The sequence below is a fragment of the Proteiniclasticum sp. genome, assembly GCF_032054185.1.
Taxonomy (GTDB): Bacteria; Bacillota; Clostridia; order Clostridiales; family Clostridiaceae; genus Proteiniclasticum.
This window is the reverse complement of record NZ_DAMBTF010000017.1, coordinates 1-55,076: the sequence shown is the minus strand read 5'-3', so window position 1 is coordinate 55,076 and position 55,076 is coordinate 1. Positions and strand designations below refer to the sequence as shown.

Sequence of the window (55,076 nt, the reverse complement as noted above, 5' to 3'; positions counted from 1 at the left end):
ATCTGCAAGGTTTTTCAATGAAAAAAGGTTTGATTAACTGTCAAAGTCGGGAAATACACCTGTCCATACCAAAAGCATAATCCAAAGACTTTCTTCTATAGAATATCCGATTGATATATTGTCATTTATTCTTCGAAATATCGCACTGGTTTGGCTTTGTCCATGGTATTCCGAAAAATATATTCTCTACACAGTCTATTTGGTGATTTTTCCGCTTCTATATTTTAATTCTTAACCGGCAGAAGAATATCCCATTTCAGAACTTATCCTTTCCACATTCTGTTTTCACACATGCGTGTTATAATAGAAGAAAAGAAGTGAACTTCTAAGTTTGGAGGATATAATGAGAATTGGAATAGGATACGATGTTCATAGATTAGTCGAGGGAAGGGATCTCATCATCGGAGGAATCAATATTCCCCATGTGAAAGGTCTGCTTGGTCATTCGGATGCAGATGTTCTTACCCACGCCATCATGGATGCGCTTCTTGGCGCTGCCGCACTAGGCGATCTGGGCACACATTTCCCGGATACGTCTGAGCAGTACAAGGATTCAGACAGCCTGGTTCTTCTTGAAAGAGTGAAGGAAATGCTGTCAGATCTCAGCTTCAAAATCATCAATATCGATGCAGTGATTATCGCACAGGAGCCTAAAATGAAACCCCACATCCCTATGATGAGGGAGAAACTCTCACAGGTTCTCTCACTGCCGCTTGAAGACATCAATATCAAAGCGACCACAGAAGAAGGCCTGGGCTTTACAGGATCAAAGGAAGGTATTTCTTCTCAGGCGGTAGTCCTCATCGATAAAAGGTACTAGACGGAACATCACTTAGGAGGGAGTTTAAATGGAAACACTGTACGAAAACATCTTTAGAAGGAAATCCACAAGGAATTTCAATATGGACACTCTGGATGAAGCCTCCCTTCTGAGGGTTCAGGAAATACTGAATAAAGCACCGGACCTGTTTGAAGGACTGAAAGTCAATTATCACATCATAAAAGACGGGAAGGATTTTTCCGAGAAAGTTACCGGAATCATCGGTGCCTATACGAAAGTCAATGCACCTCACTACATTGTCATCAGCTGCATCGAGCACTCGGGTTTCCGGCAGGCGACAGGCTATTCTCTGGCTCATGTCATTCTGGCCATGAACGATCTCGGTATCGCCACATGCATCACTTATCCTGGTGTGGATAAATCGGTTATCGCAAAATATGCCGACCTTCACGAGAATCAGGTGCCCATTCTGTTCATTGCATTCGGCAATCCCGAGAATCCGCTGGAACTTTACCCGAAACCGGATTACTTCAAAAGAAGAAGTCTTAATGACATCATCATACAGGGTCCGGTCAAGCGTAAATACAAATATATTCTTGAGGCGGTGCGGCTTGCACCATCCTCATTCAATACTCAGCCCTGGCGTTTCTCGGTAGACGGCAACAGAATCCATATCCTCAGGGTAAAACTGGGATTCATCAAAAGCAAGTTTTTCAGTTCTCTGAATAAAATCGATATGGGTATTGCCCTTGCCTACATCATCATTGCGATCAAATCCAAAGGAATGAAATTCAAGCTCATAAAAGACAGCACACCACATGTGGACATGGAATATATGATCACGGTGGAAATCAGAGAATAGGTTAAACGAAGTGGAGGAACATTTATGAAACTGAAAAAGAAAAACCTGGCTTTCGCAGTGATCTTTACCCTCGTGATTCTTTCCATACAGGTGATGGTCCTGAGTAAACCTAAGACTGACACCGCTCAATAATGAAAAATATGTATCCGGATGATAAAGCCCGAGCAAATCTTTGAGATTCGCTCGGGCTTTAATTTTTATGACAGCTTTTGTGCACACAGCATATCAGCTGAAAGCGCTTAGTTCATGGTGAAGGGTTGATATTTCTTAATCGAGAATGTACTGCACATACATCATTCAGAGACTTAACTCATTTTCCTTCATCCTGATGATCAGCCTGCTGTTCACCTCATCTATTGTGTAGTCGATAAAATGATCTTTCGCATTTAATTCTATAAAAGCCATGGAAGAAAGAAGGTCCCGGTCCATGAGAAAATGAACAGAAAAAACATCTCCTTTTCCGATACGGATCAGAATGGTTGAAACCCGGAAAAACTCCATCTCCATCTTATATCTGAGAATCAGTGGTTTTCCATAGTTATCGATGAAATAGTCCTTGTCCCCTTCACGATCCTTTATTGAACGCAGCTCATACTCACCTTTAAAGATATCCTCAAGTTTAAGCATTTCACTCTCCCCTTTCAATTGAAATCACAACTGCGCAGACAGCTATTTTCTCTGTTACCCCCATTATAGGGTAATCCGAGTAAAAGAAAAGTTCCAAAGACTGAATTAACAAATTGGACAAAAAATCTGCAGAGGATATCAGATATTCCCCTGCAGATTCTACAATTTCTTATTTTAAGGATTAGACTTCTTAGTAGGCTTTACCCCAGTACACTAATGTATCGGTTTCTTTCCCACAGCAGATACAGGTATCACTTACTTTTTCCTGTTCGAATGGCATGCATCTTGAGGACAGTCCATAAACTTCCTTGACCTGTTCTTCACAGGCAAGTTCACCACACCACATAGCCTTGATGAAACCAGGCTTGTTGTCCGCAGCATCTCTCATTTCTTCTGGAGTAGTCGCAACTGAAGTCATGTTCTCCATTCTTGCCAGCGCTTTCTCGTATAACGCATCATGGATCTCATTGAGGAGCTCAGGCACCTTTGTCTCAAGATCGTCCATGGATACAAAGATCTTTTCTCTCGTATCTCTTCTGACCAGGACTACCTGATTGTTTTCGATATCCTTAGGTCCTACCTCAAGTCTTAGCGGAACACCCTTCATCTCATATTCGCTGAACTTCCAGCCTGGCTTCTTGTCTGAAGCATCAACCTTGACTCTGGCAACTTTTGAAAGTTTTTCTCTCAGTTCTTCAGCCTTCTCAAGAACGCCTTCCTTATGCTGGGCTACAGGAATGATGACCAGCTGATGAGGTGCAACTCTTGGTGGTAGAATGAGGCCTGAATCGTCTCCATGAACCATGATGATGGCACCGATGACTCTTGTGGAAAGTCCCCAGCTGGTCTGGTGCACATGACTGAGCTTTCCGTCTTTACCGGTATATCGGATGCCGAATGCTTCAGCAAATCCCTGCCCGAAATTATGGGAGGTACCGGACTGCAGTGCCTTACCGTCATGCATAAGCGCTTCTATGGTATAGGTGGCTTCAGCCCCTGCAAACTTCTCCTTGTCTGTTTTTCTTCCTTTGATGACCGGGATAGCAAGGAAATCCTTCATCATATCCGAGTAGACATTCAGCATCTTGATGGTTTCTTCCTGTGCTTCTTCAGCAGTTTCATGGATGGTATGACCTTCCTGCCATAGGAACTCTGAAGTTCTAAGGAAAGGCCTTGTGGTCTTCTCCCATCTTATCACGCTGCACCACTGGTTGTACTTCTTAGGCAGATCATTATAGGACTGCACGATGTTCGAGAAATGTTCACAGAAAAGAGTCTCTGATGTAGGTCTTATACAGAGTCTTTCCTGAAGTTCTTCTGTTCCGCCATGGGTGACCCAGGCAACTTCAGGTGCAAATCCCTCCACATGATCCTTCTCCTTCTGAAGAAGACTCTCAGGAATGAGCATAGGCATATACACATTCTCATGTCCGGTTTCCTTGAATTTTCTGTCAAGATACCCTTGAATGTTTTCCCACAGCGCATAGCCGTAAGGTCTGAGGATTACTGCTCCTTTGACTGTTGAATATTCGATCAGTTCAGCTTTCTTTACGATATCGGTATACCACTGCGCAAAGTCCACATCCATGGAAGTGATGGCTTCTACAAGCTTCTTGTTGTTGTTCATCTGTATTCCCTCCTAAAAAAATAAAAAAAGCATCAATCGAAGGGGCCAAACTTAAATTCGGCGGTACCACCCTAATTGATACTTATGTATCCACTCTAAAGATAACGGCATTCCCCGCTCAATAAAATTGAGAACTCAAAGACAGGTTCCGAAAGCTTTCCTTAAGGGTTCACACCGCTCCCCTCTCTCTTTGCAGGCAGGATTTTCGTACTGGTTCTTCTCATCGTTTATATCATTTAGATTCTATAGGAAAAACGGAATTTGGTCAACTCATTTTTTCAGAAAATGATCCCGGGAAAAGTCAGGCTCAGGTCACACAATCCACCAGGTCTTATATCGCGGATCAAGATACAGGTCATATCTCTCTTTCAGTCTCTTCCTTCTCCCCTCAAGGTGGAAAGTGATTTCTCTTAGGCCATTTCTGTTGGCCGTGGTGATATAGTGAATCTTCTCCACATCTACAGTGAAATATCTTGCTTTATCCACAGCATAATACCTGAACTTCAGGGGAAGAATCTGTCCGTCTTTGGCATAGGTAATGACTTCGCAGGGGTTCTTTCTTTTTACCGGATTATTCATGAGCAGCATCACCACCTTTACTTAATAATAGAACATATATTCTATTTTGTCAATAATACGTGTTCATTCCACCATTTATACCTATATTTAGGATTGACCACTGACTTACCCACAAGATATTGTGGATACTGTGCATAACATTTGAATAAAAAATGAATGTTTCAGGATGTGACTGAGGTTGAAATAATGAAGACAAAAAAGAGAGCCTTAGCTCTCCCTGTTTGTATTATTTAAAGTATTTCAGTGGATTGACTGCACTGCCGTTGATTCTCACTTCGAAGTGCAGATGACTTCCTGTGGATCTTCCTGTACTGCCCATGTTTCCGATCTGCTGTCCCTGTGTCACATTCTGTCCGACCTTTACGTTGATTGAACTAAGATGTGCATAAGCTGTTTCTACTCCACTGGCATGTCTGATGATGATAAATTTTCCGTATGTTCCTTTATTTCCTGCAAAAATGACTTGTCCGTTTCTTGATGCATTCACTCTGGTCCCTTTCGAGTTTGCCAGATCGATTCCTGCATGGAATGAATTTCTCTTTGTTACAGGATGTTTTCTGTTGCCGAAACCGCTTGTCAGTCTTCCTTCAGTAGGTCTGATAAAGGTTGAGGCTCTCTTCTTCTCAAGCTCGATCTGTCTCAGCCTTTCCTGCTCAGCTTTAATTCTCTCCTGTTCGATTCTGATTCTTTCCTGTTCCAGTCTGATTCTTTCTTCTTCAGCTCTGATTTCAGTTTCCAGCTGGGTCTTCTGTACACTTAGTGTTTCAACCTGTACAACGACCTCACCCATTCTGCTGTTCAGCTCTGTATTGACTGCATCTATGGATTCCTTTTCCTTCTGAAGAGAAATCATGTTTGTCTGACTTTTATAAAGATCTTCTTTCAGATTCAGGATCTTTTCATTGAGGCCATCTTCTATCGCTTTGCGGTCTTCGGCTTTCAGGAATTCTCCCTGATAGGCTTCAAACTCATCCAGAGTTGAATGTACAGCACCTAGAAGATCAGCAAGTTCCATTTTGACATACCCGCCTGATATGGAAAGCATCGCTGCCTGAATGATATTGGATGGTTTTGTGGTATCCAGCATCCCGAGTTTCTTCTCGGTAACTTCTAAATTCTCTCTTAAATACTCTGCTCTTATGCGATGAATTTCTTTATCTTGATTAATTTGTTCGATTTCATTAAGATTGACTTCTATTTTAGTTTCAGTCTCCTGCTTGATCAGGCTGACTGCTTCAATTTCACTATTCACTGTACCCAACATTGCTTTTTTATCTTCAACAGCATGTACTGTATCTACGGAAAACCCGCTTAAAGTACCTGCGATAAGAATTGCTGCAATCATACTTTTTAAATGCTTCATCTGTTTCCTCCATGTCACTTTTTACGACTTCCTTATAATAAGTCGTTTTTATGAAGAAAATATGAAGATGTTGAAGTATTTTTTACATTAAGTTAAAGATGCTCTTTACAACTTTCCGCAATGCGCATGAATACAGGGCTTTGTCACTACTTTGTCATCTCTTTATTTTCAATAAATTAATTTAAATATAAAAACGTAAAGAAGTAATGGAAAAGACTACCACCCAGAATAAACAGGTGAAACAGTTCATGGAAACCGAGTGATCTGGAAAAGTTAGGTTTCTTGATCATATAGATAAATCCCCCGATGCTGTAGAGAATCCCCCCGGTCAGGAGCAGCAGAAATCCTTCAAATTCTATGCTTCTATAAACATCTCCGATGAAGAAAACAACGATCCATCCCATGAAAAGATAGAAAAATGTATAAAGAACTCTCGGTATGTTACTTATGAACACTTTTGAAACAATACCGAACAGAGCGATTCCCCAGATTACAAGTAGAATGATGTTCCTTTTGCTTCCTTCAAGGACACTTAGACACATGGGCGTATAGCTGCCTGCAATCAGTACATAAATCATACTGTGATCAAGCTTCTTCAGCCTCTTTATTCCTTTTTCACTGCCATTATAGCCATGATAGATTCCGCTTGCAAGGTATAGAAGAATCAGACTGATTCCGAAAATGGTGACGCCCGCTATACTTTCAGCCGAAGCATTCATGACCACTCTCTGTATGATGAGTATAATGGTCCCGATGAAGAAAATCAGGGCACCACCCAGATGGGTGAGGGAGTTTATGGGTTCTCTCAGTTTTATGTTTTTCATAGTGTACTCCTTATGTAGTTATTAAAACTATGTGATGTCTTATTAGTATTATACTTCATTCAACCATAAAATCAATCAATAAATCCCAAAAAATACATATTCATATTGCTTGCATGTAGTTTAGTAAACCAGATATAATCAGAATGAATGATATACAGCTTAAAGGAGAACCTTATGAAAGAACGATTAAGACTGCCGAAAATCGAAGAGATCCCGGATTTTGGACTTTATATGGATCAGGTCATCACCTTCATGGATAAAGTCTATCCGCAGAAGTCCCTGACCAAGACCATGATCAACAACTACACCAAGGACAAGATTCTCTACACATCGAATAAAAAGAAATATTCAAGGGAACATCTGATGCTTCTGTCTCTAATACAGATACTCAAAAAGACTTTAAGTCTCCCAGAAATCAAAATCCTTCTTGGACCCATTTCAGCGGAATCTTCCACAGGAAATCATGAAGAGTTATACCGGTTATATGAAGATTTCTATACATCCTTTCAATCAGTCATTGAAATCGCCGGAGAGACTGCACGAAAAGTCACGGAAAATCTGACTGATGAAAAGGTGATAACCTTAACGTATTCTCTTATATCCGCATATTTCGCTATTCTTTCTGAAGAACGGATCCTAACTCAGAACTGATATGATAACGATTAACTTGAGTTACTTAAACATAGTATTGTTAACAGTTATTTCTTTTAGTTTTCACAATCCATTATTAAGCCTCCTGTATTATGGATATTAGGCAGTCGATTTTTGAGTGAAACGCTCGAATCTGCTCGAATATTTACAGAAATGAAGGCGATAAATATGAAAACATTAGAACTCGGTGCAGTGCACCTCAATGTAAACAATATACAAAAACTGAAGATATATTATGAGAAGCTCGGGTTTAATGCAAAAGAAACGGATGATGGAGTTGAGCTTTCAGCAGGCAACAGAACTTTACTTGTACTGCATCCCACAACTCTTACAAGAAGACACGAAGTCGGCCTCTATCACTTTGCGCTTCTACTTCCTGAAAGAAAAGATCTGGGAAACTTTCTCTATCATGCTGCAGCAAATAAAATTCTCATGTCCGGATTCTCTGACCACCATGTTTCTGAAGCCATATACCTGTCAGATCCTGAAGGAAACGGTATAGAAGTCTATCGAGACAAGCCTGAAGATGAGTGGAGAGTAGGAGGCAAAATCCATATGACCACTGAACCCATGGATATAGACGGGGTCCTCGAATCCCGCACCAGCAACAGTAGCGATAAATTTCCTGAAGGGACCATCATGGGTCATGTCCATCTGCATGTCCTTGACGTAGATGAGTCGGACAGGCACTACAATAATACCCTCGGACTCGAGAAGATGCTCGATTATCCCATGGCCGGTTTTTTTTCAAGAGACAGCTACCACCATCATCTGGGCATGAACACCTGGCTAAGAGGGAATCCAAAAGCCAAGGAAGACGGTTATCCCGGCATCATGAAGTTTGAGGTTCATCTCGAGCCCTCAGTATTTGACAAGCTGTTTGGTAAAGACTCAGAGGTTGTAGAGAAAAGAGATCCTAATCATATTCTCTATACGGTTTCCCGAGGATTACCAGAAGCTCAATAATAATAATGCTTCCTCCTAATTGAAATATACTTACTCTTTTTTGTATATTTCAACATAAATCGACCCCGAAGAACATATTCTTCGGGGTTTTACGATTCTATTTGTTTTCATATGCAGTATGGATGATTTCTTTGATGTACCCTTGTCTGTATGCATTGACGAGCTGAAGCAGATCATCCACCTGGGACTTCAGTTCAAACCCGGTATCGGTATCTGCTACTCTCCTTCTGCTTCGTACACTCTCAAGAACCATCACCGTAGACACGATATCTTTCTCTTCAATAATGGCTTTCTGCGTAGATTCAAAAGGCTCATGGCTGACAAGATTCAGACCATGGGAATTATAGATCAGCGTATAGCCGGCAATTCCTGTCTCCTTCTGATAAGCCTTGGCAAATCCGCCATCTATGACAAGAAGTTTACCCCCCGCCTTGATCGGACTTTCTCCCTTAACCACCTTCACCGGTACGTGTCCATTGACCAGATGCGAACTGTCTTTGTCGAGGCCAAAATCTTCCAGAATCTTGTCGATCCATTCAATTTTCTCTCTATCTCTGTAATATGGGTTCTTCTCTTCCTCGTGCGTTACCTTGTCCTCAATGAAGTAGCGTTCAAATGTCGCCATCTTTCTCTTACCGAAAAGAGGAGATGCAGGTCCGCACCAGAGATACCACATGGCATCAAGCCCCTGTTCCTTCAGAATCGGATCATTATTGAAGTAGCCCTGCCTTGCAAGTCGGTCCAGCTCATCCAGAGCTTTTCTTCCCTGATACAATGCACCGTCAATAACGATATCCATGAAGGATCCGTCATCTTTCATGGGAATGCATCCATGAAGAAGAAGATTTCCGTTGAATACCTTATACATGCTGCCCTTTGAGTAGAGAAGCTTCACATGGTCGTTCAGTCTCATGGAATTCATGAACGAACGCTTCAGTCTTAATATGATGCTTTTTTCCTCTTCAGAAAGAATGAAAGGATTTTCCGGGTCAATTGTGGGGAACTCCGTTGAGTTCAGAGGATATTCAACATCATCGATCATGATGGTCCCCTTCTTATAGTCGATCATATCCAGAAGCATACGGTCATTCATTTCATATTCAGGATGTCTGTAGATGATTTCTGCTTCAAGTTTCATCTGTATAATGAAGATCGCTTTATGAATCTTCGCAGACATTTCCAGTTCTTTGAAATTCTTGTCCGTCACTTCAACGCCCTTTGGCATGAACTTCGCCAGTTCATCGCTGCCGTAGGTATCCATGGCAAATGTGGCCAGTGGAAGAAGATTGATTCCGTACCGGTCTTCCAGAAGCTCAAGATGGTTGTATCTTGAGGTGATTCTGACTACATTGGCGATCAGCGCTTCATTTCCCGCGCAGGCGCCCATCCAGATCATGTCGTGATTCCCCCACTGGATATCCAGAGAATGATACTCCTTCAGCATGTCCATGATGATATCGGCACCAGGACCTCTATCGTAGATGTCTCCGATGATATGAAGACGATCTACAGCAAATCTCTGAATGAGATTGCAGATGGCGACGATGAATGATTTAGCCCGGTCCAGCTCTATAATGGTTTCGATGATCTTGTTGTAGTAATCATATTTATTGATTCTGTCCTCATTTTCATTCAGAAGCTCATCGAGAATATAGGCAAATTCCTTAGGAAACGCCTTTCTGACCTTGGACCTTGTATATTTGGATGAGACTCTTTTGCAGACCTCGATCAGTCTGAAAAGGTGGATTCTGTACCAGTCATCCACTTCTCTTTCATTGATATCCAGCATATCCAGTTTTTCTGTAGGATAGTAGATGAGCGTAGCCAGCGCTTTCTTCTCTGATTCTCTCAGAGAGTTCCCATAGATTTCATTGATTTTATTCCGTATGACCCCTGATGCATTCTTCAGCACATGTCGAAAGGATTCAAATTCCCCATGAATATCAGAAATATAATGTTCGGTTCCTTTCGGTAGATCCAGTATAGCCTGCAGATTGATGATCTCCGTCGTTGCTGAATCGATTGTCGGATACTGTTTGGCAAGCAGCTTGAGATAATCAAGATCTCTAACTGTCTCCACTTCCTTTCCGGTTAATTCATTTGTCATGATAACGCCCCCAATAAATAAACAAAAACTCTTTTCTATCCATATTATACAATAGATTATTCCCGTGCCCACAGGGATTTCAGAAATAACAGGCATATCCATCCAAAAACCAGCAGAAACTCATCCCTCATCCATCCAGCATCTACAAACGTCCACAAAACCTGAAGCCTTGGACAGTCTGTATAGTTCATTGATGCTCAGCTCAACTGCACTCTTGTCGCTGCCGCAGGCTGGAAGAACCGTTTCAAATCTCTTCAAAGATACATCAAGATAGATTTCAGTCCCTTTCGGAACCAGAAACGGACAGACCCCACCTACAGGATGCCCGGTATATTTCTCCACATCTTCATGATTCAGCATTTTGGCTTTAATCCCGAACGCATCTTTAAACTTCCTGCTGTCAACCCTTGCATCCCCTGCAGCCACCACAAGAACTGCACCCTCTTTTCCATAAAAGGACAGTGTCTTTGCGATTCTTGCTGGAATAACCCCAGCGGCTTCAGCCGCGAGATCAACGGTTGCGCTGGATACCGAAAATTCCTTCACCCTGTCGATGAGTCCTTCACGCTGAAAATATGATTTTACTTCTTCAATCCCCATTTTAACCCCACAATTTATATCTGATCGTAAAAGGAAAGACCTGCAATAAATACAAGTCTTCCATCGTTCAGCTTATTTCTCTTCTTCCAGTTTTGTGTTCACTTCTTCAAGCTCTGTGTGATCATAGTCTCCGAACCAGTCATGCAGCTTCTTTCTTGCCTTCTCCTTGATGTCCGCATCGATATAGAAAGCGATGGCGACCAGCGCAGCTGTCAGCGCCGCATAATCATCAGTATACCCTGCGATGGGAATGAAATCGGGAATCAGGTCAATGGGTAAGATGAAATACCCTAATGCTCCGATGATCACAGATTTTGCCCACTTCGGCGTTGTCGGTTTCTGTAGAGTGTAGAAAAGAAGCAATGCCAGATAGATGATCTTTATGCCCGCTTTCTTCGCAAACTTGAAGATTTTCTTGAATAACCCGTCTTCAGTATATGCTTTGCTGTACTTCTCATCTTTGATTTCTTCCTGATAATCCATATGTTCCTCCTACTGATTTTGATCTGATTATATCATAGAAGAATCCGGTGATTTCAGATATGAATACATTATTGTCAAAATATTAATCTATAGCAGACGCCGCTTTCCTCTTTTCATAAAACTGCTCCGCATTACACTTGTCCCTGAGCTTTTTTTATCAGGTGAAACTAAGATAAAGATTTAAATTTTGTACCGCTTCAGGAAACATTTGTATTGGATTTCATTGAAAAGCAGCGCTATACCCTTTACTATTAAATTATACCCCTAGATTTAATACCGATACTCCTAAACTCTCTATATATTAAAAATATCCCTCTTTAAGGACGTGATGCCGATATTCATCAGGTCCCTAAGGAGGGTATTTTTATGCTGTTTTTCCTCAAATTCGATATGATTGCCTGTTGATTACACAAATAAAGAGCTGTCCTGGGTTTACTTCTCAATTAACATATGTTATTCTTAACATATGTTATAAACAAAAGGAGGCGTTTCCTTTGTCCCTGAATCATGTTATCCTTGGTCTGCTCACAAGAGAGCCTCTTACAGGATATGAAATCAAAAAAATCATTCAGAGCTCTCCCTATATGTACTGGTCGGGAAACAACAATCAGATCTATAAATCCTTCGCAGATCTTCTGGATGAAGCCTATGTCACAAAAGAGATACAACATCAGAATGGCGCACCGTCAAAAAACATCTACTCCATCACGGAGGATGGTCTTTCAGAATTCAGAAACTGGATGCTTTCTCTTACTGAAGAACCCACTTTCAGAAATCAGTTTCTCATAAAGCTCTCCCTGGCAGATGCGATGAAAGATCATGAACTGGAAAGTATACTGAGCGATTACGAAAACGTCGTCAGAATGCACCTCATTCTAGCTGAAAAGAACAGGTCAGATATGAAACTGCCCCAGAAGACATCGGACCGTAACAGCATTCACCTTGATTTTATTCATGATAATCTCTGCAGCTTCTATGAAACAGAGCTTTCCTGGATCAGCAGAGTGAAAACCTATCTCGACTCACTTCCCCAGGAAGTCAATCCATCGATCGGCAGCGAAACACCGGATACAGAAAAGGAGCAGAATATGCTGAATACAAGAATTACAGAAACGAAAAATCATAAGAGAGTACTGCACATCACAGAAAGTGGCACTCTTCTCAATCAGGAACAGGAATCTCTGGATATCATCTCACTCTGCGCTGAACACGATGTCAGTACGGTACTTCTTGAAGGACCCAGTCTTTCCGAGAATTTTCTTCAGCTTAGAACCGGTGTTGCCGGAGGTATTCTTCAGAAATTTACGAACTATAATATAAAAGTGGCAGCTGTTGTTCATGAAAAGCAGGATTATCCGCTTCGTTTCCAGGAAATGATTAAAGAATTGGAACGTGGGAACACCTTCAGGATTTTCGATAACCTTGAAGATGCGAAAAACTGGCTTTAGAACATATATAACGGTAAGTCTCGCTTTACCTGTGGAAAATCAATCAGAAGATAGTACTCAAACAAGCAAGAAAAGCATATCTTAAAGATATGCTTTTCTTGCTTGCTGCCGTTTATCGAAAATCTTCTGCCGATTTTCTTATGGCTCAACAAAAACAGTAGTAAATGCTTCAACATTACCATCCACTGTTACCTGAATTTTGTCATAATCAGGATTCAGTTTATACTGATAAACAGCTGTTCCGGGCTGCTTCTGGTCCTCTGTCTCAAGATGGATTGTGAGCGTCTTATCCTTAACAGCATAAGACATCGTTTTAATCCCTTTTTCGATTCCATGAAAGAGAATGAACTTCTCCTTAGGATAATTAATCGCATATATCCCTTCATCAGTTATTCTGTTCATGGTTACACGAATTTCGTTCGTCATTTTATGGGGCACGACAATTTCCTTATCTTCAGTACATCCGGATAAGCCTATTGAAAACAGGACAATCGTGACTAGACATAACTTTCTCCACATTTCCTTCTCCTTGCTGTCTGATTCTTTCTTAAATATAAAACAGTTTCACTTATCTAAGCAGTCTTTAACGGTACTTCAATGCTGTGTATTATGATATTATTCTGTCCACTCAATTATGCTGTGATTTATCGAAATAATCCCGTCTTCCCTGGTAAAATATGTTTCCAGATTCTCCTTCGTCTCATCAAAGATTTCACGTGATACAAGAGTTCCTTCAGGACTCTTTTTATGGGTCTCCACAATGATATATTCCGCATCCGATAGAGGTTTATACGTTTCAGGGAGTTTACCCGGCTCATACTCTTTCTCGGAAAGGGGCTTATTCTTTTCATCCATTTCAATAACTCTGATCATCTCAGGTCTGAACATCATTACCAGATTGACTTTAACATTTGTTCTGACTGTTTTAGTGACTCCATTTTCAGTGACGGTTGTGAATTCATCCATGGCATGAGATGCCTGGGATCCCTCTTCAGCACCATCGAGACCCATACCAGGCCCAGAACGCATGGCATAGACGTCACCATCTTCTTCCTGGTACACAGGATTGAAATACCAGACTGCCTCCCCCGATTCAGGAGTATATCGGATGGTTCCTTCAATCTCAGATTTTTCTTCTTCATCTGTAAACGTGAAATGACTGGAAGCATCGCTGATGACTTCTCCTATGAGCGCTGAGTAGCTGACTTCTTCATTCTCCCTGATTTCCACTGAGATGAATGTGTATCCTTCCTGGTTAAAGTCATAAGTTTTCTCTTCTTCTTTGAACTCTGCATAAAATTTTCCATCCACACCGTTCTCATTCCTCGGCAGATTGGAGAGTTCTTCTTCAGTCATTTCTTCAATCTCCGTGTCTATATATACCTTCGACCCGATGCTTGAACCTCTTGTCACAAATACACCCACAAAGCGATCTCCAGAGAAAGACTCACCTGCTTTTCCTTCCAGTGCAAGCTGGCATCCGGTGAACAGCATAAGTGAGAGGACCAGAACGGACAGATATTTTCGTTTATTCTTCATCATCATTATCCTCCAGATTTCCATCGAATTTCAGAATATCACCCACATCGCATCCCAGAAAATAGCAGATCCTGTTCACCGTTGCGAATCTTATGCCCTTTGCTTTCCCGCTGCGCAGGATGGATAGATTTGCTTCCGTTATACCAACCTTAAGACACAGCTCTTTTGAGGTCATCCCTCTCTCCTTCAGCACATCTTCAAGGTGCACCTTAATGGCCATCTTACCACCCTCCTTCTATATGAACATATCATTATCCTGTTTAAGTGCTTTATTCTCTCTGACAAATTGAGTAAGCATAAGAACAGAAAGGATAAATATCAGGGACATAAACGGAATTTCCAGTGTGGTATCTGCTACAGATAAGTTTTTCAGAAACATAAACTGCAGCAGATGGAAACTCATACTGGCCGAAACGATAATTGTTAAGGTCTTTCTGCATAGCTTTGTGAGACTTTCAGCACTTTTCGCTGTCTCTTCCGAGTATCTGTCTTTCCCGATTTCATCCAGAAGTTCAATAACGGCCAGAACCACAATGATATTCATAAGATAAGGGAGTGCCATGACTGCATGCCGTATAAAGAGAAATGTCTCACTGGCTGTGATTCCATAGCCAAGACCCGTATTCCCGGCATACAGCGCATCTCTTGCTTTCATGAAATTTCCGAAAATGACACCGAAAACATACAGAACATAATACCCGCTGAGAAAACTCAGTAGAACTCTCAGGTACCGGGTTATTTTCAGAAGGCCCGTATCGTAGAACTGTCTGAGGATTTTCAGCACACCGTATCCCATAAGTACAATATAGAAAGTCAGACTGATTGTTGCTTTCCCGATATCAGCAGGCATACCTTGAGGAAAGACTGCACTCATTGTCCCCGGATTGATCATAAAGTAGATCATAGCAAACAGAATTATACTGAGCACAAAAAGAAGAAGATCTTCAGCAAACACTTTTCCCTTTCTGTATCGCATCATGTATAGCAAAACCGGAGAAATACAGATGGCCGCATAAAGAGTCAGTGCAAGGATATTTCCAGAAGTTCCTGATAGAGACAGATATCTCAGCGCAAAACCTGCCTGCTCAAATGGGAATGCAAAGACTGAAGTAACTACACTTGGCAGGCTGTCTCTGATGAAAAAGAACATCAGACATAAAGCAGCCTCCACACTTAGGATCGGGACCAGCAGTTTTCGTTTCATAATCTCCTCCAGTTTCATGTCCAAATTATTGTTTCGCGATAATTTAATCACAGTATATCTCATAAATTATTGTTACGCAATAATTTTCTGAAAATAAATTGTTTCTTCTCGATAACAGATTCATTAATATTTCCAGATCATTTTTTTACCGCGATAATACATCTACTGATTAGTTCATACGGACTGATTGCGCATATAAAAACAGCCGCATCAATTCTCTGATGCGGCTGCCTGAATATATGCTACATAGTAATATCGTCCGTCTTCCCTACCTTATTCAGAATGAGAAGCGAGATAATGGTGAGAAGAGTCAGAATGGTTGATAAAGCACCCGCTACGCCGTAATTTCCTCGTATGACCTGCGTATAGATTGCAATAGTCATCGTCTGCGTTCTTACAGTATAAAGCAGTATTGCTGTGGCAAGCTCCGAAATCATTGTAATCCAGCTCAGAATCGCCCCTGCAATGATACCTGGCAGCATCATCGGTACGGTAATTCTGATAAAGGTGTTGATCTTGGAACTTCCAAGACTTGAGGCAGCCTCTTCGGTGGACATCGGAATCTGCTGAATGGCATTGACCGATGATCTGATGGAATATGGAAGTCTTCTTATAACCAGCGCCAGTACCATAATGGTTGTCGTTCCACCTATGGCAAGTATACCAGTATTCGCGATGCCGTTATTGAAAGCTAGCAGGAATGCAATACCCATAACCGTACCTGGAATGATGTAAGGAATCATTGAGACAATATCGATACTTCCTGTGGCAAGGTTACTTCTTCTTACCGTAAGATATGCAATGATGACCCCGATCACAACAGTCAGAATCAGTGCAATAAATGGTATTCTCAGTGTATTCCAGATGATATCTGACATACCCGTGAAAGCTCTTCTGTAACTGTCCAGTGAATACCCCTCCACAAAGACCATACCACTTGTTTTCTTGAACGAGGTATACATGATGTATACCTGAGGAAGGATAGAAATCAGTACAACAGCATAGATAAAGATATGCATCACTGCCTTGAGCCACCCCTTAGCTGTACTGATCTCAATAGGCCTTAAGGTATGCATCGTGATCACATTCCTATTGGCTATATATTTCTGAATCAGAAATATGATTGTAGTGATGATGACAGCGATAATCGAAATTGCACTGGCAAAGCCTGCACTTCCTCCCACTTCTCCGACGAACTCATTGAATATAAGAACCGGAAAAGTTCTGTATCCTTCTCCAATCAGCATAGGCGTTCCAAAGTCCGCCAGAGCCCTCATGAATACAAGAAGAGACGAGGACAGAAGTGTCGGGATGATCAGCGGAAGAATAACCTTGTAAAAACGCTGGAATCCCGTTACCCCCATATTTTCAGCAGCTTCAAGGAGCGACATGTCAATCTTTCTCATAGATCCGCCGACCATAAGGAATACAAGTGGGTATAGCTGAAGGGTAAAAACCAGAACAATACCCAGAATTCCATATATTTCAGGCGTCTGGATACCAAGTCTTCCGAAGAAATTGGTGATGACACCATTTCTGCCCAATAGCAGAATCCAGGAATATGCACCGATGAACGGAGCGGACATAGATGCAAGAATGATGAAGATTCTTAAGACCTTTTTTCCTGCAATCCTGTACATGGTGAAGAAGTAGGCAATGATGGTACCGATGACCAGCGCAAAAACTGTACCCAGTGTTGAGACAACAAAGGAATTTTTCAGCGTTGTCGAGTAATACGACTGAGAAAAAAACTTTGTGAAATTAGCAAGTGTAAACCCGGTTTCGTTGAAAAGTGCCAGTTTCAGAAGATTTGCTATGGGATAAACCAGAAATACGATATACAGCAGTGTAACGAGAATAGTTTGTGCGTCCCATACATCAAATATTCTCCTTGATTTCTTCATCTTATGCTCAGATTTGACAGGCCATCCGAAGTGAATATATTGATTTTATCTATTTTCACTCCTACCAGAATTTCCTGGCCGTCATTAAAAGTATCATCGAGGTTTGATTCCTCGACCATCTGGATCTGTGTTCCGTCATCCAGGACACAGTAGTATTCTGTATTTAATCCAAGATACACACTGTGAACTATTTTTGCACGGATCCCGTCAGCTTCTGCCGGGATAAAGTCTTCGGGACGAATGCTCACTCGTACTTTCTGATCTTTTTCATCGTTCAGTCTGGGATAAAGAAAACTATAACCGTTATTCAGATTGATTCTTGCAGTTCCGTTTTCATGGACCAGATCACCCTCAAGAAGATTGGTTCTTCCGATAAAGGAAGCGACGAATACGTTCTGAGGTCGATGATAGATTTCTCTTGGCTTTCCCAGGTGCTGGATGATTCCATCCTTCATGACTGCGATTTCGTCGCTTATGGCCATGGCTTCTTCCTGATCATGTGTGACATAGACGGTTGTTATCCCTACTTTGTTCTGGATTTCTCTTATAGCCTCTCTCATTTCAACTCTAAGTTTTGCATCCAGATTGGATAAGGGTTCATCCATAAGCAGTACATCAGGTTCAATGACCAGCGCTCGAGCAAGTGCTACACGCTGCTGCTGTCCTCCTGAGAGCTTATCCGGTTTTCTGTCCGCATAATCATAGATCTGCATAAGCTTCAGAAAATGATCCACTTTACTGTTCATGGTTTCTTTGTCCATCTTTCTCTGTTTAAGACCAAATTCAACATTTTCACGGACGGTTAGATGTGGAAAAATGGCATAGTTCTGAAAGACCATGCCGATGTTTCTTTTGCTGGGATCCATATTGTTTATACGAGTATCATTGAAATAGAAATCTCCACCCTCAATACTGTTGAATCCTGCAATCATTCTGAGCAATGTCGTTTTACCACACCCGGATGGCCCTAGAAGGGTGAAGAGCTGACCGTCCTTCACCCTGAGGCTCAAATCCTTTATCACCGTGATGCTGCCGAATCTTTTTACCGCATCATTAATGATAATCTCACTCATTTAGCTGCTCCTTATTTGTTTGATTCGATTTCAGCAAAGATCGTCTTGAATTTCTCTACCATCTCATCTTTATGTTCTCTAACATAGTCAATATCTTCCTGTAATGTATTTATATCTTCTAAAGGTGTCATTGTATCACTTGTCTTAACTTCTTTCAGTACAGGCCTGTTGGTCGTTTCTGTACCGTAAGTATCCTGAGTTTCTTGTGAAATGATAAAATCGATAAACAGTTTTGCATTTTCCATATTCTTTGCACCCTTGATGATTGCAGAACCTGCAGGAAGGAACACAGCACCTTCTTTAGGATAAACGATGCTGACATCCGCTCCACTGTTGACGAGTGCAACTGAAGGATCTTCATAGGTCAGTCCAACGACCATTTCACCGTCTGCTACAGATTTATAGACGTTTGAAGAACCTGAAGCGATCTTGCCATCGATATTTGTGAAAAGCTCCTTTACATAATCCCATGCACCTTGATCTTCATAACCACCCATAGCAAGAAGCATATTGGTGAGCTGTGCAAAAGCACTGGATGAGGATGCAGGATCAGCTGTTGCAATCTTACCTTTAAGTTGTTCATTAAGAAGATCTTCATAACCTTCTATCTTAAGATCGCCGAGCAGACTGTTGTTCACAATAAGCATACTTCCGTCCAGAACATAAGGTGTGATGTATCCGGTTTTGTTCTGATAGTCTTCGATAACTTTATCATTGTTCGCAGAGGTGTATGGTTCGAACAGATCTTCGTTCTGTGTGAAAGTTGAGTACGCACCACCGAACATGACATCGGCAACAGGATTGTTCTTCTCAGAATCCATCTTTGTAAACAGTTCTCCTGTACCTGCCTGAATAAGATCCACTTTTATATCATACTTTTCTTCAAAAGCGGGTATCGTAGAAGCAATCAATCCTTCAGAGTTGGGTGAATAAACAACAAGCGACTTGGAATCCGCGCCTTCTTTAGCTCCGCATCCAGCGAGTACCATAGCTGCAACGACAAGTACTGATAATACTTTTTTCATTATTATTCCTCCTAGGACATATTATTGAATCCCGCGTGTTAAACGTATTCATACCCTAATTGTAAACCAAATCAGAATATTCGTAAATAGATAGATTTCTGATAGCACTTATTTGAATATCAGATTTTATGAATCAAATCTTACGAAATGATATACTTTAATCTATATAGATACTAAAATGTAATTTAGAAGCCTATACGGAAATACATAAGAATAGACGATCCACACCATATAACAGTGAAAAAACAGGTTCCCGGTCGCATCGGTCATTCTATTTTCACAAGGCATCAGAATCCTCATCCAATAAGTATAGATTGAAGGAGAAATATATGGATAACATTACAGGTCTTTTCTTATCACTATTGTATATTTTTATCATTATCGGCCTTGCCACCCTTGTGGCCAGATTCAGTAGGGGTGCTTCGGAAACCTCGAGAAAACTTGTCCACATCCTTGTGGGAAACTGGGTCTTTCTTACCCCTCTTTTCCATGATCTCTGGGCAGTTGTCCTTATCCCCTTCACCTTTATCATCATAAACAGCCTGAGTCTCAGATATAATCTGATAAAGGCCATGGAAAGAGACGATGACAGTCTTGGTACAGTTTATTATGCGATCAGCCTCTTTGTTCTTTCAGGTGCAGGATTCCTTCTCGGATGGAGATCTCTTCCTTATATCGGAATACTCACCATGGCTTATGGTGATGGTCTGGCGGCAAGTACCGGTAATAGGTGGGGAAAGAGAAAACTCTTCACCTTCGCTCCTGAAAAAACTCTAGCTGGAAGTCTGACCGTTTTTCTGGCTGCGTTTATCGTTACATCCGGAGCCCTTTACGTTTTTCAGTCAGATATTCACCCATCCGGACTCAGTATCCCCCTCATCCTTTTTGTAGCCTTTCTGACCGGTATAGTTTCAGCTTTCATTGAGCTTGTCGGACACAAGGGATGCGATAACCTTACCCTACCCATAGGATCTGCGCTGTTTGCGACACTGAGCATCCGATCTGCAGGTCCCGGTTATTTTATTTATCTTTTCATTTCTGCATCAATACTTATTGCTGCCTTCAGACTGAAATCCATCACAACGGATGGAATGGTTGCTGCACTTCTCACAGCCGTCACCCTCTACTCACTTGGCGGTTTCTGGATCGCATCAGCTCTCCTTGTCTTCTTTATTCTTGGAAGCATTGTGAGTAAAATCAGGAACGATGTGAAAAGAAAGGCGGAAAGTCTGCAGGATGATACAGGAGCAAGAAACTGGAAGCAGGTTCTTGCCAACTCTCTTCCGGCATCTATTCTGCTATGGCTGTTCTATATGTATCCGAATGAAAAGATCTTCCTGCTTCTATCCTTTGCGGTATTTTCCGCAGCAGCTTCAGATACCTTCTCCTCAGAGATAGGGATGATGAGTAAAGGGAAGGTATTCAGTATATTAACGGGTAAGCAGATTCCTAATGGTGTCTCAGGTGGAGTATCCATCATCGGACTGCTTGCTGGCCTTCTCGGCAGCATCCTGCTTTCAGTTCTTACGATTCCTGAATTCGGCATGAGCGGATTCACTGCAGCATCACTTCTCGGTTTTACCGGTACACTCATTGACAGCATACTCGGCGCATCCATGCAGAGAAAGTATAAAGGAGTTAAGGGCAATCTGCAGGATAAGTCAGAGCCTCACCATAATATACCCATAAGCGGATTCCGTTATATCACAAACAATGCAGTTAACCTCATCACGCTGATTCTGGTGCCCGTGATCGGATATATCATTCTGACTTAGCCGAAACCTTGAATCAGACTTCATTAAATTCTGATGAAGCCTGATCATTCCCAGAATTTAATGCATTTTAAAAGTATATTCTATAAATATTACTTAGTTTCGTTACCCTTAGATATCTATGTTATAATAGACTCAAAAACGGAGGTCGCTATGGATACTTATACTTTATCAAACGGAGTCAGAATCCCCGTGATCGGATATGGAACATGGCAGAACGACGACCCTGCTGAATGTGTTCAGGGTGTCGTCGACGCGCTTAATACAGGTTTTACACATATAGACTGTGCCAGAGCCTATGCCAATGAAAGCCTTGTAGGCCAAGGCATTCGCGAGAGCAAAGTGCCAAGAGAAAAACTCTTCATTACAGGTAAACTGAGAAACAGTGCCCATGGTTACGAGAATGTGAAAAAAGAGGTTCAGGCAACACTTAAAGATCTTGGAACCGACTATCTGGATCTCTTCCTTATCCACTGGCCTGTAGTAGAGGGTCATAAGGATGACTGGAATAAGGACAATCTTGATACCTGGAGGGCCTTTGAGGAACTATATGATGAAGGAAAACTTAAAGCCATCGGCGTCAGCAACTTCTCCATTCCTCATCTGAGAAACCTCATCGACAATGCAAGAATAAAGCCCATGGTCAACCAGATTCTCATTCATCCTGGTGTACTTCTTCATGAGGATACGATATTCTGCAGAGAACATGGTATTCTACTTGAAGGTTACTCACCTCTGGCTCCTCTTAAGGTACTCAGCAAGGATGAAGCTTTCAGGAAAATCTGTGAAAATCACCGTAAGTCAGCTGCACAGATTCTTCTGCGTTTTGTGATCGATAATGGAGCCTTACCTCTGACAAAAACGGTACACAGATCCCGTATGGAAGAGAATATCGATGTTCTGGATTTCTCGCTTTCTCCTGAAGAGATGGCCTATCTCAATTCATGGTCGCATCCCGATTTCACTCCACGTGACAATATGAATGAGCGTGCTCCTCAGAAGCTTGATGAAGTGATCGACAGCCATTAATACCGCTTAAGATTATCCTAAAACAGGTCTGCCGAATTGATATCGGCAGACCTGTTTCTTTCACTTTTTTGCACTTAAAGAAAAATCATTCTTATTCAGAATTCTGAGATAACTAAGCCTGATCGGAACTGACTTGGTTTAATGCTTCCAGTTCTGACCATTCGGATTTAAGCACTGCATATTCATAGGTATCCTGCCAGGTGGGTTCGTCATGTTCATCTTTTCTGAAATAAATATTCGCTACGAGATGTCCTTCCCGCCTGAAGGAAAGACGTTCAAGAAGTTTCCATGAAGCAGTATTTTCAGGATTGCACATGGCAGTTACCCGCCATGCATTCAGTTCATTAAATGCATAATCTAGAACAGCCTTCGCTCCTTCAAAGGCAAATCCTCTTTTCTGATAATTCCGGTTAAATACATACCCCAGTTCATAGGTATCAAAGTCATCTTTATCCAGATAGATATTCCCGATCATTTTTTCTGTTTCCTTCAGGCATACCGCGTAGAAGGATTCATGATCCACCCTTTTTTCCGTTTCTCTCTTTACCTGTTCCTTAGTCATCGTTTCATAGGGCTCATACCTGATCACTTCCTCGTCAGACAGGTACTCGTATATATCTTGCCAGTCGCTGGCTTTGAATCTTCTTATTATAAGTCTTTCAGTAACTATACTTTTCATGTCGGTTCTTCCCCTCTTATACAGCAATAACGACATCCCCTTCATTATGACTGGATGCTTTTCATGTTTCTGACACATTCCAGAAATTCAGGGGATCTCGTCCAGTACTTTTTCCCCCAGTTTTCAAAATTCCATTCCTCCATGTATTCATTGCACTCAAAATCTATATAATACAGCTCTTCCTTCAGCACGACAAAATTCGTGGGAAAGTAATCAATATTCAGATTAAACTCGAAGAGTAGCTCGGACATTTTATGAATCTGCCTGAAATAATCAGGTTTCATGCGGTCTTCCAGCACCAGAGCGAAAATCGTATCGCCTTCAATATATTCTTTAAGGATCCGTTCTCGCTTTATATCGATATCCAGCATGACGGGGAGTCTTATCCCCGTCTCAGTCAGTCTTCTGTAGTCATTCACTTCCGCTTCAATCTTGTTGCCAAACTGGTAATCACTGAAGGGTTCGTGATGAATCTGCTTCAGTACAAACCTGTTCAGTCCATCCGTAACCAGATAGGAATATCCGCCTTTTCCTCTGCCCAGAAGCTCCAGTATCGTGTATTTTCTGTCATTTACACTAAGCTCTTTTTCCATAAAAGTTTCCTCCTGATGTCTGTTTACTCTGCAAAAGGCCGATCGAACTTCTTGTCTGAAGCATGATTGCTTCTTAAAAGCATACGCCAGAACATGGAGTCTCCAAGACCGACTTTAAAATAGAACTGCATCCACCTGCTTTTCTTCTTCGTCAGCGAATAGGGTGTCCCAAGCTCTTCAACGATATCCTTCCTGAACGATCTGTGCTCCTCAAAATAGGAACCAAGACTGTTAAGCTTTACGAAGAGTTTTGCATTCATCTTTTCCGGCATCATATAGACGCCTGCTGATCCGCCTTTAATGACTGTACCGAGATAGTCATAGCCCAGCCGCTTTGTAAGGGAGCAAAGATATCTCTCCAGATATTTTGACTGTGCAGCCTCAATGAATCCTGACTGTACAATATATCCCATTGATTTCCCTTCTCCTTCTGCAGGTTTCATTTCCTCAATGAGTTTCATCACAATCCCTGGCATGGCATGAACATAAAGTGGCATAGCCATAATCACCGTATCATAATGTTTCAGATCCTCTGCAATTTTTCTTCCGCTCTCCTTAGCCACATATCTGACTTCACAAGGTGTTTCCATCCCTTTAAGAAACTCCCTGATGAAGATTTCAGTGTTTCCTTTATCTCCTTTCGGGGATCCGTTGATCATGATCATCTTCATACGATCAGCTCCTTTAGGAATTTATCTGCAGGCTTCAGGATTTTCAGTTCACATCGGAACTGATAGAAGGTTCTTCTCATATAATCCTCGAATACCGCCTGGTCTTCAGTATCCGGAAAGGTACCCTCAGTACACTTCAATGTCAGGATACTTTTCATATCTTGGGAGATGCATGGATTCACCGGTTTCATAGCTGATGAACGGCAGATAAAGCGGAATCATCCTGTCAAATAGCGACTTCAGATTACCGCTCACAAATCCCTTGGACAGTTTTAAAAAAAAGATCACCTTATCTGCACGAAGATAAGCTTTGTAGAATGCGTCAAGATCTTTATGGACACACCTGCCTGGAGTTTTCACCCAGCAGGACCAGCATCCCAGACAGTCTTTTACTGTCGTCTGGCTCAAGTCCAGCTGAAAGTCAGAGGAAAGTCCAAATTCACCGGTTTCACTGATGATCACTATTTTCATACTTATTCTCCTCGCATAATATATTTGATCACCAAGTGATCGATTGTTATTTCAATAGGAATATCCATAACTGTGCATTCAAATGTTCCAGTTCTAAAGAAGTACAGCTCCGGCTCTATAATATTGCAGCTTAGGATTCACTTTTCCTGAGGCCCTGCAGCCAGAGAGAAAGTTCCTGCTCCTTATCTGAACCCTTTTCAAACTGCTTACATGCAGCAATTCTGCCGTCAATGATATAGAGAACCTTCTTAGCCTTTGAAGCAACTCTCTGATCATGAGAAACCGTAAGTATGGTCATCCCACCATCGTTAAGCTTCTCGAGAATATCAAGAACCTGCTCAGTCGCTTCTGAGTTCAGCGCACCAGTAGGCTCATCCAGAAAAAGAATTTCAGGATGGTTGATCATGGCACGACAGATGGACGCTCTTTGGAGCTGTCCACCTGAGACCTCTCTGTTGTCTCGGTCTCTGATTCCTTCTATCTCCATATGGACCATGAGTTTATGCCCACGATCCCGTATCACGTCGGGTGTTTCTTTTTTTGCCACCAGTCCCGGAAGAATGATGTTATCAAAGACTGTGAGATTCCTAAGCATCTGAGGACTCTGAAAAACAAAGCCCATTTTTGCCAGCCGAAGTTCGGATAACTCTTCTTCCTTCATATCACTGATGCTGATGTCATCAAAAAGCACTCGTCCGCTGCTGATCTTGTCCATTCCGCTGATGCTGTATAGAAGAGTTGATTTTCCTGATCCGGATGGCCCCATAATCGCGACAAATTCACCTTTTTCAATTTCAAAGGATACATTCTTAAGGACCTCTGTACTCTCGAAGGATTTACTGATATTCTCGACTTTAATCATCTTTACGCTCCTTATTCCATGATTTGATCTCTGATATGATAGTTTCTAACAACCTTGCTGCCTGCTATTACCGTGATGAATACAGCCGTCAGCTGCATCGCCGGACTGAGCAGATAGGACTTGAGCGGTTCTATAAGCATGACGATTTTTGAAGCGCCCATAGACGACAGCATCATTCCGAAAATGACTTCTCCCAGTGTATTGGCAAGATAAGTGCCCAATAGAATCGCTGCACCCTGAATGATCAGGATTCTCAGTCCCAGCTGTATCCGGATGTCTTTACTCGAAAATCCTATGGATTTTTTTATCGCGATGGTACTGTGTTCCCGGACGGTAATGAGCTGAAGAATCATCGCGGTGATGAGTATGATCATCACAAGTGAAATCCATACAGCGGCATCTGAAACAAGACTCAGATTATCTGTGATTCCGCCGAGAGTCTGTGAGACAAATTCACTGACGGGTGTTACTTTGCTGTAAGGAAGAGCCTGCCTCAGCTCACTGGTCTTTGCTGCAATATCGGCTCCATCTCTGACATCCAGATAGATGACATAGACCTCAATATTCCTTCTCGTCAAAATCGATGTCCGCTTTTGCGGTCCTTCCGCCATAGGTAACATCCTGATAGATCCCGCTTATTCTGAATTCCCTTACCTCTTCTCTATAACCTACTTTCATGCTGTCTCCGATATCCATACCGGATTCCGAGGCATAAAGAGAGGATACAGCGATTTCTTCAGATTGATCAGGAGCATGTCCGTCCATATATTCGAGCGGGAAAACTGAACCGTCACCATTCTCTACGCGTAGATACTCCCAGTCCCCCTCCTGATTCTCATACTCGACATACCCGTTCTGATAGACAGAGTATTTTGTGATGTCAGGATCTTTCTCGAGATGCAGAAGAGCTTTATCCCTCTCTTCAGTCAGCTGATCTGTAAACTGTATATCGATTCGGATATCGCTCTCTCCAACGCCCATATAGGTCATGAATGAAGCATTTTCAACAGTATTTTTCATGTTCATCGGCAGGAGAATCAGAAATGACGAGAAGAGGAAAACAAAGAAGAGTACGATATATTCTTTCCATTTGCACTTAAGCTCACCAAGGGCAATGCTGAGGTTCTTAAATCTTAACCCTTGTCGTGGCAGCTTAAAATGACCTTCTTTCCGCATGCTCTCCTTACCACGTAAAAGTTCAACAACCGACAGCCTGAGATTCTTTCTGATGATTTTCCTGCATCTCAGAATAACCGTTATCCCGAGAACTGCTACTCCGACTAAAGGAAAAATCCAGGACATCCATCGGTTTGAACCTATGCCGCAGTATTGAATCACAGAAGATGAGAAATAGTTCCCGAATGGGATTGCCGCCAGATATCCGATTATACCTGCTGCAATTACAAGGAATATGTATTTCATCAGGTAGAGCTTTAGAATAGAGCGGTCAGAAAATCCGATGGCTTTCATCTCTCCGATGCTCCGGTTCTCCTCCGCCATGGTTGCCCTGATGATATAGGATAAGCAGAGCATTGCAATGAGAATCAGAAGAATGCTTATGGAAATGATGATGAAGGCCACCAGACCGAAAGAAAGATTATTGATGATTCTCAGCTGACTTCCGGTCAAAGCCACACCATTTGAAGGAAGTCCGGCATTCAGGTAATCTTTCTCCAGCGATGAGGTGGATGAGCCGTCTCTGATCCGGAACTCAAACAGATATTCCCAGTCTCCCATATGCCCCGAGAGATCGTTAAGGTCCGGCTGACTGATCAGGAAACGTTTGGAAGAAGAGAGGGCGGCATTCATGGATGAATCTCTTATGATATGAGAAACAGTGAAGTCTTTCCTGTATTCTCCTTCCTTCAAAGTAAGTATATCGCCTGTTTCTATGCCGAAATCTTCAGCATAGTAAACCGGCACACCGATTTGTCCCTCTTTTACAGAAGCAATTTCCTGACTGGTGCTGAGCAGAAAATCAAATCCTTCGTTCTGGACAACGAAACTGTTGTCCATAAGTGAGCTTTCAAGTGTTCCATCCTTAAATATGATATTTGCATTTCTTACAGTAAGCATCTTTACAATGATCGCATCTTCTACACTTTCCTGATTCTCAGCAAAACGCATAAATTCAGCTTCATCGTACTCTCCCTTATGCATCTGCAGATAATCCGGTGGTCTCGCAATCTCTTCCAGGCCTTTCATGGATGAGATCATTGTTCCCGTCACCCTTAATCCTCCAGCCATGAATAGAACAGACATCATAATAAACAAAGCCAGAGCCGTAGTGATTACTCTGTTTCGCTTGAGGTCATTATGGACAAGTTTCATCAGCAGCTTCATCTCTATTAGTCTCCTTATTTCAGATTCTTCAACAATTCATCAGTGGAATTTTCTTCTTGAGCTACATTCTGATAAGTTTTCATTTCTGTCCTTTCAGGATCCTGATTATTCAGAGTCCTGCTAAAGAAATAAGTGTCTTTCTCCATTACGGCCAGTATCATGCACGCCAGACCAAATACCGCACTTTCAGCGATAAAGAGCTTTGTACCGAACCTTTCCCACAGTAAGAGATGAGAAGTCAGATTAATTGTGAGATGCCAGAGTGTCATGAGATATAGATTTCCTGAAGTATGAATATGCAGCCAGCTCATAAGAACAGACATTTCGATGATTGTAATCACATATAACAGAAATCCGATTAAACCTCCCGTAAAATTCAGATGCCAGACTCCCCACAATACTCCGACGATTATACTGCTCACAAAAGGGGTATGCTTTTTCATGAGACCAGGCAGCAGAAAACCTCTCCAACCTATCTCTTCCGCGGTACATCCAATGAGCATAGCTGTAGTACTGACCGCATAGAATGAAAAACTCCCTTTCCAAGGAACATACGGTACTTCAAACAGGTTCAGAATCATGCTGCTCGCTGCAATGAGCAGTAAGGGAATGGTGATTGCAGGAATCATCCAGATGAGTATCGTTTTACTCAAGAAGAACTTTTTCCTGATGTTCTTCATCATCTTTTGATCCTTCAGAATTATCGCCATTGCCATCACAGCGAATGCTGGCGAGAGCTGAGTAAAGGAAATGGAGTAGATTCCCGCTTCCGGAATTACGATACGCAGCAATAATAAAAGGAGACTGAATAATACTGTCATCATAAAAAAGCAGCTCAGACTATTTTTTCTTGCGCGATTTCCCATAATCCCTCCTTCACTTTATTTTCAGTATTATTTAAACTCGTTCAATAATATTTTGTAAATTACAAATTGTTAGACAATTAACACTATCTATATTATATGATAAATAGTGTTAATACCATTAATATTCAATAATATATCAAACTTTCTATTACTGTCGCATTTTTTGCGTTTTTCCTATTTAAAATCATATATATACCAGAAATCATTTCATTCCATAAAAAAAGCAGTCCTTAAAAGACTGCTTCCTGATATTGAGATTTATGGATAAACGGATTCGAAATCTATGGAGTTGGAATCAGATTATTAAGATCGATGATCTTATAGCCTTCCGGCAATTTGAAAAGATCTTCTGACAGAGGATCTGTATTAAAATCAGTTACTTCCATAATATGTGTTTTACCGCTTCCTGTTGTACTCTCAACTCTCATCGGCATACCATATTCCTCATGGAGCCATATTTTCACCTGATTTTCTGAATTTCGTTCTTTACTTTCCACCACATGACATGAAATTCCATTGACCGTCTCTTTGCCGACATAAGTCATATGCTCATCATCAAAATTCTTGATGATATCATCCATTGTGATGACTTCTCTTTCTTCACTCGCTTCATCACCTAGGGAGATTTTAATGGCAGTTCTGGATTCCGGATCCAAGGTATAGAATGCATCTTCACTGTAGATCATCATGAAGCTCTTGCCCAGAATCTCACTTTCAATCCTCATAAGCCCTTCTTTCATGTACATCTTTGTCACGCCATCCTCATCGCCAAGACCGCTGACCTTCATCTCATAATAGAACTCATCCAGTTCCTTTCCCTTCTCAAAAAGATCTGCCAGCTCTTCGTCGCTTAGTTCTTCCTGTGCCGGCTGTTCCTTTTCTGTTTCAGTGGAACCCGGCGATTCCACTGCCGTAGCAGGTTCTTCGCCCTGAGGGTCTACCGTTTTCTCGTCTCCATTACAGCCCCATAATAGAAGCATGGATATCAGAATCAGTATGCACAGTACGGGTCGTTTCGTTCTTCCATTTACCATTTTTTTCATCATCTATCACCTCAATTGATAAAGAAGCAATTACATCAGACAAAAGAAGAAGCCAATCTCGCTGGTTAACCTGATAACCATGTCTTAGAGCTAAGTATATTGTATCATTGTCAGGTATAGCTTTTATGTACAAAATGTAACATATAATAAATGCATAACAAGAAACAATATTCATATGACACTGGCAATTCAGTGAAATATCCTATCCTGTACACTTCCTTTAAGCACTACCCAGTTAAAATAATGAAATCATCCTTTTTCTGTTATATCCATATTATTAAATAGCTATTACAATTAGTTAAATGAATAGTGTAACTTTAGATCATTTTGTGCATCTAACAGATAGAGACCGGAAGAGGAGGTGAAGATTGAGTGGCGGAATTCTCAGATTTATATGAGAAGCATGTACAGAAAGTCTATCGATTCCTTCTTATGCTGACAGAAAATGAACTTCAGGCTGAAGAGCTGACACAGGAAACCTTTTATAAGGCATTTCTTCATATAGACCGTTTTGAAGGACGAAGCAGCATCTATACCTGGTTGTGTCAGATTGGAAAAAACGAATGGCTCCAGGAATGCAGAAGGAAGAAACCCGTCTCTTTCGAAACTGTCGGAGAAATTGCAACGGAAAACAGACTGGAAGATGATTATCTGCAAAAAAATCAGATTGAGCACGCAAGGTCTGCACTGCTGAAGCTTCATGATCCTTACAAGGAAGTTCTTATTTTAAGGATATATGGAGAACTGCCATTTTCTGAGATTGCGGCTCTTTTCAATTATTCTGAGAGCTGGGCAAAAGTCACTTTCTTTCGAGGCAAGCAGAAATTAAAGAAGGAAATGGAGGAATTGAAATGATCTCTTGTAAAATCATACAGGATCTACTCATATTGTATGCTTCAGATGAATGCTCTGATGATAGTAAGCATATGGTCGAAAATCATCTTGAAACATGCATGGAATGTCAGAATGCATTCGAAACACTGAAGGAACCTGCACTCACCGTCAAAGAAAAATTTTTAGATGTGCGGACAGAAGATTTTAACTTTCGAAAGGGTTTCAAAAAAATAAGAACCCGATGGTTTCTCTCTCTAATCAGTGTACTGCTCATTTTCCCACTTCTCGGAGCGGGAATTCTGGTGAGAAATCAAGCTAAAGGTGAAGGAATAGCATTTACAAATCTTGAGGAGCTCTATGCAACCCGTTCATTCCTTAAAGCTGTTCAAAAAGGTGAGTATGAACGTGCATTCTCGTATATTGATGTTGATAGACTTTATGAATCTGTAACCGGAGATCCGATAGAACACATCGATGACTGGGACAGTAAATACATAGAAGTAGAAATTGATGGCGAACTCTGGTACGTTAATTCTGAAGTGTATCAGAGCGATTATGAGGCATATCTCAAAAGTGGTGATGCAGATGAGTTCTGGGCGGCTATGATGATCTATAACAGTGAACAGAGAAGCACAACGGCAATACCCGAAACCCGATTTGAGAATTCCGCTAAGATCTTTGCGATCCATTCAGGCAGATCCATCCGGGTTGTCGACAAAGATACTGTAGTGCCTGATTATGGTTTTGATTATACCTTGCTCAAGGCAGCAGACGGAAAGATGTTTTATTATCCTACCTACGGCGGATCCTATGATGAGAATGATCCTCAAGTCCTGATAAACGGTTCATTTATTATACCGGCTTCGGTTTATGAGACTTTTATGATCCTAATTGATCAGGAGACCGAGAAAGTTAAGGAAACCGCTGAATATTACAGGAAGATGGGTATATCATCTTATACCGAAATCCTGAAAAAAGATTTTCTCTCGAATATGCAGAATCTCAGAAATCAGGGAATTACAATTTCATCTTTCTCTTTCTCAAATCTCTATAGACACACAGATTCAGGAGAATGGCAGTTTGATATCAGTCTGATCTGCGAACAGGGTAGTTCACGATCCAGTTCCGGTGGAATCATTGTTTTCGCTAAAGACAGGTCTCTCGAAATTTCTGGTGGTTTTTACAAAACCGAATCAGACGCTCTCATCTTGAAAGTGATTGAGCATCTGTCAGTCAATGACTCTCCTATGTTAGAAAACTGAAATTATCTCTGATAATTTTGCTTCTCCACAGACAAAAAGAGGTTTCCCGCATCACACAGGAAACCTCTTTTTTTATGACGTAAACTCCATAAAATGAACGGCGGCGCCGATGAGATTTGCATCTCCTCTGAACACGCAGGGTACAATATCAAGGTCTATCTCCTCTGCTCCTTTACTCTTCAGATACATCTCTGTCTTTTCCTGTAGCCTTATGATGAGATCCGTTCTTTTTGAAAGACCACCGCCTATGATGATCTTATCCGGATTCAGCGCACAGTTCAGATTGAATATGCCACGAGATAGAGCATCAATTAACCTTTCCACATGTGCTTCTGCTAAAGGCTCACCTTCATCAGCTCGGCGGAAGACTTCACTCCCCTCAATATCAGTCTCTCCCATCTCTAAAGCGTAGCGCTTAGCCATTTCCACTGGGCTGCCAAGATTACTCAGGCTGTGTTTCTCGTCAAGAAGCATATAACCGAACTCACCACCAAAAAGATTTCTTCCTCTTTGCAGTGCACGGTTTACGATCACCGCTCCCCCGATTCCAGATCCGATAATCATGAAAATCGCATTCTCCACATCTTTCGCAGCTCCTCTATCAAGTTCTGCAAGAGCGGCACAGTTCGCATCATTCTCAATGGAAACAGGAAGCAGAAACAGCTCCTGAAGTTCCTTTCTTATGGGAAAACCATGTATGTAAGGCACCGCACTATCGCCTCGGATGATGTCATTTTTACTGTCCACTGCACCAGGAGCACTGAAAGCAACCCCTGAAAGCACATATTTCTCATTCATTTCAGAAAATACCGAGTAAAGGTCATTTCTCATTTTTTCCCAGGTCTGTGGCGTTTTAAAGGATCCGACCTCTACGAGACCATCTCCTGTTAAACACCCATATTTAACGCTGGAACCACCGATATCGAACACACAAAGATTCATTGGATTCTCCTTCCTCTAATGCATATTATGGGTTTAGTCAGCAAGTCAACAGATAACATAACTGCCAGGTTAAAAATTCCCGCCTTCCGATCTTCTTCTAAAAAATAAGTTGAATGTTCTTCATAAGCATCCACTATAGTACCAATAAGATTTTCATCTATACTAAATATAGCAAGAAGAATATCTTCCTACAACTATCTGTACATTAATAAATTCTTCAGGAAAGATATTCCATCATCCCGATATTCCGGCATCACCTCCATGGAAAGCGCTCAATAAAGAATTTATACGAGTATATACGAATATATGAATATTCTCAGATCAGGCAAAGAATCCAAACCAGATGTTCATAAGAAAAAAATTCACTTATCCATATCATGAACAGATAAACATACAGTAAACATAAGCTCACTTCCATAAACGGTTTATGAATTCATGAACATCACCATCACAAAGAGGATATTTTATTCTATAATGATGCTACCAGTTCATGCCATCTCCATCAGAATGGACAGCACACAGTGAAAGAGGTCGTATTCTCAGTTATGGCTATGGTGGAGTAAACCGGTACTGGAATATAATAGAATAGCCACGGGAAGAATGTCAGAATTTCGGGTACTGGGCATAGAAACTGAAACCCGTGTGCCTTCTAAGTTATCGTTCATCAGGAAGGTCTACATAAATATCGGTACGTGATTTTAAATATGAATCTGTTCCCTAAAGAATAAACACACCAGGAGGTTTTACAATGGAAAAAATGATACGGTTAAAAGATGGTACGATGATGCCAAAGCTTGGACAAGGCACCTGGTACATGGGTGAGCGCAAGAACCTGCGCCAAGAGGAGATAAATGCTCTTCGCCAAGGCATCGATATGGGCATGACCCTCATCGACACTGCTGAAATGTATGGCGAAGGACTTTCGGAGGAGCTGGTGGGTGAAGCCATAAGAGGATACCACCGGGAAGACCTTTTTCTTGTATCAAAAGTCTATCCTCACAATGCCGGTCGAAAGAACATCTTTGCATCCTGTAGGAGTAGCCTTGAAAGATTGGGCTCCACTTATCTTGATCTGTATCTGCTTCATTGGCGTGGGGGTGTTCATCTGAAAGAAACTGTCCAATGTATGGAGGAGCTTAAGGCGGAAGGTCTGATCAGAAACTGGGGCGTCTCGAACTTCGATACCGACGATATGCATGAGCTTCTATCTGTCCCTCATGGAGATCAGTGTGTGGTGAATCAGGTCCTCTACCATCTGGACTCCAGGGGTATAGAGTATGATCTTCTACCGTTTATGAAAACTAAAGAAATCGCAGTCATGGCCTACTGCCCAATGGCCCATGATCTGAAATCAAGAAGAAGAATCAGTGAAAATTCAGCTGTAAGAGAAATTTCTTTAAAGCACAAAATCACCCCAGAGCAGCTCATGCTGGCTTTTCTTATGGCTCAGGACAGTGTCTGTCCTATCCCTAAAGCTTCCAAACGAGAACATGTGGAAGAGAACGCAGAAACATTGAAGATCAGTCTAACTTCCGACGATCTGGCAGTTTTAGAATCTCATTTCCCTAGACCAAACAGAAAGACTCCATTGGATATGCTTTAATCTTCAGATATATATTGTTCAATCACTTTAAAAGGTTTCACAGTCCAAAACCCATAATGGAAAAGAGCCGTTACAAAACCAGATCACCTGATTTTGTAACGGCTCTTTTTTGGCGGAGAGAGAGGGATTCGAACCCTCGGTACGCGATAAAGCGTACAAAAGTTTTCGAGTCGTTTATCTTGTGCACACTATAGTGGAAATTAAAGGAAGATGGCAGCATAGAGAAGTACCTACAAACCCACTAATTTCAGCGTTTTCTGAACCCGAATACTGAAAGGCCTTGAAAAATCAATAGTTCGAATCAACCCCGATTTTGGCTGCTTTTTTGGAAAAAGGAGAGAATTTGGAGAGAACAAGAGAGATTTAGGAGAGAACAAAGGGCTTTTCTAACTGTTATATATAGAGCTTCAGGATCACCTGCCGTTGACAATCCAATTAAGGAAAAGGTGATTCAATGAAGAAAATAAACAGTAAATACGATTATCTACTCAAGGAATATCCGGCTGTTATTACCAAGGACCAATTCTACCGGATCTGCAACATCAGTAAAAAGACTGCAAAGCATCTTCTGGATAATGGCTTGGTCCCCTGTGTCAACAACGGAAAGAAAACCAGAAAGTACAAACTCAAGATGACCGACGTAATCGAGTATCTTGAAGGCCGGGATATATCTCCTGAGAGCTATATGGCTCCAATTGGATGGTATAAACGAGGACCTACGTACAAGGGACACAATCGGGAACCAAAAGTGTTAACGGAAGAAGAAAGAGCTAAGTTGGCAACGGTCTATTCTCATAGGATGGCCTATTACCCCGACGTTCTTTCCGTCATCGAAGCATCCGAGATTACTGGCTATCATCGAAATTCGGTTGCTAAATGGTGTACCAAGGATCTGATGCAATGTTTCAATATGGGAAACAGGTATCTGATCCCAAAGCCATCTCTCCTGGAATTTATGTTGAGTCCCTACTTTCAGGGCTTGAAATCTAAAATCGACTAGGAAATAAGGAATTGAATAATCAACCGTTTAAAACCGCCACCCTCAAAGGTGACGGTTTTTGTATTGGAGTCTGTAGTATTCTTAAAGTGTATCAGCCGTATCACATTTAGCTGCCAATTCATCATCGATTTTCCAAGACTGATCAATCTCAAAAATAATCAAAATAAATCGCAGTATTCATTTGTTAATCAATAAATTTTTTATCTAAATAGAAAGCACCCTGCTCACATGACAAATTGTCATAGATAGGATGCTTCGTAATGATTATACCGAAAATTCATTGCATTTCTGCTCAAGTAAGTTGAAATCAAAACAAACGGGTCTGATTTTTTGAATCAGAGGTTTAGGATTGTCGGCCTTCAATATTTCATTATAAAGATTATTTGCTGTCCTAATTATCTTTTCTTTTTTATGCCTAATAGCAATGATTTCTTTATTGAGTAGATTCTTATAATTCTGATCTATGCAGTTATCTACATCGATAAGAACTATTTGTGAATCAGGTACCGGAATCATATTATTTAAACATAATATTGCGAGAAGATCACCGCCATCCTCAATTCTTATTGAGGTCAATGAGTCTTTCCAATTCTGATACTTTGGTTTCACTGAAGTAAGGGGAGCATAAAATTTATGGTTGTTTCTATCCATCACAATCCCAACGTACGGTCTTTGCTTGCCTTTATCACTGTTACTCCAGACATGTGATTCAAAATTTCTCAAGTAGTCTGTATATTGATCTGTAACATAATATAGTTTTAACTCTTCAGATGGTTGACTTTGTAGCATTTGAATCCTCCATGAAAAAAGGCAACTAATGAATAGTTGCCTCTTTGTTATTGCTCCCACTCATGGTAGGGATTCACCAATTGTTATCGCTCTCACTTATGGTAGAGACTCACCAAATGTTATCGCTCTCACTTATGGTAGAGACTCACCAAATGTTATAGCTCCCACTTCTGGCAGGGACTCTCCTATCTGTACTCTTATTATATCTCCGTAAGGTGAAAAAGTAAAGTGAAAAATCTTAGCTCACTAATTGCTCACGGCTATGAAAATCAGTATCACCATAATCAATATATGCACATATGGTTCATATAAGCACAATTATACAAAATTATCTCAAAAAAACAAGCAAAAATTATTTTAGGAGGTCAAGAATGAACAAACAACCGATCCCGCCCTACAGGCAAGTCATCCAATTGGCGGAGCAGCAAGGCGAAGCCTTTGCCGAAGTCGTATCTGAATCCTTTGATGATCTGGAAAACCTGGGTGAATTCGCCGATACCCTGTTCTACATGTATTCCATCACAGATGATGAGCAATTCGCTGTTTTGCTTGGAATGATGTACGAGATCATGGGTAGCCAGATGCCTGAAGAAATCGACTGCCATATTGTCATGGTGCAGAGGCCCAGTATTATCTACAGCTGCTTCTTGAGCTCATTCCTCACAGGAATTCTGAATCGGGTCGGAGGTGATCTTCCTTGTCCTGCAATGTGATCGCCATTGTCAATCAGAAAGGTGGAGTCGGCAAGACCACCACCTGCACCAATCTGGGCATAGGATTGGCCACCGAAGGCAAGAAGGTCTTGCTTGTGGATTGCGATCCTCAGGGCAGCTTGACGATCAGTTTGGGTCATTCTCAGCCGGATCAGCTGCCAGTGACACTCTCCTCTGTCTTAGGAAAGACTATGAATGACACAGCACTTTCTACCCAGGAAGGCATCCTACATCATTCTGAAGGTGTGGATCTGATGCCAGCCAATATTGAATTGTCCGGGCTTGAGGTCTCGTTGGTCAATGTGATGAGCCGGGAAAAAATCCTTAAACAGTATCTGGATGGAATCAAATCAGGCTACGACTACATCCTGATGGACTGTATGCCCTCTCTTGGCATGCTGACGGTCAACACCCTGGCCGCCGCAGACAGCGTCCTAATTCCTGTCCAAGCCCAGTATTTGTCCGCTAAAGGCCTGGAGCAGCTGCTTCAAACCATCAACAAAGTCCGCAAGCAAATCAATCCCAAGCTGAAGATCGATGGCATCCTTCTGACTATGGTGGACAACCGGACCAATGACTCCAAGGAAATCAGTGCTCTTCTGCGAGAAACCTACGGAACAAAGCTGAAGGTGTTTGACTCGGCCATCCCCCACTCCGTCCGGGCGGCAGAAACTGCTTCCTATGGGAAAAGTATCTTTGCCCATGATCCCAAGAGTAAAGTGGCAGAAGCCTACAAAAATCTGACGAAGGAGGTGATGAAGCTTGAAACCCAGCGGCAGAAATCTAAATCTGACCTCCTACGATGAGATATTTCAGACTGAAGAAACCAGGATCGAAGCTTTTCAGGAAAAAGTCATCGATATTCCTCTGACGGAGCTGCATCCATTTAAGAATCATCCCTTTAAAGTTACAGATGATGAATCCATGCTGGAGACCGCCGATAGCATCACCAAGCACGGCGTCCTGGTGCCGGTCATCGCACGTCCCCGTGAGGAAGGCGGGTATGAGTTGATCTCCGGGCATCGCCGCAAAAGAGCCAGTGAGCTGGCTGGTAAGGAGACTCTCCCGTGTATTGTACGCAATCTCGACGATGACGCTGCCACCATTATCATGGTTGACAGCAATATTCAGCGTGAGAACATCCTGCCCAGTGAGCGCGCCTTCGCCTATAAATTGAAACTGGATGCAATTAGAAGACAGGCAGGACGGCCCTCGAATAAATCCCGACAAGTTGTCGGGAATTTAGAAAGTGCGGATATTGTAGGGAAAGATGCTGGAGAAAGTGGCCGCCAAGTCCAACGCTATATCCGCTTGACAGAACTTGTCCCCGAGCTGCTCGATATGGTCGATGTCAAGAAGATCGCATTCAATCCTGCAGTTGAGCTATCTTACCTCATGCCTCATGAACAGGTCCAGCTGATGGAAGCCATGGACATGGAGCAGGCCACACCTTCCTTGTCTCAGGCTCAGCGCTTGAAGAAATACAGTCAGGACGGCAAGCTGACCTTTGATGTTATGACCGCCATCATGTCTGAAGAGAAAAAAGGCGAGCCGGACAAGGTCACCCTCACCGGAGAGAAGCTCAAAAAGTATTTTCCTAAATCCTACACGCCCCAGCAGATGGAGGAAACCATTATCAAGCTGCTGGAAGGCTGGTCGCGGAAGCGCCAGCAATCACAGGAACGGTAATTCCCCTCCGAGGTGCTTCGATGAGAAGCGCTTTTTTTATTCAACCGGTCGAAGGGAGGGATGCAGATGGCTGTATTTCGAGTTGAGAAAACGAGGGACTACACCGTTATGGCGAATCATCATCTGAAAAACAAGGATCTGTCGCTGAAGTCCAAAGGGCTTCTATCTCAGATGCTCTCACTCCCGGAAGACTGGGACTACACCCTCAAGGGACTTTCCATGATCAACCGGGAGAGTATCGATGCCATCCGGGAAGCAGTCCGTGAACTGGAACGGGCAGGATACATCGTCCGAACCAGAGAGAGAAATGAGTTTGGTCACCTTAAGGGTACAGACTACACGATTTATGAAAAGCCTCACCTGGCGACAAATTCTACAGAAAACATGGAGCCAATATCGGAGAAGCCAGTATTGGAAAGACCAATGTTGGAAAATCCAATCTTGGATAATCCAGTGTTGGATAATCCAGTGTTGGAAAAACCTACGTTGGGAAATCCAACGCAATTAAATACTAAGAAAACAAATAAAGATCCATTAATGACTAAGCGATTAAGTAAACATCCATCAATCCCTGATCCATCAAGAGAAGCCACGATCGTGAAGGATGAGATGAGATTGGATGCTCAATCCATTAAAGAAACCATCCAGGAGAAAATCGAATACAGGTTTATTGTTCAGCGTTATGACAAAGATCGTCTGGATGAAATCGTGGACCTGATGGTGGAGACCCTTTGTTCCAAGCGAGACTACATCACCGTTGCCGGGGATGAATACCCGGCATCACTGGTCAAGGAACGGCTGCAGCGAATCGACAGCACTCACATCGAATATGTCTTTGAATGCCTGGATAAAAACACCACCTTCATCCGGAATATCAAGAAATATCTGCTGACAACGTTATTCAATGCCCCATCCACCATCGATAGCTATTATACAGCTCTGGTGAAGCATGATCTTTACGGAGCAGGTTCCCACTTTTACGAGGATCTAGGGAGTCTTATTAAGCCCGGCAAATAAGATGGGGTTTATTTTCATGCAATTTTCGCAAATCAAATTAGCACGATAATCAAATTTCAAAGTTTCATCTGGCCAAAAGAAACTGATTCAAAAGTTCATCTTTTCCGAAAGGAGTTACTCAAAATGAAAAGACCTCTCGCCTATATTACGGCTTCCTGGGGCGTTGATCCAACTGAGAATACGGAGATCGCCGCCAAATACAGCAGGAAAGTATTTGATGCTGGCTACAGTCCGATATGTCCAATTCTGATGCTTTCAACTTTCATTGATGACGGCATCCCCCAGGAGCATAAGGACAGACAGGACATTGAGCTCGATTACCTCAGACGCTCCAACGTCCTCGTAGTCTGCGGTTCCCGGATCGACGAAGCCGTGAAAAACGACATTGCCATCGCTGAACGCTATCGAATCCCAGCAACAACCTTAAGCGGAATCCTGACCGTTAAAAGCCACGGTCAGAAGACTCCCAAATAGCATAATTCCTGATTATGCACAAAACATTGGAAAAAAGGAATGTTTCGTGCAATTTCAAAAACAGAAAAGGAGAAGAAATCTATGGACGTATTGATTGTTGAACCTGAAAAAGCGCCGCGTATGGCCAGTATCACCGGTGACCTGAACTCCCTGCAGCAGGTTGTCGGCGGCTACATCGAAGCCGTCTATCCCTATGATGATCCGGTTGCCATTGTCTGTCATGAAGAAGGCAAGCTCATAGGCCTCCCTCTTAACCGAAAACTTGAGGACTACGACATTATCGCAGGAACCTTTATCATCTGTGGGCTTGGCGAAGAGGATTTTGATTCCCTCACACCAGAACTGGCCGAGAAGTACCGCGAGAAATTTGCAGATCCGGAGATTTTCATGAAGATGGGCAACCGCATCGTCGCCATCCCCATCAAGCCCAAGGATGAGCTTTATGTGGCCAAACCAAAGCAGAAGTCCACGGAACCGGAGCTCTAAATCATTCAGAGCTTTACGAGTTTACTTATTTCAAATGCGAGATACGTATTTTGTAATTGAATTCACCTAACCATGAAAGGAGGAGTTTTCATGCAGGAAGAAGTGGAAAACAGGACCGTTGCCCTGGCAGTCAGTACCACCCGAATGACCGGTCGTGTTCTGAAGGCCGCACTCATCAAGCTCTTGGCTGAAATGAAGAAGAGCCGGGACAGTCCGCCGCAGATCCCCCACGGCAAGCAGTCTGTAAAAGAGCTCATCGGTCAGAATGCCGGAGTCTCAAATATTGAGATCACGGATAAAAACATCAAATCCTTTGAACAGGTTGCCAGAAAGTATGGCGTAGACTATGCCCTCAAAAAGGACACTACCGGTGAGAAGCCTAAGTATCTGGTCTTTTTCAAAGCCAGAGATGCCGATGCCCTCACCGCTGCGTTTACAGAATACACGGCGAAGGTCCTCAAGAAGGACAAGCAGCCTTCCATCCTGGAGCAGCTTGTCAAATTCAAAGCGCTTGTTCAAACCAAGGTTATGGACAAGGTAAAAAACAAAGACAAGGAGCTGACGCGATGACAGGAAAAATCAAGCGGATGTTCCTTCTAAACCTCCCCTATGTTCTCATAGCGCTAGGTGCGACCAAGATTGGTGAAGCCTGGCGCTTTTCTGTTGGAGTAGATATTTCTCAGAAGGTACTTCACCTGATGGAGGGTTTTATACTGGCCTTTCATTCCCCCTGGCCAAGCCTGCTCCCACAGGACCTGATCTTGGGCATTGGGATGGCTTGTGGCATCAAGCTCGCAGTCTATGTGAAAGGCAGGAACGCCAAGAAGTACCGTAAAAATATCAAATACGGCTCAGCCCGCTGGGGCAGACCTGAAGACATCAAGCCCTTTATCGATCCAACCTTTCGCAACAACGTCATCCTCACGGAGACGGAGCACCTGACCATGAACAACCGGCCCAAGGACCCAAGGCTCGCACGGAACAAGAATGTCATGGTGGTGGGCGGTTCAGGCTCTGGTAAGACGAGGTTCTGGCTTAAGCCCAATCTCATGCAGTGCCATTCCAGCTACGTGGTCACTGATCCGAAGGGCAGCGTCGTCGTGGAATGCGGTAATCTTCTCTTGCGGGAAGGCTACAAGATCAAGATCCTCAACACCATCAACTTCAGCAAATCCATGCGCTATAACCCCTTTGCCTACATCCGCAGTGAGAAGGATATCCTGAAGCTGGTGACAGCACTTATTGCCAACACCAAGGGTGAAGGCAAGGCCGGTGATGACTTCTGGGTCAAGGCAGAAACCCTGCTCTATACCGCACTCATGGGATATATCCACTATGAAGCACCAGAGAGTGAGCGTAATTTTTCTACTCTCATCGAGCTCATCAATGCTTCCGAGGTCCGTGAGGACAATGAAGACTTTCAGAACCCGGTGGATTTGATGTTTGCCGCTCTGGAGGAACGAGACTCGGAGCATTTTGCCGTTCGGCAGTACAAGAAGTACAAGCTGGCTGCCGGTAAGACTGCCAAATCAATCCTTATCAGCTGCGGGGCCCGTCTAGCGCCTTTTGACATTAAAGAACTCAGAGACCTGACGGCCTATGACGAAATGGAACTGGATGCACTGGGTGATCGGAAAACAGCGCTGTTCATTATCATCAGCGACACGGACGACACCTTCAACTTCCTGGTTTCCATGGCTTATACGCAGCTCTTCAATCTGCTATGCGACAAGGCAGATGACGTCTATGGCGGACGTCTGCCTGTACATGTGCGCTGTCTCATTGATGAGGCGGCGAATATCGGTCAAATTCCCAAGCTGGAAAAGCTGGTAGCCACCATCCGAAGTCGGGAGATCTCGGCTTGCCTGGTGCTGCAGGCTCAATCCCAGCTGAAGGCTCTCTACAAGGATCACTGCGACACCATTATCGGCAATATGGACAGCACGATCTTTCTGGGCGGTAAGGAGCGCACCACATTAAAGGAGCTTTCAGAAACCCTTGGGAAGGAGACCATCGACACCTTTAACACCGGGGAAAGCCGAGGCCGTGAGGTTTCCCACAGTCTGAACTATCAGAAACTCGGAAAGGAGTTGATGAGCATCGACGAACTGGCTGTACTGGATGGTGGAAAATGCATTTTGCAGCTGCGCGGGGTACGGCCATTTCTCTCCAACAAGTACGACATCACGAAGCACCCGAACTACAAGTATCTCTCGGATGCGGACCCGCGAAACGCCTTCAACATCGAAAAGTATCTGTCCACCCGTCTAAAACCCAAACCGGATGAAATCTATGAGGTCTATCACATGGATCTGTCCGCCGAACCCGAAGCCGCCGAATGAGCGGCTTTTTCATCTCAAAATTTAAAATAATGGAGGTCAATCAATGGAATTCTTTAACAGTGCAGTAGATGTACTTCAAACTCTCGTCGTCGCTCTCGGTGCAGGTCTCGCCATCTGGGGCGTCATCAACCTTCTCGAAGGCTATGGTAACGACAACCCCGGTGCCAAATCCCAGGGCATGAAGCAGCTCATGGCGGGTGGCGGTGTCGCCCTGATCGGCATCGTCCTGGTGCCGCTGCTTTCCGGTCTGTTCGGTTAATCGGGTAGAAAGCGATGGAAAGCATACTCGACAAAATCACCGAATGGCTGAAGACGATGCTTGTCGAAGGCATCATCACAAATTTGTCGGGGATGTTTGATAACGTCAACCAGCAGGTTGGCGAAATCGCAGGTCAAGTGGGATTGACGCCGGCGGCATGGAATGCCGGCGTCTTTTCCATGATCCGCAGCCTCTCCGAAAGCGTCATCATCCCCATCGCGGGCGTGATCCTTGCCTTTGTGATGACCTACGAGCTCATCCAAATGGTCATCGACCGGAATAATCTTCATGACATCGATACCTGGATCTTTTTCAAATGGATCTTTAAAACCTTTGTGGCCGTTCTTCTGGTCACCCATACCTTTGATATCGTCATGGGCATCTTCGATATGGCGCAGTCCGTGGTCAACAGCGCTTCCGGCGTCATATCAGCGGACGCCTCGGTGGATCTGGCCACCACAGTGGCAGACCTTCAGACGCGACTGACCGCCATGGAACTGGGACCGCTCTTCGGACTCTGGTTTCAGAGCCTGTTTATCGGCTTTACCATGCAAGCCCTGAGTATCTGTATCTTCCTGGTTATCTATGGCCGCATGATCGAGATTTATCTTGTCACGTCTGTCGGGCCCATCCCCATGGCCACCATGGTCAACCGGGAATGGGGCGGTATGGGACAGAACTATCTTCGCTCCCTCCTGGCCCTGGCATTCCAGGCTTTTCTCATCATGGTCTGTGTCGGTATCTATGCCGTCCTGGTCCAGAACATTGCCACGGAAACCGACATCATCAAGGCCGTATGGACCACACTCGGTTATACCGTTCTGCTCTGTTTCACCCTGTTCAAGACCGGAAGTCTTGCCAAATCCATCTTTAATGCCCATTAAGCGAAAGGAGAAAAGCCTGTGGCATATGTCCCTGTACCCAAGGATCTGACCAAGATCAAGACCAAGGTGATGCTCAATCTCACCAAGCGTCAACTGATTTCATTTGGCAGCGGTGCTCTTCTGGGAGTCCCGCTGTTTTTTCTTGCCAAGCCCCACATGAGTGTCAGCACAGCAGCTCTGCTCATGGTGTTGTCCATGCTGCCCTTTTTCCTGCTGGCCATGTATGAAAGAAACGGTCAGCCCCTGGAAAAGATCCTATATCAGCTCATTCAGAGCCGATTCATCCGACCGAAGAAGCGGCCCTACCAGACCGACAACTTCTATGCCGCCGTAGAGCGGCAAACCAATCTGGACAAGGAGGTAAAAGCGATTGTCCACCAAGAAAACCATCCAAAGAAAACTCAGCCGCGAAGAAAGAAATCGCATTGAAAGCGCCATCGCCAGAGCCAAGCGTGACAGCAATGTTCCGGCAACTGCCCAGCAGACGATCCCATACCTGCGTATGCATCCCGACGGCATCTGCCAGGCAACGGATGCTCTATATACCAAGACCATTCAGTTTCAGGACATCAACTACCAGCTGGCTCAGAACGAGGACAAGACTGCGATTTTTGATGGCTGGTGTGATTTTCTCAACTACTTTGACAGCTCCATTCGCTTTCAGTTCTCTTTCTTGAATCTGAGCGCCAGCATCGAGGAATTCGAGCAGTCCATCCTGATCCCGGATCAGAACGATGACTTTGATGACATCCGCGAAGAATATGCCAATATGCTCCGAGGTCAGCTGGCCAAAGGCAACAACGGCCTGTCCAAGACCAAGTTCATCACCTTTGGCATCGAAGCGGAGAATCTTCGTACGGCCAAGCCCAGGCTGGAACGCATCGAGAATGATCTGCTTAACAGCTTTAAGCGCCTTGGTGTCGCAGCAGATCCTTTGAGCGGCAAAGACCGCCTGAAGCTTTTGCACAGTATCTACCATCTGGACGGTCAGGAGCGATTTCTCTTTGACTGGGACTGGCTGCCATTATCGGGCCTTTCCACCAAGGACTACATTGCACCCTCATCCTTTGATTTTTCCGAGAGCAGGAACTTTCGGATGGGCAGAAAGCATTGCTCCGTTTCATTCCTGCAGATCCTGGCGCCCGAGCTCAACGACCGCATGCTGGCTGATTTTTTGTCCATGGATAACAGCCTGGTGGTGACGCTCCATATCCAGTCCATCGACCAGACCTCCGCTATCAAGACCATCAAGCGAAAGATCACCGATCTGGACCGGATGAAGATCGAAGAACAGAAGAAGGCCGTCCGTTCCGGCTACGACATGGACATCATCCCGTCAGACCTGGCTACCTACGGCGGCGAAGCCAAGAAGCTGCTTCAGGACCTGCAGAGCCACAATGAGCGCATGTTCCTCATGACCTTTCTTATCATGAATACCGCCGACGGCAAACAGACGCTGGACAACAACATCTTTCAGGCTCAGGGCATTGCCCAGAAATATAACTGTCAGTTGGTACGGCTGGACTTCCAGCAGGAATCCGGCCTCAATTCATCCCTCCCCCTTGGCAACAATCAAATCGAGATCCAACGGGGCCTGACCACCTCCAGCACCGCCATTTTTGTGCCTTTCACCACCCAGGAACTGTTCCAGCGTGAAGGTGAGCCACTGTATTACGGTCTCAATGCGCTGTCCAACAACCTGATCATGGTGGACCGGAAAGCTCTGAAGAATCCCAACGGTCTGATCCTGGGCACCCCTGGCAGCGGTAAGTCCTTTTCTGCCAAGAGAGAAATTGCCAATGCCTTTCTCATCACCCAGGACGACATCACCATCTGCGATCCTGAGGGTGAGTATTACCCCCTGGTGGAGCGCCTGCAGGGCCAGGTCATCAAGATCTCACCTACCAGCGGACATTACATCAATCCCATGGACATCAACCTGAACTACTCCGAGGACGAGAGCCCACTGTCCCTGAAATCCGACTTCATTCTCTCCCTGTGTGAGCTCATCGTCGGCGGCAGAGAGGGCCTCCAGCCCATCGAAAAAACCGTCATCGATCGCTGCGTGCGCATGGTGTATCAGGCCTATCTCAATGAGCCCAATCCGGAGAATGTCCCTATTTTAGGAGACCTGCACCGAATCCTTCTGGAACAGCCGGAGAAGGAAGCTCGGCTCATTGCGACTGCGCTGGAAATCTACGTCAGCGGCTCGCTCAATGTCTTCAACCACCGGACCAACGTGAATATCCAGAACCGCCTGGTCTGCTTTGACATCAAGGAACTGGGCAAGCAGCTGAAAAAGCTGGGCATGCTCATCGTTCAGGATCAGGTTTGGGGCCGCGTGACTGCCAACCGTGCCGAAGGCCGAAGTACTCGCTACTACATCGATGAATTCCATCTGCTGCTCAAGGAGGAATAGACCGCCGCTTACTCCGTGGAGATCTGGAAGCGATTCAGAAAGTGGGGCGGTATCCCGACGGGCATCACCCAGAACGTCAAGGACCTGCTGTCCTCCCGGGAAATCGAGAATATCTTCGAAAACAGCGACTTCGTCTACATGCTGAACCAGGCAGGCGGCGACCGCCAGATCCTGGCCAAGCAGCTCAACATCTCACCTCATCAGCTGTCCTATGTCACCCATTCCGGTGAAGGCGAAGGCCTATTATTTTACGGAAATGTGATCCTGCCCTTTGCAGACCGCTTCCCGAAGGATACCGAGCTTTACCGCATCATGACGACGAAGCCAGCTGAGGTCAAGGGGGTGTGAGATGAGCGCCAAAAAAACCAAACGCACCGTCACCCGGCTTCATTTCTCCAAGGAGGAACGCAGCAGCCCGGAGCTTCAAAAAGTCACTCAGGAGGCAGATAAGGCTGCGAATAAGCTGGAGAAAGCAGCAAAAAAGGGCAAGGCAGAATCGCTGGGAACCCACGAGACGAGCATTTCCTTTGCTCCCATGAAAAAACCAGTGAAGCTGCAGTTTGATGAGCTTCAGGTGAAGAAAACACCCTTGGCTTTGAAGTCTGCAGCGGCAGCCTTGCCCGCTGCAGAGGTCCACCGGCAGATCGCCAGATCCGAAGATGACAATGTTGGTGTGGAAGCTGCCCACCGCCTTGAAGGAACCGCTGAAGGCACCGTCCGGACCGCGCAGAATGCGCACCGCTCCCATGCGCTGAAAGCGGAGCGAAAATCCCTGAAGGCGGAGAAGAAACTGGACCAGGCCAACGTCAGCCTGCTTCAAAAACGGGCAGCCAGTGAACAGCCGCTCTTATCGACCAATCCCTTATCCCGCTGGCAGCAAAAGCAGGCCATCAAGAAGGAATACGCTGCTGCCAAAGCAGGAAAAGGTGCGGATACTGTTCAGAAGACGGGCCAAACCACCGTGAAGACCACGAAAAAAGCGAAGGAGGTGCTGGAGAAGGCGGCCGCTTTCGTTGCCCGGCACAGCAAGGTTTTTCTGGGCATTATCGGCATCTTCTTTGTTGTCATGCTGATTTTAAATACCTTTGCCAGCTGCTCCCAGATGGCCGTAGGTGGGCTCAATGCCTTTCTCACGACGTCCTACACCGCATCCGACGAGGACATCACTGCCGCCGACCTGGAGTACACCAGGCTGGAGGGAGAGCTGCAGTATGACCTGCTCAACATCGAACGGGATTATCCCGGCTTTGATGAATACCGCTACACGGTTGATCCCATCGGCCATGATCCTCATGAGCTGATGGCCTACCTGACGGCGAGGTTCGAAGACTTCACCTATGCGGAGGTCGAGGCTGAGCTGAGATCGCTCTTTTCCTCCATGTACAACTTAAGCATCACAGAGACCGTCGAAGTGCGATACCGTACCGAAACCCGTTACCGGACCTATACCGTGACCGATCCGGAAACCGGTGAGATCCAGACCATCCGCGAAAGCTATGAAGTGGAGGTCCCATATAGCTTTTACATCCTGAACATCAACCTGAGCAGCCAGTCCCTGTACTCCGTGGTCTATCCCCGCATGAGCGCCGACCAGCGGGAAATGTATCTCGTGTACATGGATACCAAAGGCAACAAGCAGTATTTCGGCAATCCCTTTACCTTCAATTGGCAAAGCCATGTCACCAGTCTTTACGGCTGGCGGGTCCATCCCATCACGGATCGGCTGCAGATCCACCGTGGGCTCGATCTGGGCGTAGCTTTGGGCACACCGATCCAGTCCATCCATGACGGCGAAGTGGTCCGAGTCGGCTACGATGCCAGCGGCTATGGCAACTATGTGGTCATTGCGGACAAGGACAGCTACCGCAGCACCTATGCCCACTGCTCCAGCATTCTGGTCACAGAAGGCCAAAATATACTTCGGGGACAGACTATCGCCAAGGCCGGAAGCACCGGTGCCAGCACCGGCAGCCATCTGCACCTGGAACTGACGTTAAACGGCCAGTATCTCAATCCCTATTTCTTCATCGAGGGGACTGACCCCTACACCCCGCCAGCCGTCGGTGGCACAAATGGCGCTTACACCGATTACGACATCCCGTCGGATGCGCTGTCAGATCCTACCTTCGCTGCCCTGATCAAGGAAGCTAAAAAGTATCTGGGTTATCCCTATGTTTGGGGAGGCTCCACACCATCGACGTCTTTTGATTGCTCCGGCTTTGTCTGCTGGGTATTCAAAAATTCCGGTGTCTATCCGCTCTCCCGGACTACTGCCCAGGGCATCTTTGACCAGTGCGCCATCATCCCACCCTCGGAGGCCAAGCCAGGCGACATTGTGTTTTTCACCGGCACTTACGACAGTATCGGTCCAGTTTCCCATGTGGCCATCTACGTGGGCGACGGGATGATGATCCACGCCGGAAACCCCATCCAGTACGCCTCCATGAACACCTCGTATTTCCAATCCCATTTTTACGCCTTCGGGCGTTTGCCAAGGAGGTAACCATGAATCCAAAGATCCAAAAACTGACGGAGGAGATCGATAAGATCACCCATCGAATCAAAAGCCTTGAGACCAGACTCATTGAGCTTAAGGCACAAAAGGACGAGCTGGAGAAGACCGAGATCGTCGAAATGGTCCGCAGCGTCTCCGCGACTCCAGAAGAGCTGGCCGCATTCATCAGGGCGTTTCGCGAAACAGGCGGAGCGCCTAATCATTTCAAAACACAGGAGGATAACGTCAATGAAAATGAGTAAGAAATGGCCTCGTGCTTCAGCCCTACTGCTGGTCATGATGCTTTGCCTTTCTGTCTTCTCGGTCCCGGCTTATGCCAAGACCGATGAATCTAAAGCGATCACGGCAAGCTCTGATCCGATAGAGGAAGCTCTGATGCCGACTGCCGAGCCCGCAGCCTCGGAGCCCGTCAAAGAAACTGAACCGGAAGCAGCTGTGCCCCTGACTCCGGAAGGCAATCTGACCATTGTGGATGACCTGGAAGGTGAACAGACCGAGGACAAGCAGTTCATTACGGTCAAAACCAAAGCGGGCAACACCTTCTATCTGATCATCGACCGGGCCGGTAAGGAAAATAACGTCTACTTCCTGAACCTGGTGGATGAAGCAGACCTCAGAGCCCTGATGGAGGAAGACGGCACCCTGGAGCCACTGCCGGGTGAAGGTGCCGTTCCAACCGTTCCCGAGCCGGAACCCGAACCTACACCGGAGCCAGAAACGGAAGTCGAGGAACCCGTACCTGCAAAAATCATGAATCCTTTACCGATCGTCGTGGTCCTTCTGATTCTTCTGGGCGGCGGCGGACTGTGGTACTTCAAGCTGAGAAAGCCCAAGCCAAGCGTCAAGGGAAGCAGCCATCTGGATGAGTACAGCTTTGATGATGACGACTATGAAGAAAAACTGCTAGTTGAAGAGGATCAGGAAGCTTTCGAATCGGAGCGTGATGACGAATGACGCATTTTACGGACAGTCCCTTTGAACGACTGATGAAGCAAAAGCCCCGGCAGCGGCAGGAGAAGCTCTCTCCTGTCTTGCCCAAGACCCATCCCTGCCATGGCTGCAGCTACCTGCAGGGAAACTGCTGTACTGGTGTCTGTTACCGTGAGCTGATCCTCCCCCACAAGAAAAGGAAGGTGGACAAATGAGACTGGTGATCGCAGAAAAACCAAGTGTGGCCCAGTCTATTGCCTCTGTGCTGGGAGCAAACAACCGAAAGGACGGCTATCTGGAAGGAACGGATGTCCTGGTTTCCTGGTGCGTCGGCCATCTTGTGGAACTCTCACCGGCAGATGTCTACGACGAGCGCTTTGGCAAATGGCGCTTCGAGGATCTGCCGATCCTTCCGGAGCCATGGAAATACCAGATACCCAAGGACAAGCAAAAGCAATTCAAAATCCTGAAAAGCCTGCTGGGTGAAGCCCGAGTGACGGAGATCATCTGCGCCACGGATGCCGGACGTGAAGGGGAACTGATCTTCCGTCTGGTCTATCGCCAGGCGGGATGTCAGAAACCGGTGAAGCGCCTATGGATTAGCTCCATGGAGGATCAGGCCATCAGCGAAGGTTTCAAGAAACTAAAGCCCAGCCAGGAATATGATCCGCTCTATCAATCTGCCCTCTGTCGGGCACAGGCGGATTGGCTGATTGGAATCAACGCAACGAGACTCTTTTCTGTTTTGTATCGTCAGACCCTTAATGTTGGACGCGTCATGTCTCCCACGCTGTCCATGATCGTGGATCGCTGGTCCGCCATTCAGGATTTCAGATCCGAGCCATTCTACACCGTTGTACTGAAACTCCCCGGTTTTGAGGCAGCCAGTGAAAAGCTGAAGATCAAGGCCGAGGCTGAAAAACTCCTGGCTCAATGCCATGGAAAGTCCGCCGCAGTCACTGAAGTAAGGACCCAGGAGAAGGCGGAAAAACCGCCTAAGCTCTATGATCTGACCACCCTGCAGCGGGAAGCCAACCGACTTCTTGGCTACACGGCCCAGCAAACGCTGGATTATGCCCAAAGCCTCTATGAAAAAAAGCTCATCACCTATCCCCGAACCGACAGCCGCTACCTGACGGCTGACATGGCGCAGTCCACTGCAGACGTCATTCAGTCAGCACTTTTCCTTTTGCCAGAGAAATTGACGAAGGGATATTCGACGGATCTAAAGCAATTGCTGAATGATTCCAAGGTCAGCGACCATCACGCCATCATCCCGACCCATGCACTGAAGGAAAATATCCTGGAGAGTCTGCCCAAGGGCGAGCAGGAGCTCTTAAAGCTACTGGCTATCCGCCTCATCACAGCTGCTGGAGAAGCTCATCGCTATTCTGAAACGACGGTTGCGCTGGACTGCTCTGGCCAACAATTCACCGCCAAGGGAAAGACGATCCTGCAGTCGGGCTGGAAGTCTGTGGAGGAGCATTATCGCAGCACGATTACCACTCGAAAAACGGAAAAGAAAGCAGAAACCCCGCTGCCCAGACTGGAAAAGGATCAGCACTTTGATTCGGTTTCCGTCCGGCTGGAGGAGGGAAAAACCACCCCGCCCAAGCTGTTTACCGAGGATACGCTGCTCTCTGCCATGGAGAATGCTGGCCTGGAGAACCTTCCAGAGGATGCTGAGCGAAAAGGTCTGGGGACTCCGGCCACACGGGCAGGCATCCTGGAAAAGCTGATCAAGACTGAGCTAGTGGAACGCCACGGCGACAAAAAGCTCAAGACCTTGCAGCCCACCCATAAGGGAGTTGCTCTGGCCACGATCCTGCCGGAGCAGATCAAATCCCCACAGATGACGGCGGAATGGGAGGAAAAGCTGAAGCGCATCGAAAAGGGACAGCTCTCTCCTGAAATCTTCATGACGGAGATCTCTCAGCACCTGAAAGATCTGGTCGGAACCTATCGGGCGGTCTCTGAAGCCCCCGGCGAGCTGGCCTTAAATCCGGAAAGCATCGGTTCCTGCCCCCGTTGCGGAGATCAGGTGCTGGAAGGGGAACGTCGCTTTTTCTGCCAGAACAAAACCTGTACATTCGCTCTGTGGAAAGAGAATCGTTTCTTCAAGGACAAGAAAAAAGTCCTGACTCGCGAGGTAGCTGCTGCTCTTCTTCAGGAAGGCAGCATCCTGATGAAAAACCTGTATTCGCCCAAGACGCAAAAGACCTATGATGCCCGAATCATCATGGAGGATACCGGCGGCAAGTACGTCAATTTCAGGCTGGAATTCTCGCCCGGTGAAACCAAGGATAAGCACAAAACATCGACAAAATCCAAGGAAAGGATGGAAAAATCATGAATGTCAAAGAACGGATCAGGGCTCTCCTCGGCATTGAGGTGAGCACGGATAATCTGCTGGAGCTATGGGAGAATCCGGAGAAATACGTTTCAACGCCGGAAGATGCCGACAAACTGGGAGATCTGTTTCTCTTAGTTGAGATGATGGCCGAGCTGGAGGTGGATAGCGATGAACAACACGGATGAACTTCGCTATGTCCAGGCCTTTGCCCGTATCATCGGCGTCAAGGAGGATGACGCGCTTGAATACGCCCAGAGAAAAGGCATCGGCGCTTTGGTGGAGAATGCCACACAGCTTTTAAGCACGCCAGCTCAGCGGGAAAAGCATCAGGCCTTTCTGGATCTTTACCGCATGAGCAGCGGTATCAACTCGAAAAACCCGGTCATTAATTCACCAGATGCGGCAGCGGCCTTCTTTCGCTCGGTGATGGATCAGGTCCATGACAAAGAAGCCTTTGTCGTGGCCTTCCTCAATACCAAAAACCGCGTCATCGACCATGAGGTCGTATCCCTGGGGACCATCAACAGTTCCATTGTCCATCCCAGAGAGGTCTTCCGAAATGCCATCGTCAATAAGGCTAATGCGGTAATCCTTTGTCATAACCACCCATCCGGTGATCTGACGCCAAGCGCCGAAGACCTCACCGTGACGAAAAGACTGAAGGAAACGGGCAATCTTTTGGGCATCCAGGTGCTGGACCACCTGATCATCAATGGGATCAATCAGCAGGATCACTACTCCTTCCAGGCCCACGGCGTGCTGGAAGCACCCGCAGCTTACGGCCAAAAGGAAGCTGTCAGGGAATCCTCAGCTCAGGCGACATCCGGGAAAAACATCAAGGATGGCCTCAAGGAAATCACGGACAAACTGGAACAAGGCATCCGTGATTTCTTCAGCGGCGACAAATACCAAGACTACCTGCGTACCATGTCAAGGTTCCATCATTATTCCCTGAATAATACGATCCTGATTGCCATACAAAAACCAGATGCCACACTAGTGGCTGGATATAATCGCTGGCAGGATCAGTTCCAGCGCAATGTCCTGAAGGGTGAAAAAGGCATCCGCATCATTGCCCCAGCCCCTGTCAAAACGAAAAAGGAAGTTGAAAAGCTTGATCCTGTTACTCAGAAACCCCTGCGGGATGTCACTGGCAAGACACTGACGGAGGAAGTGGAGATCAAGATCCCCCGTTTCCGGGTCGTCTCTGTCTTTGATGTCTCCCAGACAGACGGGAAGCCCCTTCCCCAGCTGGCGAGTACTTTGACGGGCGATGTCAAGCAATATGATGTCTTCATGGAGGCTCTGAAGCGATCCTCCCCGGTTCCCATCTTCTTTGAAGCCATGTCTGCCAGCACCGACGGCTATTTTAGCCAGGACAGGCAAAAGATTGCCATTCGGGAAGACATGAGCGAGATCCAGACAGTCTCTGCGGCTATCCATGAGATCGCCCACGCCAAGCTTCATAATCTGAAGCCTGACCAGGAAAAGAATCACAGAGAAGATGAGAAAGCACCGGATAAACCCAAGGATCGAAGAACTGAAGAAGTGGAGGCAGAAAGTGTTTCCTTTGCAGTATGCGCCTATTATGGCATTGCAACCGACGAAAACAGCTTTGGTTACATCGCTGCCTGGAGCAAGGACAAGGATCTGCCTGAACTGAAGGCTTCCCTGGAGACCATCAGCAAGACTTCAGCAGAGCTAATCGATGACATCGACCGCCATTTTAAGGAAATCACCCAGGAGCGCGGGATTTCTGCAGCTGACATAGAAAAGCAAAACGAAAAGACGGAGACTGATGAGAATCCTTCTCCTCGCCTGCAGGAGGTGGAATTCCTCACAGGTCCGGATGACACCTATGCCGTCTATCAGCTGAGAAACGATGAGAATCTGCGAAACCATCAATTTGAGAGCCTGTATCACCTGCAGAAGCTTGGTCTGACTGTGGACTATAAGAATTATGATCTGACCTATACCGGTCATTTTGAGGCGGCTTCGGACACAAACGGGACGCTGAACGACATCTATGAAAAGTTCAATGAAGACCGACCCAAGGACTTCACAGGGCATAGCCTATCCATGAGCGATGTCATTGTCTTGAAGCAACACGGTGACTACACGGCTCATTATGTGGATGCCATCGGCTTCAAGGAAGTGCCGGAGTTCATCAAACCCATCAACTCCTTGCGGAGCATCGAGGATACGGTGGAGCAAAATGACAATCAATTTGATGGACTGATCAATAACGTCCCTACCAAAGATTCGGATAAGACCAGAGAGGCTGTCGAAGGTCGTGAAGAGAAAAAGCCACAGAAGGAATCGGTAAAGCAGCGGCTGAAAAAGTCTTCTGAAAAACCAGAGCTCAGCAAAACGCCGCCTCACAAAACTGCAGAAATGGAGAGATAAAGATGGATAGATTCAGTATTGAAGAGCTTAACCTCATGTGTATTTATGATACCGGCACCCGGTCCGGTCTGATTGCAGGACTTGAAAAAATCGACCTGGAGCTTGCCCCTGACGACGCGGAACTCTCCGAACTTATCCAAAGTGCCTTGAAGAAGCTGACGGCCATG

Annotated in this window: 56 protein-coding genes, 3 pseudogenes and 1 other annotated feature; of the genes and pseudogenes, 32 read left to right on the top strand and 27 right to left on the bottom strand. The window is 44.7% G+C overall.

Annotated features, from left to right (window positions below; genetic code table 11):
* The first annotated feature begins 343 nt into the window (after positions 1–343).
* Both ispF and RTX25_RS10305 read left to right on the top strand, forming a co-directional pair.
* Positions 344–820, top strand: a complete 477-nt coding sequence (gene ispF / locus RTX25_RS10310; RefSeq protein ID WP_312653368.1) for a 2-C-methyl-D-erythritol 2,4-cyclodiphosphate synthase — start codon at positions 344–346, stop codon at positions 818–820.
* 28 nt (positions 821–848) lie between these two features.
* Positions 849–1,643 carry a nitroreductase family protein gene (locus RTX25_RS10305; protein WP_312653366.1) on the top strand — a complete coding sequence of 265 codons (795 nt, stop codon included), beginning with the start codon at positions 849–851 and terminating at the stop codon, positions 1,641–1,643.
* A gap of 297 nt (positions 1,644–1,940) precedes the next feature.
* On the opposite strand, the gene RTX25_RS10300 is transcribed toward RTX25_RS10305, so the two are convergent.
* From RTX25_RS10300 to RTX25_RS10280, 5 genes are all read right to left on the bottom strand, one after another.
* A complete protein-coding gene (locus RTX25_RS10300; RefSeq protein WP_312653363.1) occupies positions 1,941–2,270 on the bottom strand; it encodes a hypothetical protein in 330 nt (109 codons plus the stop codon).
* A 190-nt stretch (positions 2,271–2,460) separates the two neighbouring features.
* On the bottom strand, positions 2,461–3,897 hold the full coding sequence (proS, locus tag RTX25_RS10295; RefSeq protein ID WP_312653361.1) for a proline--tRNA ligase: 1,437 nt from the start codon (positions 3,895–3,897) through the stop codon (positions 2,461–2,463).
* 37 nt (positions 3,898–3,934) lie between these two features.
* Positions 3,935–4,130, bottom strand: a binding site (T-box leader).
* Positions 4,131–4,209: 79 nt separating this feature from the next.
* The gene (locus RTX25_RS10290; RefSeq protein WP_312653360.1) at positions 4,210–4,476 is read right to left on the bottom strand and encodes a hypothetical protein; all 267 of its coding nucleotides are present in this window, start codon (positions 4,474–4,476) and stop codon (positions 4,210–4,212) included.
* A gap of 226 nt (positions 4,477–4,702) precedes the next feature.
* Positions 4,703–5,839: a peptidoglycan DD-metalloendopeptidase family protein gene (locus tag RTX25_RS10285; protein ID WP_312653358.1), complete on the bottom strand. Its 1,137-nt coding sequence runs from the start codon at positions 5,837–5,839 to the stop codon at positions 4,703–4,705.
* Between the two features lie 176 nt (positions 5,840–6,015).
* Positions 6,016–6,663 carry a hemolysin III family protein gene (locus RTX25_RS10280; RefSeq protein ID WP_312653356.1) on the bottom strand — a complete coding sequence of 216 codons (648 nt, stop codon included), beginning with the start codon at positions 6,661–6,663 and terminating at the stop codon, positions 6,016–6,018.
* 174 nt (positions 6,664–6,837) lie between these two features.
* On the opposite strand from RTX25_RS10280, the gene RTX25_RS10275 reads away from it, so the two are divergent.
* Positions 6,838–7,314: a DUF1836 domain-containing protein gene (locus RTX25_RS10275; RefSeq protein ID WP_312653354.1), complete on the top strand. Its 477-nt coding sequence runs from the start codon at positions 6,838–6,840 to the stop codon at positions 7,312–7,314.
* Between the two features lie 168 nt (positions 7,315–7,482).
* Positions 7,483–8,280, top strand: a complete 798-nt coding sequence (locus RTX25_RS10270) for a VOC family protein (RefSeq protein WP_312653352.1) — start codon at positions 7,483–7,485, stop codon at positions 8,278–8,280.
* A 97-nt stretch (positions 8,281–8,377) separates the two neighbouring features.
* Here the strand turns inward: RTX25_RS10270 and RTX25_RS10265 are convergent, their stop codons facing one another.
* The 3 genes from RTX25_RS10265 to RTX25_RS10255 form a co-directional block, all read right to left on the bottom strand.
* A complete protein-coding gene (locus RTX25_RS10265) occupies positions 8,378–10,387 on the bottom strand; it encodes a fructose-1,6-bisphosphatase (RefSeq protein ID WP_312653350.1) in 2,010 nt (669 codons plus the stop codon).
* Positions 10,388–10,507: 120 nt separating this feature from the next.
* Complete coding sequence (locus tag RTX25_RS10260; protein ID WP_312653348.1) at positions 10,508–10,987, bottom strand: YbaK/EbsC family protein; 480 nt, start codon at positions 10,985–10,987, stop codon at positions 10,508–10,510.
* 72 nt (positions 10,988–11,059) lie between these two features.
* Complete coding sequence (locus RTX25_RS10255; RefSeq protein WP_312653346.1) at positions 11,060–11,470, bottom strand: YkvA family protein; 411 nt, start codon at positions 11,468–11,470, stop codon at positions 11,060–11,062.
* Between the two features lie 494 nt (positions 11,471–11,964).
* Here RTX25_RS10255 and RTX25_RS10250 point away from each other — a divergent pair, with 494 nt between their 5' ends.
* On the top strand, positions 11,965–12,918 hold the full coding sequence (locus RTX25_RS10250) for a DUF4180 domain-containing protein (protein WP_312653345.1): 954 nt from the start codon (positions 11,965–11,967) through the stop codon (positions 12,916–12,918).
* 138 nt (positions 12,919–13,056) lie between these two features.
* Here RTX25_RS10250 and RTX25_RS10245 read toward each other — a convergent pair whose 3' ends face one another.
* The 7 genes from RTX25_RS10245 to RTX25_RS10215 form a co-directional block, all read right to left on the bottom strand.
* Positions 13,057–13,437, bottom strand: coding sequence for a hypothetical protein (locus RTX25_RS10245; RefSeq protein ID WP_312653343.1), 381 nt, complete (start codon positions 13,435–13,437; stop codon positions 13,057–13,059).
* A gap of 96 nt (positions 13,438–13,533) precedes the next feature.
* A complete protein-coding gene (locus RTX25_RS10240; RefSeq protein ID WP_312653341.1) occupies positions 13,534–14,460 on the bottom strand; it encodes a hypothetical protein in 927 nt (308 codons plus the stop codon).
* Positions 14,447–14,677 carry a helix-turn-helix transcriptional regulator gene (locus RTX25_RS10235; RefSeq protein ID WP_312653339.1) on the bottom strand — a complete coding sequence of 77 codons (231 nt, stop codon included), beginning with the start codon at positions 14,675–14,677 and terminating at the stop codon, positions 14,447–14,449. Before RTX25_RS10235 ends, RTX25_RS10240 begins: the two co-directional genes overlap by 14 nt.
* Before the next feature lie 15 nt (positions 14,678–14,692).
* Positions 14,693–15,661, bottom strand: a complete 969-nt coding sequence (locus RTX25_RS10230) for a hypothetical protein (protein ID WP_312653337.1) — start codon at positions 15,659–15,661, stop codon at positions 14,693–14,695.
* A gap of 242 nt (positions 15,662–15,903) precedes the next feature.
* Positions 15,904–17,565, bottom strand: coding sequence for an iron ABC transporter permease (locus RTX25_RS10225; protein ID WP_312653336.1), 1,662 nt, complete (start codon positions 17,563–17,565; stop codon positions 15,904–15,906).
* Positions 17,562–18,638: an ABC transporter ATP-binding protein gene (locus RTX25_RS10220; protein ID WP_312653334.1), complete on the bottom strand. Its 1,077-nt coding sequence runs from the start codon at positions 18,636–18,638 to the stop codon at positions 17,562–17,564. Before RTX25_RS10220 ends, RTX25_RS10225 begins: the two co-directional genes overlap by 4 nt.
* Before the next feature lie 11 nt (positions 18,639–18,649).
* Positions 18,650–19,663, bottom strand: coding sequence for an ABC transporter substrate-binding protein (locus RTX25_RS10215; protein WP_312653333.1), 1,014 nt, complete (start codon positions 19,661–19,663; stop codon positions 18,650–18,652).
* 329 nt (positions 19,664–19,992) lie between these two features.
* Between RTX25_RS10215 and RTX25_RS10210 the strand changes: the two genes are divergently transcribed.
* Both RTX25_RS10210 and RTX25_RS10205 read left to right on the top strand, forming a co-directional pair.
* The gene (locus tag RTX25_RS10210; RefSeq protein WP_312653331.1) at positions 19,993–21,438 is read left to right on the top strand and encodes a DUF92 domain-containing protein; all 1,446 of its coding nucleotides are present in this window, start codon (positions 19,993–19,995) and stop codon (positions 21,436–21,438) included.
* A gap of 150 nt (positions 21,439–21,588) precedes the next feature.
* Complete coding sequence (locus tag RTX25_RS10205; protein ID WP_312653329.1) at positions 21,589–22,464, top strand: aldo/keto reductase; 876 nt, start codon at positions 21,589–21,591, stop codon at positions 22,462–22,464.
* A gap of 112 nt (positions 22,465–22,576) precedes the next feature.
* On the opposite strand, the gene RTX25_RS10200 is transcribed toward RTX25_RS10205, so the two are convergent.
* From RTX25_RS10200 to RTX25_RS10160, 9 genes are all read right to left on the bottom strand, one after another.
* Complete coding sequence (locus tag RTX25_RS10200; protein WP_312653327.1) at positions 22,577–23,143, bottom strand: GNAT family protein; 567 nt, start codon at positions 23,141–23,143, stop codon at positions 22,577–22,579.
* Between the two features lie 44 nt (positions 23,144–23,187).
* Positions 23,188–23,736 (bottom strand): hypothetical protein, encoded by a 549-nt coding sequence (locus RTX25_RS10195; protein ID WP_312653325.1) that lies wholly within the window; start codon positions 23,734–23,736, stop codon positions 23,188–23,190.
* 23 nt (positions 23,737–23,759) lie between these two features.
* A complete protein-coding gene (locus RTX25_RS10190) occupies positions 23,760–24,407 on the bottom strand; it encodes an NAD(P)H dehydrogenase (RefSeq protein ID WP_312653323.1) in 648 nt (215 codons plus the stop codon).
* Positions 24,408–24,533: 126 nt separating this feature from the next.
* Positions 24,534–24,878 carry a flavodoxin family protein gene (locus tag RTX25_RS10185; RefSeq protein ID WP_312653321.1) on the bottom strand — a complete coding sequence of 115 codons (345 nt, stop codon included), beginning with the start codon at positions 24,876–24,878 and terminating at the stop codon, positions 24,534–24,536.
* Positions 24,879–25,008: 130 nt separating this feature from the next.
* Positions 25,009–25,740, bottom strand: a complete 732-nt coding sequence (locus RTX25_RS10180; RefSeq protein ID WP_312653319.1) for an ABC transporter ATP-binding protein — start codon at positions 25,738–25,740, stop codon at positions 25,009–25,011.
* An 11-nt stretch (positions 25,741–25,751) separates the two neighbouring features.
* Positions 25,752–26,351, bottom strand: coding sequence for an FtsX-like permease family protein (locus RTX25_RS10175; protein WP_312653317.1), 600 nt, complete (start codon positions 26,349–26,351; stop codon positions 25,752–25,754).
* Entirely contained in the window at positions 26,299–28,083 is a 1,785-nt protein-coding gene (locus RTX25_RS10170; protein WP_312653315.1) for an ABC transporter permease, read from the bottom strand. Before RTX25_RS10170 ends, RTX25_RS10175 begins: the two co-directional genes overlap by 53 nt.
* Before the next feature lie 14 nt (positions 28,084–28,097).
* Positions 28,098–28,907 carry a CPBP family intramembrane glutamic endopeptidase gene (locus tag RTX25_RS10165; protein ID WP_312653313.1) on the bottom strand — a complete coding sequence of 270 codons (810 nt, stop codon included), beginning with the start codon at positions 28,905–28,907 and terminating at the stop codon, positions 28,098–28,100.
* Between the two features lie 323 nt (positions 28,908–29,230).
* Positions 29,231–29,995: a DUF4412 domain-containing protein gene (locus RTX25_RS10160; protein ID WP_312653311.1), complete on the bottom strand. Its 765-nt coding sequence runs from the start codon at positions 29,993–29,995 to the stop codon at positions 29,231–29,233.
* Between the two features lie 369 nt (positions 29,996–30,364).
* On the opposite strand from RTX25_RS10160, the gene RTX25_RS10155 reads away from it, so the two are divergent.
* Positions 30,365–30,847, top strand: a complete 483-nt coding sequence (locus RTX25_RS10155) for an RNA polymerase sigma factor (RefSeq protein ID WP_312653309.1) — start codon at positions 30,365–30,367, stop codon at positions 30,845–30,847.
* Positions 30,844–32,088 carry a zf-HC2 domain-containing protein gene (locus tag RTX25_RS10150; RefSeq protein ID WP_312653307.1) on the top strand — a complete coding sequence of 415 codons (1,245 nt, stop codon included), beginning with the start codon at positions 30,844–30,846 and terminating at the stop codon, positions 32,086–32,088. The genes RTX25_RS10155 and RTX25_RS10150 overlap by 4 nt, the downstream gene beginning before the upstream one ends.
* A 72-nt stretch (positions 32,089–32,160) precedes the next feature.
* Here RTX25_RS10150 and RTX25_RS10145 read toward each other — a convergent pair whose 3' ends face one another.
* Positions 32,161–33,030, bottom strand: coding sequence for an ROK family protein (locus RTX25_RS10145; RefSeq protein ID WP_312653306.1), 870 nt, complete (start codon positions 33,028–33,030; stop codon positions 32,161–32,163).
* A 748-nt stretch (positions 33,031–33,778) separates the two neighbouring features.
* Here RTX25_RS10145 and RTX25_RS10140 point away from each other — a divergent pair.
* Both RTX25_RS10140 and RTX25_RS10135 read left to right on the top strand, forming a co-directional pair.
* A complete protein-coding gene (locus RTX25_RS10140; RefSeq protein ID WP_312653305.1) occupies positions 33,779–34,633 on the top strand; it encodes an aldo/keto reductase in 855 nt (284 codons plus the stop codon).
* Between the two features lie 454 nt (positions 34,634–35,087).
* A complete protein-coding gene (locus tag RTX25_RS10135; RefSeq protein WP_312653302.1) occupies positions 35,088–35,633 on the top strand; it encodes a helix-turn-helix domain-containing protein in 546 nt (181 codons plus the stop codon).
* Between the two features lie 264 nt (positions 35,634–35,897).
* Here RTX25_RS10135 and RTX25_RS10130 read toward each other — a convergent pair whose 3' ends face one another.
* Positions 35,898–36,422: a type III toxin-antitoxin system ToxN/AbiQ family toxin gene (locus RTX25_RS10130; RefSeq protein ID WP_312653300.1), complete on the bottom strand. Its 525-nt coding sequence runs from the start codon at positions 36,420–36,422 to the stop codon at positions 35,898–35,900.
* A gap of 371 nt (positions 36,423–36,793) precedes the next feature.
* On the opposite strand from RTX25_RS10130, the gene RTX25_RS10125 reads away from it, so the two are divergent.
* The 3 genes from RTX25_RS10125 to RTX25_RS10115 are packed head-to-tail and all read left to right on the top strand — an operon-like array spanning position 36,794 to position 38,824.
* Positions 36,794–37,135: a hypothetical protein gene (locus RTX25_RS10125; protein ID WP_312653298.1), complete on the top strand. Its 342-nt coding sequence runs from the start codon at positions 36,794–36,796 to the stop codon at positions 37,133–37,135.
* Positions 37,120–37,941: a ParA family protein gene (locus RTX25_RS10120; RefSeq protein WP_312653296.1), complete on the top strand. Its 822-nt coding sequence runs from the start codon at positions 37,120–37,122 to the stop codon at positions 37,939–37,941. Before RTX25_RS10125 ends, RTX25_RS10120 begins: the two co-directional genes overlap by 16 nt.
* On the top strand, positions 37,898–38,824 hold the full coding sequence (locus RTX25_RS10115; protein WP_312653294.1) for a ParB/RepB/Spo0J family partition protein: 927 nt from the start codon (positions 37,898–37,900) through the stop codon (positions 38,822–38,824). Before RTX25_RS10120 ends, RTX25_RS10115 begins: the two co-directional genes overlap by 44 nt.
* Before the next feature lie 356 nt (positions 38,825–39,180).
* On the opposite strand, the gene RTX25_RS14615 is transcribed toward RTX25_RS10115, so the two are convergent.
* Complete coding sequence (locus RTX25_RS14615; RefSeq protein ID WP_397428544.1) at positions 39,181–39,417, bottom strand: hypothetical protein; 237 nt, start codon at positions 39,415–39,417, stop codon at positions 39,181–39,183.
* On the opposite strand from RTX25_RS14615, the gene RTX25_RS14610 reads away from it, so the two are divergent.
* The 18 genes and pseudogenes from RTX25_RS14610 to RTX25_RS10035 form a co-directional block, all read left to right on the top strand.
* A complete protein-coding gene (locus RTX25_RS14610; RefSeq protein ID WP_397428543.1) occupies positions 39,362–39,841 on the top strand; it encodes a DUF6017 domain-containing protein in 480 nt (159 codons plus the stop codon). The two genes, RTX25_RS14615 and RTX25_RS14610, sit on opposite strands and share 56 nt — an antisense overlap.
* Before the next feature lie 123 nt (positions 39,842–39,964).
* On the top strand, positions 39,965–40,315 hold the full coding sequence (locus RTX25_RS10105) for a hypothetical protein (protein ID WP_211802754.1): 351 nt from the start codon (positions 39,965–39,967) through the stop codon (positions 40,313–40,315).
* A gap of 81 nt (positions 40,316–40,396) precedes the next feature.
* Positions 40,397–40,801 carry a DUF3846 domain-containing protein gene (locus RTX25_RS10100; protein ID WP_312653286.1) on the top strand — a complete coding sequence of 135 codons (405 nt, stop codon included), beginning with the start codon at positions 40,397–40,399 and terminating at the stop codon, positions 40,799–40,801.
* 90 nt (positions 40,802–40,891) lie between these two features.
* A complete protein-coding gene (locus RTX25_RS10095) occupies positions 40,892–41,371 on the top strand; it encodes a PcfB family protein (protein WP_312653284.1) in 480 nt (159 codons plus the stop codon).
* On the top strand, positions 41,368–43,143 hold the full coding sequence (locus tag RTX25_RS10090) for a VirD4-like conjugal transfer protein, CD1115 family (RefSeq protein WP_312653282.1): 1,776 nt from the start codon (positions 41,368–41,370) through the stop codon (positions 43,141–43,143). Before RTX25_RS10095 ends, RTX25_RS10090 begins: the two co-directional genes overlap by 4 nt.
* Positions 43,144–43,186: 43 nt before the next feature.
* Positions 43,187–43,402, top strand: coding sequence for a Maff2 family mobile element protein (locus RTX25_RS10085; RefSeq protein WP_084234496.1), 216 nt, complete (start codon positions 43,187–43,189; stop codon positions 43,400–43,402).
* 14 nt (positions 43,403–43,416) lie between these two features.
* Positions 43,417–44,286 carry a VirB6/TrbL-like conjugal transfer protein, CD1112 family gene (locus tag RTX25_RS10080; RefSeq protein WP_213690430.1) on the top strand — a complete coding sequence of 290 codons (870 nt, stop codon included), beginning with the start codon at positions 43,417–43,419 and terminating at the stop codon, positions 44,284–44,286.
* Between the two features lie 18 nt (positions 44,287–44,304).
* Positions 44,305–44,715 carry a PrgI family protein gene (locus tag RTX25_RS10075; RefSeq protein ID WP_312653270.1) on the top strand — a complete coding sequence of 137 codons (411 nt, stop codon included), beginning with the start codon at positions 44,305–44,307 and terminating at the stop codon, positions 44,713–44,715.
* Positions 44,675–47,053: pseudogene (locus RTX25_RS10070) on the top strand (VirB4-like conjugal transfer ATPase, CD1110 family). Before RTX25_RS10075 ends, RTX25_RS10070 begins: the two are co-directional and overlap by 41 nt.
* Before the next feature lies 1 nt (position 47,054).
* A complete protein-coding gene (locus RTX25_RS10065; protein WP_312653268.1) occupies positions 47,055–49,208 on the top strand; it encodes a CD1108 family mobile element protein in 2,154 nt (717 codons plus the stop codon).
* Positions 49,209–49,210: 2 nt separating this feature from the next.
* On the top strand, positions 49,211–49,462 hold the full coding sequence (locus RTX25_RS10060) for a DUF4315 family protein (protein ID WP_312653266.1): 252 nt from the start codon (positions 49,211–49,213) through the stop codon (positions 49,460–49,462).
* On the top strand, positions 49,449–50,174 hold the full coding sequence (locus RTX25_RS10055; protein WP_312653265.1) for a CD1107 family mobile element protein: 726 nt from the start codon (positions 49,449–49,451) through the stop codon (positions 50,172–50,174). The genes RTX25_RS10060 and RTX25_RS10055 overlap by 14 nt, the downstream gene beginning before the upstream one ends.
* Before the next feature lie 187 nt (positions 50,175–50,361).
* A complete protein-coding gene (locus RTX25_RS10050) occupies positions 50,362–52,503 on the top strand; it encodes a DNA topoisomerase 3 (protein ID WP_312653263.1) in 2,142 nt (713 codons plus the stop codon).
* Positions 52,500–52,688 (top strand): hypothetical protein, encoded by a 189-nt coding sequence (locus tag RTX25_RS10045; RefSeq protein WP_312653261.1) that lies wholly within the window; start codon positions 52,500–52,502, stop codon positions 52,686–52,688. The genes RTX25_RS10050 and RTX25_RS10045 overlap by 4 nt, the downstream gene beginning before the upstream one ends.
* A pseudogene (radC, locus tag RTX25_RS14605) lies at positions 52,672–53,253 on the top strand (DNA repair protein RadC); the annotation flags it as partial. The gene RTX25_RS10045 and the pseudogene radC, both read left to right, overlap by 17 nt.
* An 87-nt stretch (positions 53,254–53,340) precedes the next feature.
* A pseudogene (locus tag RTX25_RS14600) lies at positions 53,341–54,262 on the top strand (ArdC-like ssDNA-binding domain-containing protein); the annotation flags it as partial.
* A 68-nt stretch (positions 54,263–54,330) separates the two neighbouring features.
* Entirely contained in the window at positions 54,331–54,909 is a 579-nt protein-coding gene (locus RTX25_RS14595; protein WP_397428546.1) for a YodL domain-containing protein, read from the top strand.
* Between the two features lie 2 nt (positions 54,910–54,911).
* The coding region (locus tag RTX25_RS10035) for a transposon-transfer assisting family protein (RefSeq protein ID WP_312653370.1) at positions 54,912–55,076 on the top strand (165 nt) is incomplete at its 3' end.

Coding starts and splice junctions, on each gene's coding strand:
- ispF (WP_312653368.1), top strand. CDS start 344: ATGAGAATTGGAATAGGATACGATGTTCATAGATTAGTCGAGGGAAGG.
- RTX25_RS10080 (WP_213690430.1), top strand. CDS start 43,417: ATGGAAAGCATACTCGACAAAATCACCGAATGGCTGAAGACGATGCTT.
- RTX25_RS10105 (WP_211802754.1), top strand. CDS start 39,965: ATGAAAAGACCTCTCGCCTATATTACGGCTTCCTGGGGCGTTGATCCA.
- RTX25_RS10165 (WP_312653313.1), bottom strand. CDS start 28,907: ATGATGACAGTATTATTCAGTCTCCTTTTATTATTGCTGCGTATCGTA.
- RTX25_RS10140 (WP_312653305.1), top strand. CDS start 33,779: ATGGAAAAAATGATACGGTTAAAAGATGGTACGATGATGCCAAAGCTT.
- RTX25_RS10175 (WP_312653317.1), bottom strand. CDS start 26,351: ATGGCGGAAGGACCGCAAAAGCGGACATCGATTTTGACGAGAAGGAAT.
- RTX25_RS10190 (WP_312653323.1), bottom strand. CDS start 24,407: ATGAAGATGATCATGATCAACGGATCCCCGAAAGGAGATAAAGGAAAC.
- RTX25_RS10180 (WP_312653319.1), bottom strand. CDS start 25,740: ATGATTAAAGTCGAGAATATCAGTAAATCCTTCGAGAGTACAGAGGTC.
- RTX25_RS10275 (WP_312653354.1), top strand. CDS start 6,838: ATGAAAGAACGATTAAGACTGCCGAAAATCGAAGAGATCCCGGATTTT.
- RTX25_RS10265 (WP_312653350.1), bottom strand. CDS start 10,387: ATGACAAATGAATTAACCGGAAAGGAAGTGGAGACAGTTAGAGATCTT.
- RTX25_RS10285 (WP_312653358.1), bottom strand. CDS start 5,839: ATGAAGCATTTAAAAAGTATGATTGCAGCAATTCTTATCGCAGGTACT.
- RTX25_RS10055 (WP_312653265.1), top strand. CDS start 49,449: ATGAAAATGAGTAAGAAATGGCCTCGTGCTTCAGCCCTACTGCTGGTC.
- RTX25_RS10045 (WP_312653261.1), top strand. CDS start 52,500: ATGAATGTCAAAGAACGGATCAGGGCTCTCCTCGGCATTGAGGTGAGC.
- RTX25_RS10050 (WP_312653263.1), top strand. CDS start 50,362: ATGAGACTGGTGATCGCAGAAAAACCAAGTGTGGCCCAGTCTATTGCC.
- RTX25_RS10135 (WP_312653302.1), top strand. CDS start 35,088: ATGAAGAAAATAAACAGTAAATACGATTATCTACTCAAGGAATATCCG.
- RTX25_RS10240 (WP_312653341.1), bottom strand. CDS start 14,460: ATGATGAAGAATAAACGAAAATATCTGTCCGTTCTGGTCCTCTCACTT.
- RTX25_RS10305 (WP_312653366.1), top strand. CDS start 849: ATGGAAACACTGTACGAAAACATCTTTAGAAGGAAATCCACAAGGAAT.
- RTX25_RS10205 (WP_312653329.1), top strand. CDS start 21,589: ATGGATACTTATACTTTATCAAACGGAGTCAGAATCCCCGTGATCGGA.
- RTX25_RS14610 (WP_397428543.1), top strand. CDS start 39,362: ATGACTAAGCGATTAAGTAAACATCCATCAATCCCTGATCCATCAAGA.
- RTX25_RS10230 (WP_312653337.1), bottom strand. CDS start 15,661: ATGAAACGAAAACTGCTGGTCCCGATCCTAAGTGTGGAGGCTGCTTTA.
- RTX25_RS10200 (WP_312653327.1), bottom strand. CDS start 23,143: ATGAAAAGTATAGTTACTGAAAGACTTATAATAAGAAGATTCAAAGCC.
- RTX25_RS10220 (WP_312653334.1), bottom strand. CDS start 18,638: ATGAGTGAGATTATCATTAATGATGCGGTAAAAAGATTCGGCAGCATC.
- RTX25_RS10260 (WP_312653348.1), bottom strand. CDS start 10,987: ATGGGGATTGAAGAAGTAAAATCATATTTTCAGCGTGAAGGACTCATC.
- proS (WP_312653361.1), bottom strand. CDS start 3,897: ATGAACAACAACAAGAAGCTTGTAGAAGCCATCACTTCCATGGATGTG.
- RTX25_RS10095 (WP_312653284.1), top strand. CDS start 40,892: ATGCAGGAAGAAGTGGAAAACAGGACCGTTGCCCTGGCAGTCAGTACC.
- RTX25_RS10300 (WP_312653363.1), bottom strand. CDS start 2,270: ATGCTTAAACTTGAGGATATCTTTAAAGGTGAGTATGAGCTGCGTTCA.
- RTX25_RS10090 (WP_312653282.1), top strand. CDS start 41,368: ATGACAGGAAAAATCAAGCGGATGTTCCTTCTAAACCTCCCCTATGTT.
- RTX25_RS10270 (WP_312653352.1), top strand. CDS start 7,483: ATGAAAACATTAGAACTCGGTGCAGTGCACCTCAATGTAAACAATATA.
- RTX25_RS10235 (WP_312653339.1), bottom strand. CDS start 14,677: ATGGCCATTAAGGTGCACCTTGAAGATGTGCTGAAGGAGAGAGGGATG.
- RTX25_RS10130 (WP_312653300.1), bottom strand. CDS start 36,422: ATGCTACAAAGTCAACCATCTGAAGAGTTAAAACTATATTATGTTACA.
- RTX25_RS10170 (WP_312653315.1), bottom strand. CDS start 28,083: ATGAAGCTGCTGATGAAACTTGTCCATAATGACCTCAAGCGAAACAGA.
- RTX25_RS10065 (WP_312653268.1), top strand. CDS start 47,055: ATGAGCGCCAAAAAAACCAAACGCACCGTCACCCGGCTTCATTTCTCC.
- RTX25_RS10225 (WP_312653336.1), bottom strand. CDS start 17,565: ATGAAGAAATCAAGGAGAATATTTGATGTATGGGACGCACAAACTATT.
- RTX25_RS10210 (WP_312653331.1), top strand. CDS start 19,993: ATGGATAACATTACAGGTCTTTTCTTATCACTATTGTATATTTTTATC.
- RTX25_RS10150 (WP_312653307.1), top strand. CDS start 30,844: ATGATCTCTTGTAAAATCATACAGGATCTACTCATATTGTATGCTTCA.
- RTX25_RS10085 (WP_084234496.1), top strand. CDS start 43,187: ATGGAATTCTTTAACAGTGCAGTAGATGTACTTCAAACTCTCGTCGTC.
- RTX25_RS10290 (WP_312653360.1), bottom strand. CDS start 4,476: ATGAATAATCCGGTAAAAAGAAAGAACCCCTGCGAAGTCATTACCTAT.
- RTX25_RS10060 (WP_312653266.1), top strand. CDS start 49,211: ATGAATCCAAAGATCCAAAAACTGACGGAGGAGATCGATAAGATCACC.
- RTX25_RS10195 (WP_312653325.1), bottom strand. CDS start 23,736: ATGGAAAAAGAGCTTAGTGTAAATGACAGAAAATACACGATACTGGAG.
- RTX25_RS10280 (WP_312653356.1), bottom strand. CDS start 6,663: ATGAAAAACATAAAACTGAGAGAACCCATAAACTCCCTCACCCATCTG.
- RTX25_RS10160 (WP_312653311.1), bottom strand. CDS start 29,995: ATGATGAAAAAAATGGTAAATGGAAGAACGAAACGACCCGTACTGTGC.
- RTX25_RS10185 (WP_312653321.1), bottom strand. CDS start 24,878: ATGAAAATAGTGATCATCAGTGAAACCGGTGAATTTGGACTTTCCTCT.
- RTX25_RS10215 (WP_312653333.1), bottom strand. CDS start 19,663: ATGAAAAAAGTATTATCAGTACTTGTCGTTGCAGCTATGGTACTCGCT.
- RTX25_RS10245 (WP_312653343.1), bottom strand. CDS start 13,437: ATGTGGAGAAAGTTATGTCTAGTCACGATTGTCCTGTTTTCAATAGGC.
- RTX25_RS10100 (WP_312653286.1), top strand. CDS start 40,397: ATGGACGTATTGATTGTTGAACCTGAAAAAGCGCCGCGTATGGCCAGT.
- RTX25_RS10255 (WP_312653346.1), bottom strand. CDS start 11,470: ATGGATTATCAGGAAGAAATCAAAGATGAGAAGTACAGCAAAGCATAT.
- RTX25_RS10125 (WP_312653298.1), top strand. CDS start 36,794: ATGAACAAACAACCGATCCCGCCCTACAGGCAAGTCATCCAATTGGCG.
- RTX25_RS10145 (WP_312653306.1), bottom strand. CDS start 33,030: ATGAATCTTTGTGTGTTCGATATCGGTGGTTCCAGCGTTAAATATGGG.